Origin of the sequence: Plantibacter sp. Leaf1 (assembly GCF_001421315.1) — a bacterium.
Taxonomy (GTDB): domain Bacteria; phylum Actinomycetota; class Actinomycetes; order Actinomycetales; family Microbacteriaceae; genus Plantibacter.
Genome location: NZ_LMJX01000002.1, coordinates 576,203 through 633,043 on the forward strand (window position 1 = coordinate 576,203; position 56,841 = coordinate 633,043).

The 56,841-nt window shown below is 69.1% G+C and carries 53 protein-coding genes and 3 tRNA genes (2 of these 56 only partly in view); 22 read left to right on the top strand and 34 right to left on the bottom strand.

Annotated features, from left to right (window positions below):
• Together cydB and ASE44_RS04940 are read right to left on the bottom strand one after the other, a co-directional pair.
• On the bottom strand, positions 1–456 hold the 5' end (the start) of the coding sequence (cydB, locus tag ASE44_RS04935) for a cytochrome d ubiquinol oxidase subunit II (RefSeq protein ID WP_056006571.1). The gene continues 549 nt to the left of window position 1, outside the view; 456 of the gene's 1,005 nt are visible here — the first part of the coding sequence; the start codon lies at positions 454–456; its stop codon lies off the left edge, out of view.
• Between the two features lie 9 nt (positions 457–465).
• Positions 466–1,887 (bottom strand): cytochrome ubiquinol oxidase subunit I, encoded by a 1,422-nt coding sequence (locus ASE44_RS04940; RefSeq protein WP_056011283.1) that lies wholly within the window; start codon positions 1,885–1,887, stop codon positions 466–468.
• A gap of 200 nt (positions 1,888–2,087) precedes the next feature.
• On the opposite strand from ASE44_RS04940, the gene ASE44_RS04945 reads away from it, so the two are divergent.
• Genes ASE44_RS04945 through ASE44_RS04955 form a run of 3 tightly spaced genes read left to right on the top strand, consistent with a single transcriptional unit; the run spans position 2,088 to position 4,917 of the window.
• Positions 2,088–2,768, top strand: a complete 681-nt coding sequence (locus ASE44_RS04945) for a DedA family protein (protein WP_056006574.1) — start codon at positions 2,088–2,090, stop codon at positions 2,766–2,768.
• Between the two features lie 59 nt (positions 2,769–2,827).
• Entirely contained in the window at positions 2,828–3,865 is a 1,038-nt protein-coding gene (locus ASE44_RS04950) for an App1 family protein (RefSeq protein WP_056777905.1), read from the top strand.
• An 11-nt stretch (positions 3,866–3,876) separates the two neighbouring features.
• A complete protein-coding gene (locus ASE44_RS04955; protein WP_056777906.1) occupies positions 3,877–4,917 on the top strand; it encodes an aromatic acid exporter family protein in 1,041 nt (346 codons plus the stop codon).
• A gap of 63 nt (positions 4,918–4,980) precedes the next feature.
• Here the strand turns inward: ASE44_RS04955 and ASE44_RS04960 are convergent, their stop codons facing one another.
• Together ASE44_RS04960 and ASE44_RS04965 are read right to left on the bottom strand one after the other, a co-directional pair.
• A complete protein-coding gene (locus tag ASE44_RS04960) occupies positions 4,981–5,535 on the bottom strand; it encodes a YceI family protein (RefSeq protein WP_056006583.1) in 555 nt (184 codons plus the stop codon).
• A 105-nt stretch (positions 5,536–5,640) separates the two neighbouring features.
• Positions 5,641–6,813 carry a glycoside hydrolase family 3 N-terminal domain-containing protein gene (locus tag ASE44_RS04965; RefSeq protein WP_056777910.1) on the bottom strand — a complete coding sequence of 391 codons (1,173 nt, stop codon included), beginning with the start codon at positions 6,811–6,813 and terminating at the stop codon, positions 5,641–5,643.
• A gap of 116 nt (positions 6,814–6,929) precedes the next feature.
• On the opposite strand from ASE44_RS04965, the gene ASE44_RS04970 reads away from it, so the two are divergent.
• On the top strand, positions 6,930–8,099 hold the full coding sequence (locus tag ASE44_RS04970) for a lytic transglycosylase domain-containing protein (RefSeq protein ID WP_056777912.1): 1,170 nt from the start codon (positions 6,930–6,932) through the stop codon (positions 8,097–8,099).
• Here ASE44_RS04970 and ASE44_RS04975 read toward each other — a convergent pair.
• Positions 8,086–8,952 (bottom strand): UbiA family prenyltransferase, encoded by an 867-nt coding sequence (locus ASE44_RS04975; RefSeq protein ID WP_056777915.1) that lies wholly within the window; start codon positions 8,950–8,952, stop codon positions 8,086–8,088. The genes ASE44_RS04970 and ASE44_RS04975 overlap by 14 nt on opposite strands.
• Positions 8,953–8,999: 47 nt before the next feature.
• On the opposite strand from ASE44_RS04975, the gene ASE44_RS04980 reads away from it, so the two are divergent.
• From ASE44_RS04980 to ASE44_RS04990, 3 genes are read left to right on the top strand one after another with little or no spacing between them, the layout of a single operon-like run.
• Positions 9,000–10,127 (top strand): type III polyketide synthase, encoded by a 1,128-nt coding sequence (locus ASE44_RS04980; protein ID WP_056777918.1) that lies wholly within the window; start codon positions 9,000–9,002, stop codon positions 10,125–10,127.
• Entirely contained in the window at positions 10,127–10,843 is a 717-nt protein-coding gene (locus ASE44_RS04985) for a methyltransferase domain-containing protein (RefSeq protein WP_056777923.1), read from the top strand. The genes ASE44_RS04980 and ASE44_RS04985 overlap by 1 nt, the downstream gene beginning before the upstream one ends.
• The gene (locus ASE44_RS04990; RefSeq protein WP_056777925.1) at positions 10,840–11,997 is read left to right on the top strand and encodes an NAD(P)/FAD-dependent oxidoreductase; all 1,158 of its coding nucleotides are present in this window, start codon (positions 10,840–10,842) and stop codon (positions 11,995–11,997) included. The genes ASE44_RS04985 and ASE44_RS04990 overlap by 4 nt, the downstream gene beginning before the upstream one ends.
• Before the next feature lie 45 nt (positions 11,998–12,042).
• On the opposite strand, the gene ASE44_RS04995 is transcribed toward ASE44_RS04990, so the two are convergent.
• Entirely contained in the window at positions 12,043–13,533 is a 1,491-nt protein-coding gene (locus ASE44_RS04995; RefSeq protein WP_056777929.1) for a DHA2 family efflux MFS transporter permease subunit, read from the bottom strand.
• Positions 13,534–13,695: 162 nt separating this feature from the next.
• On the opposite strand from ASE44_RS04995, the gene ASE44_RS05000 reads away from it, so the two are divergent.
• A complete protein-coding gene (locus ASE44_RS05000) occupies positions 13,696–14,523 on the top strand; it encodes an aldo/keto reductase (protein WP_056777932.1) in 828 nt (275 codons plus the stop codon).
• Positions 14,524–14,593: 70 nt separating this feature from the next.
• Here ASE44_RS05000 and ASE44_RS05005 read toward each other — a convergent pair.
• The 10 genes from ASE44_RS05005 to rplU all read right to left on the bottom strand — a co-directional run bounded on the left by ASE44_RS05005 (position 14,594) and on the right by rplU (position 21,722).
• Positions 14,594–14,666 (bottom strand) — tRNA-Ala (locus ASE44_RS05005).
• 106 nt (positions 14,667–14,772) lie between these two features.
• The gene (rsfS, locus tag ASE44_RS05010; protein ID WP_056006609.1) at positions 14,773–15,150 is read right to left on the bottom strand and encodes a ribosome silencing factor; all 378 of its coding nucleotides are present in this window, start codon (positions 15,148–15,150) and stop codon (positions 14,773–14,775) included.
• A 55-nt stretch (positions 15,151–15,205) separates the two neighbouring features.
• Positions 15,206–16,477 (bottom strand): hypothetical protein, encoded by a 1,272-nt coding sequence (locus ASE44_RS05015; protein WP_157579803.1) that lies wholly within the window; start codon positions 16,475–16,477, stop codon positions 15,206–15,208.
• Between the two features lie 23 nt (positions 16,478–16,500).
• The gene (gene nadD / locus ASE44_RS05020; protein ID WP_255353616.1) at positions 16,501–17,118 is read right to left on the bottom strand and encodes a nicotinate-nucleotide adenylyltransferase; all 618 of its coding nucleotides are present in this window, start codon (positions 17,116–17,118) and stop codon (positions 16,501–16,503) included.
• A gap of 10 nt (positions 17,119–17,128) precedes the next feature.
• The gene (locus ASE44_RS05025) at positions 17,129–17,338 is read right to left on the bottom strand and encodes a hypothetical protein (RefSeq protein WP_056006618.1); all 210 of its coding nucleotides are present in this window, start codon (positions 17,336–17,338) and stop codon (positions 17,129–17,131) included.
• Between the two features lie 49 nt (positions 17,339–17,387).
• Positions 17,388–18,656: a glutamate-5-semialdehyde dehydrogenase gene (locus ASE44_RS05030; RefSeq protein WP_056777935.1), complete on the bottom strand. Its 1,269-nt coding sequence runs from the start codon at positions 18,654–18,656 to the stop codon at positions 17,388–17,390.
• Between the two features lie 36 nt (positions 18,657–18,692).
• On the bottom strand, positions 18,693–19,472 hold the full coding sequence (proB, locus tag ASE44_RS05035) for a glutamate 5-kinase (protein WP_056006623.1): 780 nt from the start codon (positions 19,470–19,472) through the stop codon (positions 18,693–18,695).
• The gene (gene obgE / locus ASE44_RS05040; RefSeq protein ID WP_082455810.1) at positions 19,469–21,043 is read right to left on the bottom strand and encodes a GTPase ObgE; all 1,575 of its coding nucleotides are present in this window, start codon (positions 21,041–21,043) and stop codon (positions 19,469–19,471) included. Before obgE ends, proB begins: the two co-directional genes overlap by 4 nt.
• A gap of 92 nt (positions 21,044–21,135) precedes the next feature.
• Complete coding sequence (gene rpmA / locus ASE44_RS05045; protein WP_056006626.1) at positions 21,136–21,393, bottom strand: 50S ribosomal protein L27; 258 nt, start codon at positions 21,391–21,393, stop codon at positions 21,136–21,138.
• Positions 21,394–21,413: 20 nt separating this feature from the next.
• Complete coding sequence (gene rplU, locus ASE44_RS05050) at positions 21,414–21,722, bottom strand: 50S ribosomal protein L21 (protein ID WP_082455812.1); 309 nt, start codon at positions 21,720–21,722, stop codon at positions 21,414–21,416.
• Between the two features lie 331 nt (positions 21,723–22,053).
• On the opposite strand from rplU, the gene ASE44_RS05055 reads away from it, so the two are divergent.
• Positions 22,054–22,344 (top strand): DUF4031 domain-containing protein, encoded by a 291-nt coding sequence (locus ASE44_RS05055; protein ID WP_056006632.1) that lies wholly within the window; start codon positions 22,054–22,056, stop codon positions 22,342–22,344.
• A 10-nt stretch (positions 22,345–22,354) separates the two neighbouring features.
• Here ASE44_RS05055 and ASE44_RS05060 read toward each other — a convergent pair whose 3' ends face one another.
• Positions 22,355–24,736, bottom strand: a complete 2,382-nt coding sequence (locus tag ASE44_RS05060) for an Rne/Rng family ribonuclease (protein WP_235522548.1) — start codon at positions 24,734–24,736, stop codon at positions 22,355–22,357.
• Between the two features lie 323 nt (positions 24,737–25,059).
• Between ASE44_RS05060 and ASE44_RS05065 the strand changes: the two genes are divergently transcribed.
• A complete protein-coding gene (locus tag ASE44_RS05065; protein WP_056006635.1) occupies positions 25,060–25,659 on the top strand; it encodes a vitamin K epoxide reductase family protein in 600 nt (199 codons plus the stop codon).
• A gap of 76 nt (positions 25,660–25,735) precedes the next feature.
• On the opposite strand, the gene ndk is transcribed toward ASE44_RS05065, so the two are convergent.
• From ndk to ASE44_RS05090, 5 genes are all read right to left on the bottom strand, one after another.
• Positions 25,736–26,152: a nucleoside-diphosphate kinase gene (gene ndk, locus ASE44_RS05070; RefSeq protein WP_056006638.1), complete on the bottom strand. Its 417-nt coding sequence runs from the start codon at positions 26,150–26,152 to the stop codon at positions 25,736–25,738.
• Positions 26,153–26,154: 2 nt separating this feature from the next.
• Complete coding sequence (locus ASE44_RS05075) at positions 26,155–26,529, bottom strand: DUF4233 domain-containing protein (RefSeq protein ID WP_056006641.1); 375 nt, start codon at positions 26,527–26,529, stop codon at positions 26,155–26,157.
• Positions 26,526–27,905: a folylpolyglutamate synthase/dihydrofolate synthase family protein gene (locus ASE44_RS05080; protein WP_056777938.1), complete on the bottom strand. Its 1,380-nt coding sequence runs from the start codon at positions 27,903–27,905 to the stop codon at positions 26,526–26,528. Before ASE44_RS05080 ends, ASE44_RS05075 begins: the two co-directional genes overlap by 4 nt.
• Positions 27,895–31,263: an isoleucine--tRNA ligase gene (ileS, locus tag ASE44_RS05085; protein ID WP_056777939.1), complete on the bottom strand. Its 3,369-nt coding sequence runs from the start codon at positions 31,261–31,263 to the stop codon at positions 27,895–27,897. The genes ASE44_RS05080 and ileS overlap by 11 nt, the downstream gene beginning before the upstream one ends.
• A 240-nt stretch (positions 31,264–31,503) precedes the next feature.
• Complete coding sequence (locus ASE44_RS05090) at positions 31,504–32,148, bottom strand: TetR/AcrR family transcriptional regulator (RefSeq protein ID WP_056006648.1); 645 nt, start codon at positions 32,146–32,148, stop codon at positions 31,504–31,506.
• Positions 32,149–32,303: 155 nt separating this feature from the next.
• Between ASE44_RS05090 and ASE44_RS05095 the strand changes: the two genes are divergently transcribed.
• Genes ASE44_RS05095 through ASE44_RS05110 form a run of 4 tightly spaced genes read left to right on the top strand, consistent with a single transcriptional unit; the run spans position 32,304 to position 37,499 of the window.
• Positions 32,304–33,980: an ABC transporter substrate-binding protein gene (locus tag ASE44_RS05095; RefSeq protein ID WP_056777942.1), complete on the top strand. Its 1,677-nt coding sequence runs from the start codon at positions 32,304–32,306 to the stop codon at positions 33,978–33,980.
• The gene (locus tag ASE44_RS05100) at positions 33,977–34,954 is read left to right on the top strand and encodes an ABC transporter permease (RefSeq protein WP_082455820.1); all 978 of its coding nucleotides are present in this window, start codon (positions 33,977–33,979) and stop codon (positions 34,952–34,954) included. The genes ASE44_RS05095 and ASE44_RS05100 overlap by 4 nt, the downstream gene beginning before the upstream one ends.
• Positions 34,951–35,829, top strand: a complete 879-nt coding sequence (locus tag ASE44_RS05105; RefSeq protein WP_056006654.1) for an ABC transporter permease — start codon at positions 34,951–34,953, stop codon at positions 35,827–35,829. The genes ASE44_RS05100 and ASE44_RS05105 overlap by 4 nt, the downstream gene beginning before the upstream one ends.
• A complete protein-coding gene (locus ASE44_RS05110; protein WP_056777945.1) occupies positions 35,826–37,499 on the top strand; it encodes an ABC transporter ATP-binding protein in 1,674 nt (557 codons plus the stop codon). Before ASE44_RS05105 ends, ASE44_RS05110 begins: the two co-directional genes overlap by 4 nt.
• Here ASE44_RS05110 and ASE44_RS05115 read toward each other — a convergent pair.
• Positions 37,479–39,683, bottom strand: a complete 2,205-nt coding sequence (locus ASE44_RS05115; protein ID WP_082455822.1) for an acyltransferase family protein — start codon at positions 39,681–39,683, stop codon at positions 37,479–37,481. The two genes, ASE44_RS05110 and ASE44_RS05115, sit on opposite strands and share 21 nt — an antisense overlap.
• 132 nt (positions 39,684–39,815) lie before the next feature.
• On the opposite strand from ASE44_RS05115, the gene valS reads away from it, so the two are divergent.
• Genes valS through ASE44_RS05135 form a run of 4 tightly spaced genes read left to right on the top strand, consistent with a single transcriptional unit; the run spans position 39,816 to position 45,168 of the window.
• A complete protein-coding gene (gene valS / locus ASE44_RS05120; protein WP_056777949.1) occupies positions 39,816–42,413 on the top strand; it encodes a valine--tRNA ligase in 2,598 nt (865 codons plus the stop codon).
• A complete protein-coding gene (locus ASE44_RS05125; protein ID WP_056777952.1) occupies positions 42,410–42,856 on the top strand; it encodes a GNAT family N-acetyltransferase in 447 nt (148 codons plus the stop codon). Before valS ends, ASE44_RS05125 begins: the two co-directional genes overlap by 4 nt.
• Entirely contained in the window at positions 42,856–43,101 is a 246-nt protein-coding gene (locus ASE44_RS05130; protein ID WP_056777955.1) for a hypothetical protein, read from the top strand. The genes ASE44_RS05125 and ASE44_RS05130 overlap by 1 nt, the downstream gene beginning before the upstream one ends.
• Positions 43,102–43,134: 33 nt before the next feature.
• Positions 43,135–45,168 (top strand): M3 family metallopeptidase, encoded by a 2,034-nt coding sequence (locus ASE44_RS05135; RefSeq protein ID WP_056777958.1) that lies wholly within the window; start codon positions 43,135–43,137, stop codon positions 45,166–45,168.
• A gap of 68 nt (positions 45,169–45,236) precedes the next feature.
• Here ASE44_RS05135 and clpX read toward each other — a convergent pair whose 3' ends face one another.
• From clpX to ASE44_RS05165, 6 genes are all read right to left on the bottom strand, one after another.
• Positions 45,237–46,514 (bottom strand): ATP-dependent Clp protease ATP-binding subunit ClpX, encoded by a 1,278-nt coding sequence (gene clpX / locus ASE44_RS05140; RefSeq protein ID WP_056006673.1) that lies wholly within the window; start codon positions 46,512–46,514, stop codon positions 45,237–45,239.
• A gap of 111 nt (positions 46,515–46,625) precedes the next feature.
• A complete protein-coding gene (locus ASE44_RS05145) occupies positions 46,626–47,294 on the bottom strand; it encodes an ATP-dependent Clp protease proteolytic subunit (RefSeq protein ID WP_056006676.1) in 669 nt (222 codons plus the stop codon).
• Between the two features lie 29 nt (positions 47,295–47,323).
• Complete coding sequence (locus tag ASE44_RS05150; protein WP_056006680.1) at positions 47,324–47,917, bottom strand: ATP-dependent Clp protease proteolytic subunit; 594 nt, start codon at positions 47,915–47,917, stop codon at positions 47,324–47,326.
• A 133-nt stretch (positions 47,918–48,050) separates the two neighbouring features.
• Positions 48,051–48,551, bottom strand: a complete 501-nt coding sequence (locus ASE44_RS05155) for a tetratricopeptide repeat protein (RefSeq protein ID WP_056777961.1) — start codon at positions 48,549–48,551, stop codon at positions 48,051–48,053.
• A gap of 81 nt (positions 48,552–48,632) precedes the next feature.
• Positions 48,633–50,099: a trigger factor gene (gene tig, locus ASE44_RS05160; protein WP_056006686.1), complete on the bottom strand. Its 1,467-nt coding sequence runs from the start codon at positions 50,097–50,099 to the stop codon at positions 48,633–48,635.
• 55 nt (positions 50,100–50,154) lie between these two features.
• Positions 50,155–50,228, bottom strand: a tRNA-Pro gene (locus ASE44_RS05165).
• Between the two features lie 192 nt (positions 50,229–50,420).
• Between ASE44_RS05165 and ASE44_RS05170 the strand changes: the two genes are divergently transcribed.
• Both ASE44_RS05170 and ASE44_RS05175 read left to right on the top strand, forming a co-directional pair.
• Positions 50,421–50,491 (top strand) — tRNA-Gly (locus ASE44_RS05170).
• Between the two features lie 128 nt (positions 50,492–50,619).
• Positions 50,620–50,811: a hypothetical protein gene (locus ASE44_RS05175; RefSeq protein WP_056006689.1), complete on the top strand. Its 192-nt coding sequence runs from the start codon at positions 50,620–50,622 to the stop codon at positions 50,809–50,811.
• Here the strand turns inward: ASE44_RS05175 and ASE44_RS05180 are convergent.
• A complete protein-coding gene (locus ASE44_RS05180) occupies positions 50,808–51,344 on the bottom strand; it encodes a gamma carbonic anhydrase family protein (protein ID WP_056006692.1) in 537 nt (178 codons plus the stop codon). The two genes, ASE44_RS05175 and ASE44_RS05180, sit on opposite strands and share 4 nt — an antisense overlap.
• A 214-nt stretch (positions 51,345–51,558) precedes the next feature.
• Between ASE44_RS05180 and ASE44_RS05185 the strand changes: the two genes are divergently transcribed.
• Positions 51,559–52,047: a Dps family protein gene (locus tag ASE44_RS05185; protein ID WP_056006695.1), complete on the top strand. Its 489-nt coding sequence runs from the start codon at positions 51,559–51,561 to the stop codon at positions 52,045–52,047.
• Positions 52,048–52,160: 113 nt separating this feature from the next.
• Here the strand turns inward: ASE44_RS05185 and ASE44_RS05190 are convergent, their stop codons facing one another.
• From ASE44_RS05190 to ASE44_RS05205, 4 genes are all read right to left on the bottom strand, one after another.
• Entirely contained in the window at positions 52,161–53,714 is a 1,554-nt protein-coding gene (locus tag ASE44_RS05190; RefSeq protein ID WP_082455826.1) for an amidohydrolase, read from the bottom strand.
• A 37-nt stretch (positions 53,715–53,751) separates the two neighbouring features.
• Complete coding sequence (locus ASE44_RS05195; protein WP_056006697.1) at positions 53,752–54,753, bottom strand: Fpg/Nei family DNA glycosylase; 1,002 nt, start codon at positions 54,751–54,753, stop codon at positions 53,752–53,754.
• Between the two features lie 62 nt (positions 54,754–54,815).
• Positions 54,816–55,304 (bottom strand): ribose-5-phosphate isomerase, encoded by a 489-nt coding sequence (locus ASE44_RS05200; protein ID WP_056777963.1) that lies wholly within the window; start codon positions 55,302–55,304, stop codon positions 54,816–54,818.
• A 35-nt stretch (positions 55,305–55,339) separates the two neighbouring features.
• Positions 55,340–55,963, bottom strand: coding sequence for a DsbA family protein (locus ASE44_RS05205; RefSeq protein ID WP_056777965.1), 624 nt, complete (start codon positions 55,961–55,963; stop codon positions 55,340–55,342).
• 144 nt (positions 55,964–56,107) lie between these two features.
• Here ASE44_RS05205 and pepN point away from each other — a divergent pair, with 144 nt between their 5' ends.
• A protein-coding gene (pepN, locus tag ASE44_RS05210) for an aminopeptidase N (protein WP_056777968.1) crosses the window boundary here: on the top strand, positions 56,108–56,841 show its 5' end (the start). 1,810 nt of this gene lie beyond the right edge of the window; the window shows 734 of its 2,544 coding nt (coding positions 1–734); its start codon is at positions 56,108–56,110; its stop codon lies off the right edge, out of view.

The following is a 56,841-nucleotide window of genomic DNA, read 5'->3' on the forward strand; positions in this document are numbered from 1 at the left end:
CGTGCCCGTGAAGTTGTGGTCGGCGTCGAGCGGCACGCCCTGGATGATGTTCGCGAACGCGACGCCCCAGAGGAAGGCCGGGAGCGCCGACCCCACGATGATCATGAGGTCGAACCGCCGCTTCCAGGACGCTTCGGGACGCTGGTGCCGGTATTCGAACGACACCCCGCGGACGATGAGGGCGAGCAGGATGAACAGCAGCGGGAGGTAGAACCCGCTGAACAGGGTCGCGTACCACTCCGGGAAGGCGGCGAACAGGCTCGCGCCGGCGACGATCAGCCAGGTCTCGTTCAGATCCCAGACCGGCCCGATCGTGTTGATGAGCATCCGGCGGTCGGTCTCGTCCTTGCCGAGGAAGGGGATCGTCATTCCGACGCCGAAGTCGAACCCGTCGAGCACGAAGTATCCGACGAACAGGGCGGCGATGATCCAGAACCAGAGAATCGTGAGGTCCATGATGCGCTCCTAGTAGACCGTGGTTGCCGGGGCGGCGGGCTTCTGCACGCCGTCGTCGTCGGGCGGGGACATCTCGATGGCATCCGGTCCGGCGGTGATGGTCTTCTTCAACAGCCCGAACTCGACGACCAGCAGGGAGCCGTAGACGACGGTGAAGGCGATGAGCGAGATCAGCACGTCGAGACCGGTGGTGTTCGGCGAGACGGCATCCTCGGTCTTCAGCAGGCTGAAGACGATCCAGGGCTGACGGCCCATCTCGGTGAAGACCCACCCCATCGTCATCGCCAGGAACGGCATCGGCACGGCCCACACGGCGACCCGCCACATCCAGCGCTTCGGCTCGCGGCCCTTCCGGGTGAACCAGAGGCCTGCGGCCGCCACGAGCATGGAGGCGAGCCCGAGGCCGATCATCCAGCGGAAGGCCCAGTAGGTGACCCAGATGACCGGCGAGTAGTCGCCGGGGCCGTAGAGCTGCGTGTATTGCGCCTGCAGGTCGTTGATGCCTTCCACGGTGCCGTCGAAGGTGTGGGTCGAGAGGAACGAGAGCAGGTACGGGATCCTGATCGAGAAGAGCTCGTGGACGCCGTCCGGGGTACCGAGCGTGAAGATCGAGAACGAGGCGTCCGCGCCGGTCGAGGTGTTGTACATGGCCTCGGCTGCGGCCATCTTCATCGGCTGCGTCTCGACCATCGCCAGGCTGAGCTGGTCGCCGGCGAGCATCGTGGCTCCACCGGCGATGAGCATGCTCCAGGCACCGACCTTCAGCGCGGGCCGCATCATCTCGACGTGCTGACCGCGGGCCAGGTGCCAGGCGGCGGCGGTGATGATGACGGCGGCCGAGACCATGAAGCAGGCGAAGATCGTGTGCGGGAAGGCGGCGAGCGCGACCTTGTTGGTCAGGAGCTCCCAGATGTTGGTGAGCTCGGCCCGGCCGCGTTCCTCGTTGATCCGGTAGGCGACCGGATTCTGCATGAAGGCGTTCGCGGCGATGATGAAGTAGGCCGAGAGCACGGTGCCGAGGGCGACGATCCAGATGGTCGCGAGGTGGAGCTTCGGTGAGAGCTTGTCCCAGCCGAAGATCCAGAGTCCGATGAACGTGGCCTCGAGGAAGAACGCGAGCAGGCCTTCCAGTGCCAGTGGCGCACCGAAGACGTCGCCGACGAACCGCGAGTAGGTGGACCAGTTCATGCCGAACTGGAACTCCTGCACGATCCCGGTCACGACGCCCATGGCGAAGTTGATGAGGAAGATCTTGCCGAAGAAGCGGGTCAACTGCAGGTAGTGCAGTTTGCCCGTCCGGACCCAGGCGGTCTGGAACCCGGCGACCGTCACCGCCATGCCGATGGTGAGCGGCACGAAGATGAAGTGGTAGACGGTGGTGAGGCCGAACTGCCAGCGGGACAGCAGTAGCGGGTCGAGAAGATCGTTCACGATGAACACTCCATGTTCGCGGCATCCAGGGAAGGCGGCGCAGGTGCAGCCCGATCGGGTTGATCATCCCCGAGGCTTCGATCCGTGTCGTCGAATCCCATGGTACACCAAAAAGCGCCTGTGGTCAGACCACACGTGTCGCCTGTCGTGCACAGGGCTTTCAGAGCCTCAGAACCCGGCCGAGAGCTAGGCTCTGACCCGTGAACGACGTGCTCGGCTGGCTCCTCGACCTGGTGCAGAGCGTCGACCCCGTCACCCGCACGCTCCTCGCCGGACTCGGCATCATGCTCGAGACCTCCGTACTCGTCGGTCTCGTCGTCCCCGGCGACACGGTCGTCATCGTCGCCAGCACCGCCGTGGTCGGTCCGGTGCAGTGGATCTCGATGATCCTCGTCGTGATCGCCGGTGCACTCATCGGGGAATCCGTCGGCTTCGCCCTCGGCCGATGGTTCGGTCCGCGCATCCGTGCGAGTCGGCTCGGCCGCAGGATCGGTGAACGACACTGGGTCAGAGCGGAGCGATACCTCGACCGGCGAGGCGGCATCGCGGTGTTCGTCTCACGGTTCCTCCCCGTGCTCCACTCGCTCATCCCCCTGACGGTCGGCATGAGCACGATGACGTACCGTCGGTTCATCTCGTGGACCCTGCCGGCCTGTGTCATCTGGTCCTCCGCCTACGTCTCGGTCGGTGCGGTGGCGGCCGGGAGCTACCGTGAACTCTCCGAGCGCCTCCACTGGGCCGGATACGTGTTCGTCGGGATCATCGTGCTGTTCGCCGTCGTCGTCCTCATCGTCAAGCGGGTCCTGCAGCGGAGCGAGGAACGGCACATGCTCGACCAGGAGGATCCGGCATCCCCGGGCGGAGCATCCACGCCGGAGTGACCCGGCGGTCCGCGGGCTCCAGCGGCTGAACAGACGCACCGGCATGACAGACTGAACGGGTGAAGGCACCCGACGATCGTCCAACGGCCTCATCCGACGCCGCTCAGCAGATCCGGCACTTCGCCGCTCGGATGGAGGACGCCATCCAGTTGCGCCGGCAGCGGCGCGCACGGCGTCATGGGCGCGAGGCGGCGATCATCCCCTTCACCGGCTACGGTTCGACGTCGTGGATCCGCGTCCTCGCACGAGTGGTGTTGGCGGAACCCGGCAAGACCACCGTGAAACCGCAGCAGAAGGTGCGAGGCTGGAAGAGCTTCTTCGCCTTGAGCATCGCGGACCCCACCGTCGAGGTCGAGATCGACGGCCGACGCCACACGGTCACGGGAGATCGCGGCGGCGTGGTGGATGCGGTGGTGCAGGTCTCCCTGACGCCGGGATGGCACACCCTCCGCCTGAGTTCCGAGGGCAGCGACCCCGTCGAGGCCCCCGTCTTCATCGTGGGCGACGACATCGAGTTCGGCATCGTGTCCGACATCGATGACACCGTGATGGTCACGGCACTCCCCCGCCCGTTGGTCGCCGCGTGGAACACCTTCGTCCTCGACGAGCATGCGCGGACCCCGGTCCCGGGGATGGCCGTCTTCTTGGAGCGGACCGCCCGTGAGCACCCGGGCTCCCCGATCATCTACCTCTCGACGGGTGCCTGGAACGTCGCTCCGACGCTCACCCGATTCCTGTCGCGCAACCTCTACCCCGCAGGGGCCCTGCTCCTCACCGACTGGGGCCCGACCCACGACCGGTTCTTCCGGAGCGGACGGGAGCACAAGCGGAACAACCTCGACCGCTTCGCCGAGGACTTCCCGCGGCTGCGGTGGCTCCTCGTCGGCGACGACGGCCAGCACGACGAATCGCTGTACCGCAGTTTCGAGGAGCGCCACCCCGACCGCGTCGCCGCCGTGGCGATCCGGCAGCTCTCCCCCGGTGAGGCGGTGCTGGCCGGTGGTCGCTCGAAGGTCGGTGGACAGCACGAGGGGGCGCCCTGGGTGTACGCGGGGAACGGCGCGGAACTGCTCGACCAGCTCCACGGCAAGCTCTGACGGCGCTCCGCATGTCCGTCGTCCCCGTCCTTCGCACCCGGTCGCGACTCCCGCTGCTCCAGGTGCTGAAGACGGCGCTGGCCGCCATCGCCGCCTGGATCGTCGCGATCACGATCATCCCGGGCCAGCTGCCGGTCTTCGCCGCGATCGCCGCCATCCTCGTGGTGCAGCCGAGTGTCAACCAGTCGTTCGGGAAGGCGCTCGAACGGAGCCTCGGGGTGATCACCGGCGTGGTCCTCGCGACCGCGATCGGGAGCGTCTTCGGACACTCCGCCTGGATCGTGCTCCTGGCCATCGTCGTCGCCATCCTGCTCGGCTGGGTACTCCGCCTCGGGCCGGGTTCCGCGAACCAGATCCCGATCAGCGCGATGCTGGTCCTCTCGATCGGCGCCGCCACCCCGGACTACGCGTTCGCTCGCATCATCGAGACCGTCCTCGGCGCCGGGATCGGGCTGCTCGTCAACGTCGTCCTCGTCGCCCCCGTCCTGCTCGCGCCGGCCAGAGCAGCGGTCGGCGCACTCGCGCTCGCCTGCGCCGACACCCTGGACCGCCTCGCGACCGCGCTCACCCGGGCGAACACCGACGCCGAGTTGGCCTCGCTCCTCACGGACGCCCGCGCGCTCAAACCGCTCAGGGACCGCGCGATCGCCGCGGTGAAGGAGGGCGACGACAGTCTGCTGCTCAATCCGCGCCGATCGCGGCACCGTGAGGAGTTGGACCGTCAACGACTGCTGCTGCGTCGGCTCGAGCCGGTGGTCACGCGGACGCTGGGCATGGCGCGCTCCGTGCACGACCACGACGACCCGACCCTGCACGAGGAGCCGACGGTGGCGGACATCGCCGTCGAACTCGCGCGGGCGGCTCACGACCTCAGGCTGCTCGTGAACGACCGTGCCGCGTCCGCCGAACCACCGACCGAGACCGCGGAGATCCCGGCTCTGACCGCTCCCCTCGTGATCGCCCGCCCGCACCCGCAGCACTGGATCCTCATCGGATCGCTCATGGAGGACCTCCGTCGCGTGCGCGACGAGATCGTCGGCGAGCCGACCTGAGTCGGCCGGATACCACGAAGGGCCGGTGGAGCAATGCTCCACCGGCCCTTCGACGCCCTGGGACTACGCCTGGTGCGCAGCCTGCAGTTCGATGGTGATCGTGACGTCGTTGCCGAGCAGCACGCCGCCGGTCTCGAGCGCCGCGTTGTAGGTGAGGCCGAAGTCCTCGCGGTTGATCTTGGTGGTCGCGGTCGCGCCGAACTTGTAGTTGCCGTAGGGGTCGGTCGCGAAGCCGCCGAACTCGACGGTGAAGGTGACGGGCTTGGTCACGCCCTTGATCGTGAGGTCGCCGTCGACGAGGAAGTCGTCGCCCTTGGCGCGGGCGCCGGTCGAGACGAAGTCGATCGTCGGGTAGGACTCGGCGTCGAAGAAGTCGCCGGTGCGGAGGTGACCGTCGCGGTCGGGCTGGTTCGTGTTGATCGAAGCGACCTCGGCGGACGCGGTGACCTTCGTCTCGAGGGGGTTCTCCGGCGTGACGAACGTCGCGTTGAAGCGCTCGAACTTGCCCTTGACCTTCGAGACCATGATGTGGCGGATGCTGAAGCCGACCTCGCTGTGCGTGGTGTCGACCTCCCAGGTGCCAACCTTGTAGCCGGGAATCGTCAGGGTGTCGGTCATGCGGTACTCCTTGCGTCGATGTGCGGCGCGCTCGCGCCACGTTCTATTCAAACGCAAGGACATCGTGGCTATTCCCACGCATCCGAGAAATTCTCCTCGACGTCATCAGGACGACATCGGGCGCATCGCGGGAAGGCCCAGTCGGACACGCAACAGGTGGTGGGCCGCTTCGGCGACCACGTCCTCCGAGATCCTTCCCGAGCGCACCGCAGCCGCGATATCGGCGACCAGCACATCAGGGTCGACACCCGTCGAGGAGGGGTCCGCGCCCAGGACGTAGAGCAGCATCGTGTTGCCGGCCGCCACCGCACGGATCGCGTTCTCCGACGGGTTCTGGTACTCCGGGAGACCGGTGTGCTGCAGCATGAGCATGTCGTCGGTGATCGTCATCCCGGAGAAGCCGAGATCGTCGCGGAGCCGCGTGTGCCAGGCGGACGAGAGCGTCGCCGGTGCCGGATCGACCGCCGAGTAGACGAGGTGGCCGAACATCACGACTTCGGCTCCGGCGTCGATGCCCGCTGCGAACGGGACGGCGTCGGTCGCCCTCCAGTCCTCGAGGCCGAGCGACGTGGTGGGGACCGTCGAGTGGGAGTCGCCGGGGGCCTCGCCGTGGCCGGGGAAGTGCTTGAGCGTGCTGAGGACCGCTCCGCGCTCTCCTCGGACCGCCGCAGCGACCCGCGCGGCAGCGGCGTCGGGGCTGGTCCCGAGCGCACGGTCGTAGATGAACGACGTCGGATCGGCCGTCTCATCGGCGACGATGCCGAAGTTGACGGAACACCCCGCCGCGGCGAGCATGGTCGCGCGCGCCGTGAACGCCGTCTCCGTCGCCTCCGGCGGTTCGGACTTCAGGGTGTCCGCCGCGGCCGCGACGTCCTCGTCGATGCGACGGACGTCGCCACCCTCCTGGTCGATGCCGATGAGCAGGGGCATGGTGGGGTCTGGGCTGAGGGCATCCGTGACCGCGGGCAGTCCGGCGAGTCCCGGCACGTTGTCGCCCATGAGGATGAAGCCGCCCGGTCGGTAGCGTTCGACGAAGGCTCGGAGCGCCGCGGGATCGGTGCCCGGGGTGTGCAGCATCAACATGGAGGCGATGCGCTGTTCGAGCGTCATCGAGGCCAGTTCCGCCGCGGCGCGCAGTTCGCCGGCGTCCGGCCCGGTGGCTGCCGGTCGTCCCGATCGCTCAGGCGGAGGCGGGCCCGTGCATGCGGACAGGCCGAGCATCGCACCGACCGCCACGGAGGCGCCGGTGACGAGGAAGCGTCGCCGTCCCACCTGCACCGGGCGAGTCTAGGCTCGGATCATCCATGACGGCTGGACGTCTTCGCCGGTGTGGCACAAGTGACGGATGTGACTTCGACGGCTACACTTACGTGGGTGACAGCCAGGATGGACGCATGCGCAAGCCGCTGACGAACCGATCGCCTCGTTCGAGGGGCGTCTCGCGAGCCGCCGCCCTCGGCGCCGCGGTCATCATCGCGGTGTCGTGTGCAGGTCCGGCAGCCGCTGTCAGCCCGACGGCGGTCCGCACCGCCGACTACCCGAGCTGGGACGACGTCCAAGCGGCGAAGTCGAACGAATCGACCGCCCAGGCCGAGGCCGACCGCATCGTGTCCCTCATCGACGGGCTGCGCGACGAGTCCGCCAGGCTCGGTGACGAAGCCGTCCGCCAGGGTGCAGCGGCAGGCGAGGCCAAAGCCGCCCTCGACGCGCAGGCCGCCGTCGCCGACACGATCAGCGCGCAGGCGACGGCCGCCGCGACGGCCGCCGCGTCGAGCAAACGCCAGGCCGGGGCGGTCATCGCGCAGATGACCCGCACCGGAGGCGTCGACCCGACGCTGTCCCTCGTCCTCTCCGGCGTCGCCGACGACGACCTGCTCTCGAAGCTCAGCGCCATCAGCAAGCTGAGCGAGACCTCGGCTCAGGACCTCGCGTCTGCGACCGCCGCGAGCAACACCGCGTCCGCGCTCGCCGAGCAGGCCACCACCGCCGAGGCGGAACGGCAGCGCCTGTCCGAAGCCGCTGACGCCAGCTACGAGACCGCGCAGTCGGCGAGCGACGCGGCCGACGCCGCAGTCGCGGAGCAGCAGGCGAACCGGGATCGGCTCTACCAGCAACTCGCCGTCCTCAAGAACACGACCGCGGCGATCGAACAGGCCTACGCCCAGAGCCAGGAGGCGATCGCCGCCGAGGAGCAGCGACGCAACGAGGCGACGGGCGGAGAGGGTGCTACGAGTGCACCGCCGCCGGACCTCTCGGCCGATCCGGCAGGGGCGAAGGCGTACGCCCAGTCGGCGATCGGGGCCTACGGCTGGGGTAGCGGCGAGTTCCAGTGCCTGCTCCAGTTGTGGACACGCGAATCCAGCTGGCGGGTCAACGCTTACAACGAATCCAGTGGGGCCTACGGAATTCCGCAATCGCTCCCGGGTAGCAAGATGGCCAGTGTCGGCGACGACTGGCGGACCAACGCTGCGACGCAGATCACCTGGGGTCTGAACTACATCGACAGCCGGTACGGCTCACCCTGTGGCGCCTGGGCGCACTCCGAAGCCGTCAACTGGTACTGACGACCCCGAGGTTCGTGCCCGAGACGGCCAGGACCACCGTGACGAGCAATGCCGCGCTGATGATGAGCCGGAAGAGGAGCCGGTCCGGCTGACGGCTACCGACCAGCACGAGCCCCCAGATCACGAGCCCGAGGACCCCGGCGACGCCGATGAGCCCGACGAGCGGTGGCGCGGCGAGGCGCCCGGTGAAGACGCCGCTCTGCCCCAGCACGGCGACGACGCCCGCCACCCCGAGCGCCCCGAACGCGGCCCGCCCTGCCGTCCGTGCTCCGAGGCGGTGCGGCAGACCACGGACACCGGTCCGGAGATCGTCGTCGAGGTCCGGGAGCGCGTTCGTGAAGTGGATCGCGATGCCGAACAGGCCGCCGACGGCGAGGGTCCAACCGGCCGGCGGGATGGGCGGGATCGCCGCGAACGTGACCACGGCGGGCAGTGCGCCGAACCCGATGATGAACGGGACCACCGACCACGCGGTCGCCTTGAGGTGGAGGTTGTAGGCCCAACCGCACGCGAGGAAGAGCAGGTGTGCCGCTGCCGCCGCCCAGCCGAGGGTGAACGAGAGCGGGATGCTCGCGGCTCCGGCCAGGAGCGCCGCCAGACGGACCGTCCCGACGCTGAGGTCGCCACGCGCGACGGGCTTGTCCAGCCGCCCTGACCGGCGGTCGCGACGCGCGTCGAGCCAGTCGTTCGACCACCCGATCGAGAGCTGACCGACGAAGACCACCAGCGCCAGGAGCAGCGTCCGCAACGGCTCGACCCCGACGGCGGAGGCCAGGACGACGGCCAGTACCGTGACCGCGACGGTGGGTCCGGGATGGGAGGACGCGAACAGACGGCGGGCTGTGGAGAACACCGCCTCAGCTTAGGGTGGCTGCCCGGACCACGGCGATACACTGAAGCATGACCGTCTCCGTGAGGGCGATCGGCGTGGCCGTTCCTCAGACCATCCTCCATCAAGACGAGATCAGAGACGTCTTCCGTGATCAGCCGGGCAGGACGCGCCTCGCACAACGACTGATCGGCGCCGCCTTCGACGCCTCCGCGATCGATACGAGGCACACGGTGATCGACGCGTTCGACGACGAGGTCCCGACGACCACGGCCGCGTTCTACGACGCGGAACAGCGGCTGGTCCGCTCACCCCCGACCGGCCTCCGGAACGACGCCTACATCGAGCACGCTCCCCCGCTCCTCCTGGAAGCGGCGAGGCGAGCGCTCTACGAGGCTCCCGGCCTGACGGCGGCCGACGTGACCCACGTCGTGACCGCGTCCTGTACCGGGTTCTTCGCCCCGGGACCGGAGTACCTCCTCGTCCGCGACCTCGGCCTCGATCCGGGCACCGAGCGCTACCACCTGGGCTTCCAAGGGTGTTTCGCCGCGTTCCCCGCCCTCCGCGCCGCCGCGGCGTTCTGCGCCGCCGAGCCGGACGCCGTCGTGCTCGTGGTGTGCATCGAGCTCTGCTCCATCCATCTCCGTTCCTCAGACGATCCCGACGTGATCCTCGGATCCTCGGTCTTCGCCGATGGAGCCGCCGCAGCCGTCGTCACCGGACGGGACACCGGCTCGTCGGCGCCCGTCTTCGAGTTCGACGGATGGTCCACGGCACTCGTCCCCGACGGCGAGACGGAGATGGCCTGGACGATCGGCGACCACGGATTCGAGATGGTCCTGAGCGGAGCCGTCCCGAAACTCATCGGCGAGCACCTCGAGATCGCGCTGCGCCCACTCCTCGCGGCAGCGGACGACGCCGAGGTGTCATCGATCGACCGGTGGGCGATCCACCCCGGTGGTCGGAGCATCCTCGACCGTGTCCAGCGGGGCTTCGCCCTCGACGACGAGCTGCTGGAACCGTCGCGGGCGGTGCTGCGCGACTTCGGCAACATGTCGAGCGCCACCGTCCTGTTCATCCTCAAGCGCCTCCTCGACGGCGCGGGCCCCGAGGTCGACGAACGGGTCTGTGCGCTGGCGTTCGGTCCCGGCTTGACGATCGAGAGCGCGCTGCTCCGGCTCCGCGCCGGCGGAGCCTGATGCGGGTCGATCTCACGCGGCGTGCGACGGAGCTCGTCGAGCTCATGGACGACCCCGAGTGCGACCCGGTGCTGCTCGACGCGACCTATGCCCGGTTCGCGACGGTGAACCGGCTCGTCTCGGGGTGGCGCAGTCTCTACCGTTCGCACATCCGGCCTCGTCTGGACCCGTCGCGCACGACGTCGATCGTCGACATCGGGTTCGGCGGCGGTGACGTCCCGACGGCCGTCGCCTCCTGGGCACGAGCCGACGGGCTGCCGGTCCAGGTGACGGCGATCGACCCTGATGAGCGTTCGGTCGACTTCGCCCGCCGCCGGTACGCGGAGGGACCGGTCGACTTCCGCTCGGCGCACAGCAGCGACCTGGTCGCCCGGGGCGATGAGGTCGACATCGTGCTGTCCAACCATGTCCTGCACCACCTCGACCCGGCCCAGCTGGCCGGTCTCCTGTCCGACAGCGCCTCCATCGCCCGCAGGCTCGTGCTGCACAGCGACCTGGAGCGGGACCGGCTGGCGTACGCTGCGTACGGATTCGTCACCCTGCCGGGGCGGCGGCGCTCCTTCCTCCACGTCGACGGGCTCCGCTCCATCCGCCGCAGCTACCGGCAGCGGGAACTCCAGGAGGTCGTCCCCGACGGATGGCTCGTCGAGCGTCGATTCCCCATGCGGCTGCTGCTGTCGAGGCGCTTCGACGCGACGACCGACGGACGCCGATGACCGGGGTGCTCGTCATCGGCGGCGGACCGGTCGGACTGGTGTCGGCGATCCTGCTCGCCCAGGACGGTGTCGATGTGACGGTCTGGGAGCAGCGGGCGGACCCTCCGTCGGGAACGCGCGCGATCGGGATCCACCCGCCCTCCCTCGAGCTGTTCGACGTGCTCGGCGTCCTCGACGAGATCCGAGTCGACGCCGTCCGAATCGACCAGGGTGAGGCGTGGAGCGGCGGTCGACGACTCGGCACCGTCGTGTTCCGCGATCGTCCGTTCGCCCACCCGTATGTCGCCGCGCTCGAGCAGTGGCGGACCGAGCGGATCCTCCGGGCTCGCCTGGAGTCCATCGCCCCGGGGTCCTTGTCGACGGGGACCGCGTGCACGAGCGTCCGCTCCGTCGGGGACGAGGTCATCGTCGAGGGAACCGACACCTCAGGCCCCGTGAGCGCGCGTGCGGCCATGGTCATCGTCGCAGCCGGCGGCCGAGCCGGGTTCCCCGGAGCGGAGGATCCCGGACCGATCCACCGGTACCGCGACCGCTACCTCATGGGCGACGTCGCAGACCGGAGCGGTGCCGGGCCAATCGCGCGGGTCCACCTGCATCGTGACGGCGTCGTCGAGTCGTTCCCACTCCCCCGTGGGATGCGCCGGTACGTCGTCCACACCGGGTACACCTCCCCTCGCGACGAGGCCGGCCTGCAGCCGAGAGCCGACGACCTCGCGACCCTCGTCGCGGATCGCACCGGCGAGGAGGCCGATGCGGCGACGAACACCATGCTCAGCGCGTTCGGGGTGCGGAGTCGGCGTCGGAGCCGTGTGGTCGACGGACGGATCGTCCACGTGGGCGACGCCGCGCATGAGATCAGCCCGATCGGCGGTCAGGGCATGAACCTGGGCTGGGCGGACGCCCGGGTCTTCGCCCCGCTGGTCGCGCGCGCGGTCACCGGGCGAGGGACGCTCGAGCGGGAGCTCGCGTCCGCAGCCGAGCAGCAGCGGCGCGCGGTCCGCCGCGCGTCCTGGCAGGCAGCGCTCAACATGCGCTTGGGTCGCCCGATCCCCACCGCACTGGTGGGCGTGCGCGATCTCGGCCTGCGGGCCGCCCTCAGCGGCCCGATCATGCCGGTGCTCGCCGACGCCTACACGATGCGCTGGTTGCGCTGAACCGACGGCGTCCTCAGGCGACGGTGATCCCCCGCCGTTCGCGCATCAGTGACCGACGTGCACGCCCGAGGGCGTCTGGTCGGTCCGGCGGATGAGGAACGACGCGCCCACCGCGAGCAGCGAGAGGACGGCGCCGCACAGGAACGCCGCCTGCACACCCGCTGCAGTCGCGTCGACCGCGGAACTCCCGGCCGCCGCGCGAGCGGCAGCCGTCGTGGACATCATCGTGATGAACACCGCCGTGCCGGCTGCGCCGGCGAGCTGCTGGACCGTGCCGACGATCGCGCTGCCGTGCGGGTAGAGCTCGGCTCGAAGGGAGCCGAGGGCCGAGGTGAGGAGCGGCGTGAACATGAACGCGAGACCCGCGCTCAGGAGCATGTGGACGGCGATGATCATCACGATGGCGCTGTCGACGCCGAGCATCGTCAGGAGCCAGAGGGCTGCGCTCACGGCGAAGGCGCCGGGGATCACCAGCGGACGCGGCCCGAAGCGGTCGAACAACGACCCCACGAGCGGCGCGAGCGCGGCCATGGTCAGCCCACCGGGGAGCAGCATGAGTCCCGTGGTCAACGTGTCGACCTGCAGCACGCTCTGCAGGTAGATGGGCAGGATGATCAACGATCCGAACAGCGCCATCATGACGATCACGACGAGGATGATCGACACGGTGAACGAGCGGTTCGCGAAGGTGCGCAGATCCATGAACGGCCGGTTCTCACGGACGAGTCCGCGCTGACGCAACACGAACGCCAGGAGCGCGAGGACGCCGACGGCCAGCGGGATCCACACCGGCATGAGCGCATGGCCCTCCGCCGACTCCCCGATACTGCTCAGCCCGAAGATGAGGCCACCGAAGGCGAGCGCGGAGAGCACGAGCGAGAGCGCGTCGAACCGGACCTTCCTCGGCTCGGTCACGTTGCGCACCAGCAGGGCGCCGAGGATCAGCGAGGCCACGGCGATCGGGAGCACGATCCAGAACATCCATCGCCAGTCGAGCACGCTGAGGATCAGGCCCGACACCGTGGGTCCGACCGCCGGGGCGACCGAGATGACGATCGAGATCGCGCCCATCGTCCGACCGCGAGCCGAGACCGGCACGATGTTCAGCACCGTCGTCATCAGCAGGGGCATCATGATGGCGGTTCCGCTGGCCTGCACCACGCGGCCGAGCAGCAGGGTGCCGAAGCCGGGTGACAGCGCGGCGATGAGCGTGCCGAGGCTGAAGAGGACCATCGCCGTGATGAACATGGCGCGGAGGGAGAACCGCTCCAACAGGAACCCGGTGGCGGGGATGACCACGGCCATGGTGAGCATGAATCCGGTCGTCAGCCACTGCGCCGAGCTCGCCGTGATGTCGAGGTCCTCCATGAGCCGCGGCAGGGCGACGCTCATGATCGTCTCGTTGAGGATGACGACGAACGCCGACACGAGCAGCAGTCCGATGAGGAGTTTGGACCCGGGCGGGAGGCGGTCTGCCGAGGACTTCCCGGTGGTCGGGACCGAACCTGTCGGATTGGGCACGGTGTCAGTCGTCATAGCGGTGTCATCCTTCTCAGGCCTCGGCCGTCGTCCGGGCAGACGCCTGCCCTCTGGAAGGACAAGCGCCGGGTCGCCGCGGGTATTCCCAGGCGTGTCGACCGGTTACGCGCAGGGCGAAGACCCGTTCCGGATGAACGGTTCCGGTGCCACCATGAAGCCATGACTGTTCCCACCATCACGCTCAATGACGGCCACACCATCCCCCAGCTCGGTTTCGGCGTCTTCCTCGTCGACCCGCAGGAGGCGGAGCGCATCGTCTCCGATGCACTCGAGGTCGGCTACCGCCACATCGACACCGCCGCGATCTACAAGAACGAGGAGGGCGTCGGCGCCGCCATCGCCAAGTCCGGCATCCCCCGCGACGAACTCTTCATCACCACGAAGCTCTGGAACGACCGTCACCAGAAGGCGTCCGCGCACGCGGCGATCGACGAGAGCCTCGACAAGCTCGGTCTCGACCACGTCGACCTCTACCTCACCCACTGGCCCACGCCCGGCAAGGACGACTGCCTCGAGGCGTGGTTGGCATTGGAGGAGATCAAGGCCGCCGGCAAGACCCGCTCGATCGGCGTCTCGAACCACCAGGTCGAGCACCTCGAGAAGCTCCTCGCCAACTCCGACACCGTCCCGGCGGTCAACCAGATCGAGTTGCACCCGGCTTTCGCGCAGCGCGAGCTGCGGACGTTCGGCGCTGAGCACGGGATCCACATCGAGTCGTGGGGCCCCCTCGGTCAGGGCAAGTACGACCTCTTCGGTGAGCAGTCGGTCGCGGCTGCTGCCGAGGCCCACGGTGTGACGCCCGCACAGGTCGTCATCCGCTGGCACCTCCAGAACGGCCTGATCGTCTTCCCGAAGTCGAACTCGCGCGAGCGCATCGCGCAGAACTTCGACGTGTTCGGCTTCGAGCTGTCGGCCGACGAGATCGCCGCGATCGACGCCCTCGACTCGGGGAAGCGCGTCGGCAGCCACCCGGACGAGGTGAACTGACCTCGGGTTCCGGCCCAACGAAGAAGTCCCCGTCAGCTGTTCGGCTGACGGGGACTTCTTGATGTTCGAGTGGATCTGAGGGGACTCGAACCCCTGACCCCCTGCATGCCATGCAGGTGCGCTACCAGCTGCGCCACAGACCCATATTCACGTTGCTTGCCCCTGCTGTTTCAGCGGAAGCAACTTGAATAGGTTACTACATCTTGAGAGCGGTTGTGACCACTTTCGATGCCGACATCGACGAGGAGATCAGCTCGCGGGCTGTGGAGCCGACGACACCAGCGGAATCACCGGGCAGTCCTTCCACAGGCGCTCCAGCGAGTAATACATCCGCTCCTCCTCGTGGAAGACGTGGACGACGACCTCGCCGAAGTCGAGGAGGATCCAGCGCCCCTCGGACTTGCCCTCGCGACGCAAGGTCTTCACGCCGCTCGCGTTCAGGCGATCCTCGACCTCGCCGGCGATGGCGACGACGTTACGCTCGCTCCGCCCGGTGACGAGCAGGAAGGCGTCCACGAACGGCAGCGGGCCAGAGACGTCGAGTGCGACGAGATCCTCGCCGCCCTTCGACTCGGCTGCGGTCGATGCGAGCTGGACGGCGTCCAGCGTGGTGTCGGACAGGGTCATGTGGTGTACTCCTCTGACGACCGCAGCGGATGCGGTCGGGTGAATGGCGGAAGGGCTAGAACGCCCCGCCGAAGAATCCGATGATGAGCACCGCGATGACGCCCGCCGCGAGCACCGCGGCGGCGATTGCGAGGGTCATCAGCAGCTTGTTGCTCTGGTTGGTGGTGGCCGGGACGACGTCACGCGTGGATCCGTGGCTACTGACCGCGCGGCTCGCCGCGACGGGCGAAGCGGCGGTGACGGAGGCCGGGAGTTCGTCCCCCTCGACGAGGCGGTCGATGCCCGCGCCGTCGAAGTGGTTCGGGTCCTGGCCGGCGGAACCGAGCCCCCGAGGGAGGTCGATCGTTCCGGTGATGAGGATCTCGCCCGTGGAGTTCGACGTCGCACCGGCCTCCGCCTGCGCGGGGGCCACGGGGATGATGAGCGAGCTCGTGGTGATCTGGCCCGTCGTCGTCATGCTGCTGCCGAGCAGGTCTTCGAACGCGACCTCGTTGTCGACCTGTGAAGCGCGCTCGGCCTCGAGCGCCGCCACGAGCATGGAGTCGCGCCCGAACCCCTTCGAGAGCGTGGACGCGGGGTCCTCGGAGATGTCGTCGCGGTCGGAGACGTCGAACAGGGAGCCGGACGCGACGGGCTTGTCGCTCGCCGGCGTCACCTGGGGTGCCGGAGCCTCGGACGCCCGAGCCTTGGCGGCTCGCTCCTCCGCGGCGGCACGCTCGGCTGCCTGACGCTCGGCCGCCTTGCGCTCCTCGGCCTTGCGCTCGGCAGCGAGGCGATCCGCGTCCTGCTGCTCGTGCAGCTTGCGGGCTGCGGCCTCACGGCGTTCGGTCTCCGCAGCGGCTTCAGCCTCGGCGGCGGCCGTCTGCTGCGCGAGCTTCGCGGCCTGCTGTCGGGCGGCCTTGTTCTGCTTCTGGGGAGGAGCGACGACCTGATCCGGCGTGCGCGGCGGCAGAGCGACCGAGGGCACGGGCTGCTCCACAGGGGGTGCGACCGGCGCGGTCGCCGCCGGGATCTGCTCGATCGAGCCGGTCCGCTCCAACTCGCGGAGTTGACGACGAGTGAGCCCACCGGTGGGAGCCGGGCTCGGCGCGCCGGTCGACGGCGTCGTGCCCGGGCTCGAGGCGGGCGCAGCTGATGCTGGAGCGGGTGACGCCGACTCGACGCGTGGAGCGCCACTGGGCTCCGATACTGCCGGCTCGGGGATCGCTCCCCCGGCGACCGGCTCCGACGTCGATGCGCGACGGCTCCGCGGTGCAGCCGCTTCGAGCGCTGCATCGTCGGCGGGCGTCGACGACTGCTGGCTCGCTCGAGCCTGTCGCCTGGTCAAGGGCGCGTCTTCTGGCAACGCGGTCATGTGGCTTCACTCCGATACAGGTGGTGCTTGGTGATGTACTGCACGACACCGTCGGGAACCAGATACCAGACTGGAAAGCCTTTGCTCACCCGGCTCCGGCAATCCGTCGACGATATCGCAAGGGCCGGAACTTCCAACAAGCTTACGTCGTGCTGCGGTAATCCGGAAACGTTCAAATCGTGTCCCGGACGACTCACAGCAACGAAGTGAGCGAGATCCCAGACCTCTCTGACGTCTTTCCAGCTGAGGATCTGGGCGATCGCGTCCGCCCCGGTGATGAAGAACAGCTCGGCGTCCGGCCGCTTGCGTCGCAGGTCGCGGAGGGTGTCGATCGTGTAGGTGGGGCCCGCTCGGTCGATGTCGACGCGGCTGACGGTGAAGCGGGGGTTCGCCGCGGTGGCGATGACCGTCATGAGGTAGCGGTGCTCGCTGTCGCTCACGCCCGACTTGCGGTACGGCATGCCGGTCGGGACGAACACGACCTCATCGAGGTCGAAGTGTTGCGCGACTTCGGAAGCGGCGACGAGGTGCCCGTGGTGGATGGGGTCGAACGTTCCACCCATGACGCCGATCCGAGGACGACGTGTCGTCGTCTCGGCGACGGGCGCGCTCACGCCGGACAGCTCAGTGACCGTGCTCGCCGTGCGCCAGCGTCGGCTCGTCCTTGCCACCGTGGCGGTTGGCGACGTCGCGATAGCTGAAGGTCACGGCGCCGAGGATGGCGAACAGCACGAGCGCGACGGCGCCGAAGACCCAGGTCGGAGCGGCGAGTTCGACGGCGTGCTCCGACTCGGCCAGAACGGTGGCAGCCAATACGGACGCGGCAATCGACATGATCTCTCCTTCTGTGCGACGCCTGGTGACGCCCACCTCATTCTAGCGACTACCGACGGGTGTGACCCGTACCACGCACGAGCCACTTCGTACTCGTCAGTTCCGGGAGGCCCATCGGCCCTCTGGCGTGCAGTTTCTGGGTGGAGATGCCCACCTCGGCACCGAACCCGAACTCCGCGCCATCGGTGAACCGGGTCGACGCATTGACCATGACGACCGCCGAGTCCACCTCCGCGAGGAAGCGGTCGGCGTTGACGACGTCGTTCGTCACGATCGCGTCCGTGTGGCCGGTGGAGTAGCGGTCGATGTGCTCGAGCGCGGCATCGAGGTCGTCGACGACGCGCACCGACACCTCGAGCGACATGTGTTCGGTCGACCAGTCCTCCTCGACGGCGGCGACCGAATCGGGGAAGATCTCGCGCGCCTGCTCGTCCGCATGGATGAGCACGTCGTGCTCCCGGAGGTCGCCGAGCACGGCGGGCAGCAGGCGTTGAGCCGCGTCGCGGTGGACGAGCACGGTCTCGAGCGCGTTGCAGACCGAGGGGCGCTGGACCTTCGCGTTGCGGACGATGTCCACCGCCCAGTCGCGGTCCGCGCTCGCGTCGAGGAACACGTGCACCACACCGGCTCCGGTCTCGATGACCGGCACCGTCGAGTCCCGGACCACCGTCTCGATGAGCGAAGCGCTCCCCCGCGGGATGAGGACGTCGATGAGTCCCCTGGCGTTCATGAGCTGCTTCGCGCCGTCCCGGCCGAACTCGTCGATCGTCTGCACCGCATCACCGGGCAAGCCGACGGACTCCAGCGCCGATCGGAGCAGACCGACGAGGACCGCGTTGGTGTGCTCTGCCGCGGAACCACCGCGGAGGACGACCGCGTTACCGCTCTTGATCGCGAGGGCGGCGATGTCCACGGTGACGTTCGGTCTGGCCTCGTAGATCGCGCCGACCACGCCGAACGGGACACGGACCTGCTCGAGCTTCACGCCGTCCGGTGTGTTGCTGCCCCGGACGACCTGACCCACGGGGTCGACGATCGCGATGACGTCGCGCACCGCGACCGCCAGCCCCTCGATCCGTCCACGGTCGAGGCGGAGACGGTCCTGCAGGCCGACCGCCATCCCCTGCTCCCGCCCGCTGGCGAGGTCGAGCTCGTTGGCGGCGATCACCGCGTCGGCGCCCTCCACGATCGCGACGGCGATCGCTCCCAGCGCCCGGTTCTTCTGTGCGGTGGTCGTCTGAGCGAGCATCCGGGACGCACGCTTCGCAGCGGCGAGACGATCCATGAGCGGGAGCGCGGTGGTGAGAGACGACGACATGCGTCGATTGTACTCAGCGACCCCAGCGGAGCCGGCTCAGGCCGGCTGGAACCAGGTCCCGAGCTGCTCGCCCCGGAGCGCGGCGGCGACGTTCGCCGTCGAGGTCACCAGGACGGAGGTCCCTGCCTCAGCAGCCAACCGGGCCGCGGATACCTTCGTGCCGGCACCGCCCGTTCCAACGCCCGCTGACCCGATGTCGCCAAACGTCACGCCGGTGAGCGGGTCGCCGAACGGCACCTCTTCGATGCGCTCGGCACCGGGCTCCTGCGGAGGACGCGTGTACAGCGCGTCGACGTCGCTCAGCAGGATCAGGACGTCCGCCGCGACCAGCACCGAGACGAGCGCAGCGAGCCGGTCGTTGTCGCCGAACCGGATCTCATGCGTCGCCACGGTGTCGTTCTCGTTCACGATCGGGAGGATGCGCAGCCCCAGCAGCCGTTCCATCGCCCGTTGGGCGTTGCTCCGGTGGCTCGGGTTCTCGAGATCACCCGCCGTCAGGAGCACCTGACCGGCGACGATTCCGAAGCGGTCGAGGCTGTCCTGGTACCGGTAGATGAGGACGTTCTGCCCGACGGCCGCAGCCGCCTGCTGCGTCGCCAGGTCGCTCGGGCGCGCATCGAGGCGCAGGTACGGCATCCCGGTCGCGATGGCACCGGAGGACACGAGGACGACCTCGGTCCCCCTGTCGTGCGCTCCGGCGAGAGCCTCGACCAGCGCAGTGATCTGCCCGGCGTTCTCACCGCTGATCGAAGAGGAACCGACCTTCACGACGATGCGGCGGGCACCAGGGATCGCACTGCGCTGGCTGACGGTCACCGTTCGTCATCCTCCGACGCTCCACCCTCGTCCTGCTGGGCGTCAGCCGGCACGGAGCCCACTTCGAAGCCCTCGTCGTCGTTCCAGAGACCGGCCGCGCGTTCGCGGAGCAGCTCCGCGCGTGCCTCCGCCTTGGCGTCCATGCGCTCGAAGTACTCGTCGCGACGCTGGTTGCGCGTCGGGCGGTGGCTCGCGTCGAGTCGGGGGTCCGTACCACGAGGCTGGGTCAGGAGCTCCGCGGTGCTCGTCAGCGTCGGCTCCCAGTCGAAGACGACGCCTCCGCCCGCACCGATCATGACGGTGGCACCGGCGACGGCACCGGCCTTGAACAGCGCCTCTTCGACACCGAGCTTCGCCAGGCGGTCCGCGAGGAACCCGACGGCCTCCTCGTTGTTGAAGTCCGTCTGCTGCACCCAGCGCTCCGGCTTCGCGCCGAGGATGCGGTAGAGGTTGCCGTAGGTGCCACCCTCGACCGTGACGGTGAACTTGGAGTCGTCGACCGGCTTCGGGCGGAGCACGATGCGAGGCTTGGCGGCCTCGAGGGCTGCGCGGGCGCGGCTCTCCTCGACGAGCTCGCTCAACGCGAACGAGAGCTGTCGGAGGCCTTCGCGCGAGACCGTCGAGATCTCGAAGACCTTGTAGCCGCGTGCCTCGAGGTCGGGACGCAGGAACTCGGCGAGCTCCCTCGCCTCCGGGACGTCGATCTTGTTGAGGGCGATGAGCTGCGGGCGCTCGACCAGCGGCGTCTGGCCCTCCGGGACGGGATAGGCGGCGAGCTCGGCGAGGATGATGTCGAGGTCGCTGATCGGGTCGCGGCCCGGCTCGAGCGTCGCGCAGTCGAGGACGTGCAACAGCGCGGAGCACCGCTCGACATGACGGAGGAACTCGAGGCCGAGCCCCTTGCCCTCGCTCGCGCCCTCGATCAGGCCGGGGACGTCCGCCATCGTGTAGCGCACCTCGCCGGCCTCGACGACGCCGAGGTTCGGGTGCAGCGTGGTGAAGGGGTAGTCGGCGATCTTCGGCTTGGCAGCGGACATCGCGGCGATGAGGCTCGACTTCCCGGCCGACGGGTAGCCGACGAGCGCGACGTCGGCCACGGTCTTCAGCTCAAGGAGGACATCGCCCTCCCAGCCGTGCGTGCCGAGGAGCGCGAAGCCCGGGGCCTTGCGCTTGGTCGAGGCGAGCGCCGCGTTCCCGAGGCCACCCTGCCCGCCGGGCGCGACGACGAACTCCATACCGGGCTCGACGAAGTCGACCAGTTCGACGCCGTCGACGTCCTTCACGACGGTGCCGACCGGCACCGGCAGGATGAGCGTCTCGCCCTGGAAGCCGTTCCGGTGGTCGCCCATGCCGAAGCCACCGGTGTCGGAGCTGCGGTGCGGAGACCGGTGGTACCCGAGCAGGGTCGTGATCTGAGGGTCCGACACGAGCACGATGTCGCCACCGTGTCCGCCGTTGCCGCCATCGGGGCCGGCCAGCGGCTTGAACTTCTCGCGCTTCACGGAGACGCAGCCGTTGCCGCCGCCGCCCGCTCGCAGGTGCAGTGTGACCCGGTCGACGAATGTGACCATGGACCCTCAGCCCCTCTCTGGATCATGTAACTCGGTTGTACGACAGCAGGGGGCGGGCCGAAGCCCGCCCCCTGCTGGAAAGATCGGTGTTGCTACTCTGCAGCAGCGACGATGTTGACGACCTTGCGGCCGCCCTTGTTGCCGAACTGGACGGAGCCAGCCTCGAGAGCGAACAGCGTGTCGTCGCCGCCACGGCCGACGTTGGCGCCGGGGTGGAAGTGCGTGCCGCGCTGACGGACGAGGATCTCGCCCGCGAGGACGACCTGGCCGCCGAAGCGCTTCACACCGAGACGCTGTGCGTTGGAGTCACGACCGTTGCGAGTGGAACTCGCACCCTTCTTGTGTGCCATCTCTTCTTCTCCTCGATGCCTTACTTGATGCCGGTGATCTTGACGCGCGTGAGCTCCTGACGGTGCCCCTGACGCTTCTTGTACCCGGTCTTGTTCTTGAACTTCTGGATGATGATCTTCGGACCGCGGAGGTTCTCGAGCACCTCGGCCGTCACCGTGATCTTCGCGAGCGACTTCGCGTCGGAGATGATGTTCTCACCGTCGACGTGGAGCACCGCGGGAAGCTCGATGTTGCCATCCTTGTCGGCCTTAACCCGGTCCATCGTGACGATGGTTCCGATCTCGACCTTCTCCTGCCGTCCTCCGGCGCGCACAACTGCGTAAACCACTACGTACCCGTTCTTTGGGGAGCGAAACGCTCCGACTGACTGTTGCTGGAAGTTACTGCTCGGAAAGGCTCGAACACGTGGGACACCTTGATGGCAGAAAACCGTGGGTGGCAATGAAAACTCAATGCACACCAACGGTCGAGTTTACTTCATCGTGCAGTCCAGGTCAAACCAGTGGGACAGACGCTCGAGTTCGAGGCTGTTCCTCACGGCTCCCACACCGGATGCACTCGACCAGTGTACCCCGGGGCCTCCTGAACGAAGGCCTGGTGCCCGGCGCGTCCGGACCCGACCGGGAATCCACCGTCGGCGACGGTGGTTGGATGGGGGCATGACCGTGCTCATCGACCCCCCGCTCTGGCCGGCACACGGCACCCTGTGGTCGCACGTCGTGAGCGACAGCTCGCTCGAGGAGCTGCACGCGTTCGCCGAGCGCACCGGTCTGCCGCCACGCTCGTTCGACCTGGACCACTATGACGTCCCCGCCGAACGGCACGAGACCCTCGTCGCGGCCGGGGCGGTGGCCGTCCCCGGCGGGGAGCTCGTCCGCCGGTTGATCGCCAGCGGCCTGCGCATCACCGCACGCGAACGGCGCGCCTCCCGCGGAGACGCGCCGTCCTGATCGATCGGTCCTACTCGGCCTGGCGCTGCGACGCGTCCGACCCGACAGCCTGCCCACCGGCGAGCGAAGCCGTCGACACGCGTCGGCTCCGGCCACGACCCTGACCGGGCTGCTTCGGCTCAGGAAGCGCGTCGAGGACGGACTCCAGCAGGTGCTCCGGATCGACCACGGCAGCACGCCGCGGCTTGTCGGCCACCGGGGCGATCGGCAGGTCCAGCAATGCCAGCGCGGGTGACGCGGATTCCGCCGTGGTGTCGGCGGAACGATCCTCGGTGGCGCCACGACGGGAGTCGTCGCCGCCTCGACGTCGCGGCTCGCGCTTCTCGCGGCGGCTGCGGCGGCCCTCCTGCTGCTGTCCGGCGGACGCGGCCGACCGGTCATCCTGCTGGGGCGTCGATTCCTCGGTGGCCCGGTCCTCGGCGCTTGCCGCCTCTGCGACGACCGCATCGGCGACCGCCTCGGCCGCGGCGAGTTCCTCGTGGTGCAGCGTGCGAGCGGCGATCAGCGCGAGCGCGTTCTTCGCGTCGTCGGTGATCCCGTGCGTCTGACCGGCCGGCTTCTGCTGCGCGTTCTGGCCGCCCGACGGCTGACCGCCCTGCGCTCCACCCTTGCCTCGACGACGCTGCTGCTCCGGCTGCGGGGTCTGGCGGTGACGGACGACGGGGTCGTGGTGCACGACGACGCCACGCCCGGCGCAGACCTCACACGGTTCGCTGAACGTCTCCAGAAGCCCGAGACCGAGCTTCTTGCGCGTCATCTGGACGAGTCCGAGCGAGGTCACCTCGGCGACCTGGTGCTTCGTCCGGTCGCGGCTGAGGCATTCGACGAGCCGTCGGAGGACCAGGTCGCGGTTCGTCTCGAGCACCATGTCGATGAAGTCGACGACGATGATGCCACCGATGTCGCGGAGTCGTAGCTGACGCACGACCTCCTCGGCGGCCTCGAGGTTGTTCTTGGTGACCGTCTCCTCCAGGTTGCCGCCTGAACCGACGAACTTGCCCGTGTTGACGTCGACCACCGTCATCGCCTCGGTGCGGTCGATGACGAGTGAACCGCCGGAGGGGAGCCAGACCTTGCGGTCGAGCGCCTTCTCGATCTGCTCCGCGATGCGGTAGTCGACGAAGGCGTCGCCGGTGCCGTCGTAGGCCTCGACCCGCTCGAGCAGGTCGGGCGCGACGCCGCGGAGGTAGCTCTGGATGTCCTGGAGGGCGTCGGAGCCCTGGATGACGAGCTTCTGGAAGTCCTCGTTGAAGACGTCGCGGATGATCTTGATGAGGAGGTCGGGCTCGCTGTGGAGCAGGGCCGGCGACTGGACCGTCTCGATCTGACGCGAGATCTCCGCCCACTGCGACTTCAGCCGCGTGACGTCGAGCGTGAGCTGCTCCTCGGTGGCACCCTCGGCGGCCGTGCGCACGATGACGCCGACGTTCTCCGGAAGTACCTCCTTGAGGATCTTCTTCAGGCGTGCTCGCTCCGTGTCCGGCAACTTGCGCGAGATCCCGTTCATCGAGCCGTTCGGCACGTAGACGAGGTAGCGTCCGGGCAGGGAGACCTGGCTCGTGAGGCGCGCACCCTTGTGGCCCACGGGGTCCTTCGTGACCTGCACGAGGACGGTGTCGCCGCCCTTCAGCGCGAGCTCGATCCGGCGGGGCTGGTTGCCCGTCTCCACGGAGTCCCAGTCGACCTCACCGGAGTACAGCACGGCGTTACGCCCGCGGCCGATGTCGACGAAGGCCGCCTCCATGCTCGGCAGGACGTTCTGCACGCGCCCGAGGTAGACGTTGCCGATGAGCGAGGCCTCCTGGCTCCTGGCGACGTAGTGCTCGACGAGGACGCCGTCCTCGAGGACGCCGATCTGCGTCTTGCCGTTCTTGGAGCGGACGACCATGACGCGGTCCACCGACTCGCGTCGCGCGAGGAACTCGGCCTCGGTGACGACCGGACGACGACGACCCGCGTCACGTCCGTCGCGGCGGCGCTGCTTCTTGGCCTCGAGCCGGGTGGAGCCGCGCACCTTCTGCGGCTCGGTGATGAGCTCCGGCTCGCGAGGCGTGCGGACCTTGACGACGTTGCGGCTCTCGGAACGCGAATCGCCGCGCTCGGCCTGCTCCGGTCCGTCCTCGCCGGCACGACGACGGGTGCGTCGCCGGGACGAACTGAGTTCCGCTTCGAGCGGCTCGTCGTCGCGGTGCACGATCGGCGGGAGGTCCGGCGCCTGGAACAGCAGCATGGTCGTCGGCGGACGCACCGGTGCGACGGGCGTCGATTCCTCCTGCGTCGTCGGCTGCTCGGTCTCGGTGGACCTGTCGGCGGCGTCAGGTGTCGTGAGCTGCTGGTCGGTCGGTTCGTGCTCGGTCTCCGGCGTGGCCGGGTCCTCGGTGTGCTCTTTCACCATTCCTGGTGTACTCCCCTATGCCGGGTCGGTGGCCGCGCCACCCTCCGGTTCTTCATCTCGTGCGAGCGTCTGCGGGTGCAGCCGTTCGCAAATCCTGTGTGATCGCTGGCTCTCGGAGCTCTCACGATCGTGCCGGCACGTGCCGGCGGGTCCTGGGCTCTCATTGCCCAACAAGCCTGTTGTGTCGTGCGGTCGAGCGCGGCTCGGGCACAACCCCTCGATTATCGCACGAACGGGGCCGGCACTCCTGAGCGCCACCTGCCCGGGCATGTCCTGGAGCGTCTGAGCCGGCGTGCAGCTCCGCGTGCGACAATCGGAGCGTGTCAGCTCCGGTCATCGACGCGCGCCCCAAGGGCCTCGCGATCTTCCTCATCCTCGCAGGCGTCATCGGGTGGATCGCCGCGTTCGCGCTCACGCTCGACAAGTTCCAGCTCCTGCAGGACCCCGACGCACAACTGGGCTGCAACCTGAGCATCCTGGTGCAATGCGGCGTCAACCTGAACTCCTGGCAGGGCGCGATCCTCGGGTTCCCGAACCCGCTCATCGGCCTCTCCGCCTGGATCGCGCCGATCGCCGTCGGGATCGCGATCCTGGCCGGCGCGCGGTTCGCGCGGTGGTTCTGGATCGCCTTCAACGTCGGACTCCTCGGCGCCCTCGGGTTCGTCATCTGGCTGATCTCCCAGAGCATCTTCGTCCTGGGCACGCTCTGCCCGTGGTGCATGGTCACCTGGTCGGTGACGATCCCGTCGTTCATCGCCGTGACGGCGTTCACGCTCAAGAACGGGATCATCCCGGCCTCGCCGGCCGTCCGCCGGGTCGCCGGCGTCGTCTCCTCCTGGATCGTCGTGGTGGCCCTCGCTTGCTACCTCGTCGTCGCGGTCATCGCGCAGCTGCGGCTCGACGTCCTGTCCTACCTCTGACCCCTGCCCTGCAGAACGACGAAGCCCGCCCCCGGAGACCGGGGGCGGGCTTCGTCGTCCGATGGACGGACCGACGTCAGGCGAACCAGAGCGCGAGCTCGCGCGAGGCGGACTCGACGCTGTCCGAGCCGTGCACGAGGTTCTGCTGCACCTTGAGGCCCCAGTCACGACCGAAGTCGCCGCGGATGGTGCCGGGGGCCGCCGTCGTCGGATCGGTCGTGCCCGCGAGCGAACGGAACCCCTCGATCACACGGTTACCGGCCACTCGGATGGCGACGACCGGGCCGCTCAGCATGAACTCGACGAGCGGTTCGTAGAACGGCTTGCCCTCGTGCTCGGCGTAGTGCGCGGCGAGGAGTTCGCGGTCGGGTTCGACCATGCGCAGGTCCACGAGGGAGTAGCCCTTCGCCTCGATCCGGCGGAGGATCTCGCCGGTCAGGTTGCGTGCGACGCCGTCGGGCTTCACGAGTACCAGGGTTTCTTCAACAGCCACGGTCAATCCTTCGCTTCTCGGTAGAACGCCTGCTGACGCTCGATCTTGTCGCCTTGGACCATCGCATAGGTCCAGACGGCTGCGGCCATGCCACCGACGAGGAACATCATCGGGACGAGCAGACCGGTAGCCACGATAGCGGCTTGCACCGCCCAGCCCAGCCAATACCCCCAGCGGAATCGCAGGAGCGGGATCGTCGCGACGATGATCAGACACAGCACCGCGCCACCGATCAACGCGACCGGGGCCGGCAGCGCCTTCAGCCCGAAGATGACGAGCGAACCGAGGAACATGACGACCATCTCGAATCCGAGGATGATCGATCCGAGCGTTTGCTTGATGCTCCGCGGACCACGCCGAGCCGACATGCCGCTCATGCCTTCGCCTTCCATTCGCGGTCGTCGGCGACCTCGATCGCCTCACCGACGAGCGTGATGGAGCCGGTGATCACGACGAGCCGGCGAGGCGCCTCATCCGCCCAACGACGGGCGTCCTCCGCGGCCTCGTCGAGGGTGTCGGCGAACGTCGAGGCCGGCAGCTCGAGCGACGCCGCGAGCCGCGAGAGCTCCTCGGCGGGGATCGCGCGCTCCGACTCGGACTGGGTGAAGAAGAACCCGGACGCCGCCGGCGCCAGGGTCGTCAGGATCCCCGCGGCGTCCTTGTCCTGCAGGATGCCGACGACGAAGGCGATCTCGTCGACGTCGAAGTACGTCCCGAGCGCCGCGACGAGTGACGCCGCGCCGTGGGGGTTGTGCGCCGCGTCGACGAGCACGGTGGGATCGGTGCCGACGAGCTGCAGCCGCCCCGGTGAGGCGACCTCCGTGAGCCCTTCGGCGAGGACGTCTTCGGCGATGGCCTGCGTCGCACCGCCGAGGAACGCCTCGACGGCGGCGATCGCGAGCGTGGCGTTCCGTCCCTGATGGTCGCCGTACAAGGGCAGGTAGAGCTCCGGGTAGGTCCCCGCGCGGCCTCGGACGGTGATGAGCTGTCCGCCGACGGCGACGGCGTCCTGCTCCAGGGCGAACTCGTCGCCCTCGAACACGATGGGGTCGGACGCGGCGGCCGCCGCCTCCGTGAGTGCACGTCTCGCGTCCGGGTGCTGCGCGGCCGACACGACCTGAGCGCCGGGCTTGATGATCCCCGCCTTCGTCCGCGCGATCTCGGCGATCGTGGATCCGAGCCGCTGCACGTGGTCGAGGTCGATCGGGGTGAAGACCGCGACCTCGGCGTCTGCCGCGTTCGTCGAGTCCCACGCCCCGCCCATGCCGACTTCGACCACCGCGACGTCGACGGGCGCGTCGCCGAAGCAGGCGAACCCGAGCACCGTCAGCGCCTCGAAGAAGGTCAGCGCCGGCTCCCCGGCCGCCGTGAGTTCGGCGTCGACCATCGCCAGGTAGGGCCGGATGTCGTCCCAGTTCCTCGCGACGGCTTCGTCGGAGATCCGCTCGCCGTCGACCCCGATGCGCTCGGTGAACCGGACGAGGTGCGGACTCGTGAAGAGACCCGTCCGGAGACCGTGGGCGCGGAGGATGCTCTCGATCATGCGTGCCGTGCTCGTCTTGCCGTTCGTGCCCGCGATCTGGATGATCGCGAACGACGACTCGGGGTTGCCGAGCAGCTCGAGCGCTCGCTTGGTGGCGCCGAGTCGGGGCTGCGGCTGGGCCTCTCCGAGACGGTCGAGCAGCTCGCGGTACACGGCGTCCGCCGCGTCCGCGGCCGAGCGGTCGTCAGGCTCGTTCAGTTCATCGGACATGTGCGGTCTCCTCTGCGCGCTCGACGGTGACGGTGAAGGCGCCGGTGTTGCCGAACTTCCCCGCCGCGAAGGTCTGCGAGAAGCCGGACGATGCCGACGACACCACGGTGCCGGCCCACTTCAGCGAGGATGCGAGCGTGTCGCCGGCGAGGTCGACCACGTCGAGCACGCTCCGTACCGCGCGCTCGTCGGCTTCCTCGTCGAACCGGAGTCCGAGGGCGATGCGGTCGCTCACCTGGAGATCGGCGGCCTTCCGGGTGTCCTGGACGGCGCGGATGACGTCGCGGGCGAGACCCTCGGCCTCGAGTTCCGGCGTCAGGGTCGTCTCGAGCAGGGCGAACCCACCCGACGGGAGCAACGCGAGCGCCACCCCACCGGCGGCACCCGAAGACGCCTCCATGACGAGCTCGTACTCGCCCGCGACGAGTTCGATACCACCGGCCGTGACCGTCCCGTCGACCTCGGACCAGTCGCCGCTCCGAGCGCCCTTGATCGCCTGCTGCACCGTCTTCCCGAGCCGAGGCCCGGCTGCCCGGGCGTTGACCGAGAGCCGTGAGGTCACCCCGTACTCGGCGCCGCTGGCGTCGGTCAGTTCGGCGAACACGACCGCCTTGAGGTTGAGCTCCTCGCGGAGGATCGCCTCGAACGGCGCCAGCGACGCCGGGTCGGGCGTCACGACGGTGAGCGACGCGAGCGGCAGCCTGACCCGGAGGCCGGCCTGCTTCCGCAGCGCGAGGGTCACCCCGGAGATCTCGCGGACCCGGTCCATCGCCGCGACCAGGGCGGCGTCCTCGGGGAAGGCCTGTGGTTCCGGCCAGTCCGTGAGGTGGACGCTGCGCTCCCCGGTCAGCCCGGTCCAGATCTGCTCGGAGATCAGGGGCAGCAGTGGCGCGGCGACCCGCGTGAAGGTCTCGAGGACCGTGTACATGGTGTCGAAGGCGTCACGGTCGAGCTCTCCGCCGTCGCTCGCCCAGAACCGGTCGCGCGAACGACGCACGTACCAGTTGGTGAGCACGTCGGCGAAGTCGCGCAGCGAGGCGGCGGCGAGCGTCGCGTCGAACGCCTCGAGGTGGTCGGTGACGGTCACGACGAGTTCACGCGTCTTGGCGAGGATGTACCGGTCCAGCACGTCGCTCGAGTCCGTCCGCCAGACGGCGTCGTACCCGCCGGGCACCGCGGTGTTGGCGTACAGCGAGAAGAAGTACCAGCTGTTCCACAGCGGCAGCATCACCTGACGGACACCCTCGCGAATGCCCTCCTCGGTGACGACCAGGTTGCCGCCGCGGAGGACCGAGCTCGACATGAGGAACCAGCGCATCGCATCGGAACCGTCGCGGTCGAACACCTCGTTGACGTCCGGGTAGTTGCGCAGCGACTTCGACATCTTCTGGCCATCGCTGCCGAGGACGATGCCGTGGCTCACGACGCTCGTGAACGCCGGCCGGTCGAAGAGCGCGGTGGACAGGACGTGGAGGAGGTAGAACCAGCCACGCGTCTGCCCGATGTACTCGACGATGAAGTCGGCGGGGCTGTGCGAATCGAACCACTCGCGGTTCTCGAACGGGTAGTGCACCTGCGCGAACGGCATCGACCCGGAGTCGAACCAGACGTCGAGGACGTCCGTGATGCGACGCATGGTCGAGCGACCGGTCGGGTCGTCGGGGTTCGGCCGGGTGAGCTCGTCGATGTACGGGCGGTGCAGGTCCGTCGGACGGACACCGAAGTCGGCCTCGAGCTCGTCGAGCGAGCCGTAGACGTCGATGCGCGGGTACGCCGGGTCGTCGCTCTTCCACACGGGGATGGGTGATCCCCAGTACCGGTTGCGGCTGATGGACCAGTCGCGCGCACCGGCGAGCCACTTGCCGAACTGCCCGTCCTTGACGTTCTCCGGCACCCAGGTGATCTCCTGGTTGAGCTCCTCCATGCGGTCGCGGAACTCCGGGACGCGGACGAACCAGCTCGACACCGCCTTGTAGATGAGGGGCTGCTTGCACCGCCAGCAGTGCGGGTAGGAGTGCTCGTAGCTCGCCTGCCGCAGGAGGCGTCCCTGCGACTTCAGCAGCTGCGTGAGCGGCTTGTTCGCGTCGAAGACCTGCAGGCCCACGACGTCTGACACCTCGGGGAGGAACTTCCCGCCGTCGTCGACGGAGACGATCACCGGGATGCCCGCAGCCTCGCAGACCTTCTGGTCCTCCTCACCGTAGGCGGGAGCCTGGTGGACGATGCCCGTACCGTCCTCGGTCGACACGTAGTCGGCCACCAGGATGCGCCACGCGTGCTCCATGCCCCACTCGGCGTCGGCGTAGTAGTCCCACAGGCGGTCGTAGGAGACGTCCTCGAGGTCGCGGCCGACGACCGTGCGGGACACGGCGGCCTGCGCGTCTGCCGCAGAGTCGTACCCGAGGTCCTTGGCGTAGTTGCCGAGCAGCGCGGAGGCGATGAGGTACTCCCCTGCGAGCACCTCCGTGTCGGCGTGGGCAGCGCCCTCTTCGCGCAGGACGGTCGCGTCCGGGGTACCGTTCGGGCCGGCCGGGACGACCGCGTACTCGATGTCGGGACCCACGGCGAGCGCCGCGTTCGTGGGCAGGGTCCAGGGGGTCGTCGTCCAGGCCAGCGCTCGGACCGCGGTGAGTCCGAGGCTCTCGGCCTTGGGGCCGACGAGTGGGAAGGTGACGGTGACGGTCTGGTCCTGGCGGGACCGGTAGACGTCGTCGTCCATGCGCAGTTCGTGGTTGGAGAGCGGGGTCTGGTCGCGCCAGCAGTAGGGCAGCACCCGGTAGCCCTCGTAGGCGAGGCCCTTGTCGTGCAGTTGCTTGAACGCCCAGATGACCGACTCCATGTAGGTCACGTCGAGCGTCTTGTAGTCGTGTTCGAAGTCGACCCAGCGCGCCTGGCGCGTCACGTAGTCCTGCCACTCCTCGGTGTACCGGAGCACCGAGTCGCGGGCGACCTGGTTGAACGCGGCGAGACCCATCTCGTCGATCTGGCGCTTGTCGGTGATGCCGAGCTGGCGCTCCGCCTCGAGCTCGGCCGGGAGACCGTGGGTGTCCCAACCGAAGCGGCGGTGCACCTGCTTGCCACGCATCGTCTGGAACCGCGGGAAGAGGTCCTTGGCATAGCCGGTGAGGAGGTGGCCGTAGTGCGGGAGGCCGTTGGCGAAGGGAGGGCCGTCGTAGAACACCCACTCGGGTGCTCCTTCACGCTGGTCGATCGACGCCTGGAAGGTCCCGTCGGCCGCCCACCGTGCGAGCACGCCTTCTTCGATGGCGGGGAAGCTGGGCGACGGTGTGACGCCGAAGGCCGCACCGTTCGAGGCGGACTCGGAAGCGTTCGGTTCCTGGGACTTCGGGTAGCTCATCGTTCTCCTGGCAGGTCTCGTGGGTCCTGCGAGGACGCCGGCTCGCCGACGCGGTACCACCCCGCTTGCCGTCCACGTGTGACGGCCGCTCTGCACCGGCTGTGACGGGCCTGCCCCGCTCGGCTCTACTGGGCGCCCGACTGGCGGTCGCTGTTCTTCCGAGGACTCCCCGGTGATGGCCGGATCGATGTCGTTGCTCCCATGGTACAGCCTGGAGAACCGGTTCGCGGCGGTGCCCGACTAGGAGGTGACGGGGCCGGTGGCCCTGGCCAGCGCACGGCCGAACCCGTCGATGACCGGCGCGATCGCGCTTCGGAGGTAGGCATCGAGCTCGCCGCGGTTCACGCCCGCACCGGCCCAGGCACCGGCCCCTGCGACGACGGCCCCGGCGGTGGCGGCCGCCGCGGCGCGGACCGTCAACTCGTCGACCCCGGGAGCCAGTCGCGCGAGATACACCCGCAGCACGGCCTGGAGTCTGAGCAGCCGCTCGAGCCCCGACGCCTGCAGCTCCCAGGCCGTGTCCATGAGGTCGATCTGGGTGAGGGCCCACGGCACGGCGCCGTTCGGGCGTTCCTCGGCGATGCCGAGCAGGGCGTCCTGCAGTGCGGGCATCGCCTCGTCGGCCGTGGACGCCGGGCCTCCTGCGGCGAGCGCCCGCTCGAGTCCGGCGAGCGCCGCATCGACGTCCACCCAGAGGACGTCGCTCTTGGAGCCGAAGTAGTTGAAGAAGGTGTTGCGGCTGACGCCGGCGCGGCTGGCGATCTGATCGACGGTCGTTCCCGGGTAGCCCTGCTCCAGGAAGAGTTCCGCCGCGGCCTCTTCGAGGATGCGCCGCGACGATCGACGAGGGCGCCCGACGGCGTTCCGTGCCGGTGGTCGTGTCATGTGCGCTCCTTCCGCCGCCTGCGAGCCTAGCCGTCGCGCGAGGGGTCGGCAGGATCACGGGAGCCCGTATGCTGGTTCCGAGACTGCGTCCAATAATTCGTCCGACGTGGTCGCCGGGACCACAGCACCCGGTCGATACGCTTCCTGGAGTCCCTGTGCCTGCATCCCTCTCCCCCGTCCGTCCTCGTCGGGCATCGTCGGGCCGCCGGACGGCGCGTGTCGTCGCGGCGTTCGTCCCCCTCGCGGTCCTGCTCGCAGCGTGTGCTCCCGGCGCACCGTCCGCGTCCAGCACCCCGAAAGCCGGCGGCACGCTGGTCTACGCCAGTGGGGACGCGGAGCCGACCTGCCTCGACCCGCACGTCGGTGGCAACTACCCGCAGGCTCTGCTCAGCGCCCAGGTCCTCGAGCCGCTCGTCTCGCGCGACGCGAAGGGTGCGATCATCCCGTGGCTCGCCGAGTCGTGGACCACCTCGGAGGACGGCCTGACGTGGGAGTTCACCCTCCGCCCGGACGTGACGTTCACCGACGGGACGGCGTTCGACGCCGCAGCGGTCAAGACGAACATCGAACACCTCCAGGACCCGGCGACGAAGTCGTCGACTGGATACCTCGCGGTCGGCAAGGTCGCCTCGGTCGAGGCGGTCGACGCCACGACGGCCCGCTTCACCCTCTCCGCTCCGGACAGCGCCCTGCTCGAATCCCTGTCGCAGCCGTGGACCGCGATGGAGTCGCCCACGGGGATCGCCCGTGGAGAAGCGGCGAACTGCGACGCACCGGTCGGCACCGGACCGTTCGTCGTCGACGAGTGGGTCAAGCAGGACCATGTGTCGCTCGTGCGCAACGAGGACTACGACTCCGCCCCCGGGGACGCCGCCCACGACGGGCCCGCGTATCTCGACGGCATCACCTGGCGGTTCATCCCCGACTCCGCGTCCCGGTTCGCCGCGCTGCAGAGCGGTGACGTCGACATCATCGACAACGCGCAGCCCGACACGATCGCGCAGGCGAAGGACTCGAAGACGATCGTCGACCTGGACGCACCCCGTCCGGGCGCTTCGAACCGCATCGAGCTGAACTCCGGTCAGGCTCCGTTCGACGACCAGCGCGTCCGTGAGGCCTTCGTGCGGTCGACGGATGTGAACGCCGGGATCGAGTCGCTGTTCTTCGGGACGGCGAAGCGTTCCTACTCCCCGCTCTCGAGTGCCGAGACGACCGCGTACGGCGACGAGAGCCTGTTCGGCTACGACGTGGACGCCGCGAACAAGCTGCTCGACGAGGCCGGCTGGACCGAGAAGGACGCGGACGGGGTCCGGACGAAGGACGGGGTCCGCCTCACCGTGCGGTTCCCGGTCAGCACCAACCAGTCGATCCCGGCCGAGCAGTCCTTGTTCGAGCAGATCCAGGCGGGCGCCGGCGACGTCGGGTTCGACGTGCAGCTCGAACTGCTCGACCTCGCGAGCTGGTACGAGGCACTCGGGAGCAACGCGTACGAAGCCGTCAGCGCGCCGTACACGAAGGTGGGCCCGGATGTGCTCCGCGTCCTCTACGACTCGTCAGGCATCGTGCCGGCACCGAGCGGCTACTTCGCGAACCACGCCCAGCTCGACGACCCGGCGCTCGACGACATCCTCAAGCAGGCGAGCGACACGCTCGACCCCGAGGAGCGCGCCTTCCTCTACGAGCAGGCGCAGCAGATCATCCTCGACGGCTACTACATCCTCCCGCTCTACGACCAGCAGAACCACTTCCTGCTGAGCACCTCCCTGCAGGGCGTGCGCGCTCTGCCGACGGTGTCGACGCCGGTCTTCGGGGACGCCTGGCTCGTGGAGTGACGGTCATCCACCGCGAGGGACGCGACCTCCGCCGCCTGGCCGCGCGGATCGGGGCGCGACTGGCCGGCGCGGTGTTCGTGCTCTGGGCGGTCGCGACGGTCACGTTCTTCGCGGTCCGACTGATCCCGGGCGACCCGGCGCAGGCCTATCTCGGCGGCCCGGGCTCACAAGCGTCCGCGGAAGCGCTCGAACGGGTTCGCGAACAGTACGGCTTGGACCAGCCGCTCCTCGTCCAGTACCTCGCGCAACTGGTCCGACTGGTCCAGGGGGATCTCGGCGAGTCGGCGTCCCTCCGCACGCCGGTGGCTCAAGTGCTCGCCGAACAGCTCGGCGGCACCCTGGTGCTCGCGACGGCGTCGCTCGCCGTCGCCTGGCTTCTGGCGCTCGGCCTCGCGGTCTGGTCGACCCGTGGCGGACGGGTCTCCGCAGCGCTCGGATCGGCCGTCGAACTCGTGGCGGCGTCGCTCCCCCAGTTCTGGCTGGCGACCGTCCTCATCACGCTCTTCAGCACCTGGCTCGGATGGCTCCCTCCGGTGAGTACGGGTGATGCGGTCGGTCTCATCCTCCCGGTGCTGACCCTGGCCATCCCGGTCGCCGGGTTCCTGGCCCAGGTGATGCGGGAACCGTTGCTCGACGCGGGGAGCGCGCCGTTCGCCGTCTCCGCGGCCGCGCGTGGTGAATCGACGACCGGCCTGCTGCTCAGACACGGCCTGCGTCATGCCGCCGTGCCCGCGGTGAACCTGTCGGGATGGGCCTTCGGGTACCTCATCAGCGGTGCGGTGGTGGTGGAGACCATCTTCGCCCGGCCCGGTCTCGGACGGACACTGCTCCAAGCGGTGACCGTGCGCGACGTCCCGGTGGTCACCGGCGTGGTGTTGAGCTCGGCGGTGGCCTACGTCGTCGTCATGTTCCTCGCGGACCTCGCGGCGGAACTGCTCGACCCACGCGACCGGATCCGGCGGTCCGGTTCATGAGCGGGCTCGCGATCACCCCGACATCCGGACGCCCCGACGCCCGGGTCCGCGGCGGACGGCGCCGGTCGTCGGGATTCGGCGCTCCCGAGATCATCGCGGCCGTCGTGGTGCTGTTCCTGCTCGGCTGTGCGCTCGCCCCCCAGCTGTTCGCGACAGCGTCACCGACGGCGGTCGACCCGCGGGCCGCGTTCTCGCCGCCGTCCCTCACCCATTGGTTCGGCACGGACGAGTCCGGCCGCGACGTCTGGAGCCGGGTCGTGCACGGTGCGGGGACCTCGCTGCTCATCGGCGTCGCCGCGACGGCCATCGGACTGATCCTCGGAGCGGTCCTCGCGACGATCGCCGCAGTCGGCGGCCGGATCGCGGACTTCGCCGTGGGACGCGTCCTCGAGGTGCTCTTCGCGTTCCCCGGCCTGTTGCTCGCGCTCCTCGTGATCGTCATCGCGGGGCCCGGTCCCGTCACGGCGACGATCGCGGTCGGCCTGTCGACGGCGCCGGGCTACGCGCGCCTCATCCGCGGTCAACTGCTCCAGGTCCGCTCCTCCGACTTCGTCGAGGCCGCGCGAGTGCTCGGGCACGGGCCGGCCCGGATCCTGTTCCGACACATCCTCCCGAACGCCGTCGCCCCGCTGTTCGTCCTCGCGACCCTTGGCATCGGACAGGCGGTCGTCTGGGCGTCCGCCCTGAGCTACCTCGGGCTCGGGGCGCAACCACCCGCGCCGGAGTGGGGTGCCATGCTCGCCGCAGCACGCACCTACCTCGCGACGGCGTGGTGGCTCACGGCGTTCCCCGGTCTGATGATCGTCTCGACCGCCCTGTCCACCACGGTCCTCGGACGGGGTCTCCAGCGCCGATCACGGGAGGACGGCCGATGAGCGACTCCACTCCCCTGCTCCAGGTGGAAGCGCTGACGGTCGGATTCGGCGGCGGCGACGCTGTCGTCTCCGACGTCTCCTTCCAGGTCGAGCGCGGCACCTGCGTCGCGATCGTCGGCGAGTCGGGCTCCGGCAAGAGCGTGACCGCCAGATCGCTCCTGGGCCTCGCCGGCGCATCGGCGCGGGTGACGGCCACTCGACTCGACTTCCACGGCACCGACCTCCGCGGACTCGGAGCATCTGCCTGGCGACGCCTGCGCGGGCGTCGCATCGGACTCGTCCTCCAGGACGCCCTCGTGTCGCTCGACCCCCTGCGACCGATCGGGCGCGAGATCGACGACGCACTCCGACTCGGTACCGACCTCGACCGGACCGCCCGCACCCGGCGGGTGCTCGAACTCCTCGACTCCGTCGGCATGCCCGACCCGGCTTCCCGCATCGGCCAACGTTCCGGTGAACTCTCCGGCGGACTCCGCCAGCGCGCGCTCATCGCTTCTGCGATCGCACTGGACCCCGACCTCCTCATCGCCGACGAACCGACGACTGCCCTCGACGTCACCGTCCAAGCACGTGTCATCGGCCTCCTCGACGACGTCAAGCGGCGCGGCGCGGGCCTCCTCCTGATCAGCCACGACCTCGCCGTCGTCTCGTCGATCGCCGACCACCTCGTCGTGATGCAGCACGGTGTCGTCGTCGAGCAGGGGCCGGCCGAGCAGGTGCTGACCAGGCCGACACACCCGTACACCCGAGCCCTCATCGCCGCGGTCCCCACCGACCGCGCTCGAGGGACGCGCCTGAGCGCAGACCCGGCGGTCGACGCGGCACCGGTGGCCGAACAGCCGCCGATGGGCACCCGTCCGACGACGCAGGCCCGATCGGACGCACCCGCGCTGGAGTTCCGATCCGTCACCCGGAGCTTCGAGCGTGGCCGCGGCGCCTCGGCGATCCTGGCGGTCGACGACGTCTCGCTCCGCCTGGAAGCGGGGACGACCCTGGGCGTGGTCGGCGAGTCCGGTTCGGGCAAGACCACGCTCGCCCGCATCGCACTCGGCCTCACCGCGCCGCAGTCGGGAACCGTGCTCCTGGAGGGCGAACCGTGGTCGGAGCTCCCCGAGCGAGCGCGTCGTCCACGACGAAATCGTCTGGGCTGGGTCTCGCAGGATCCGTTGAGCTCGTTCGATCCACGCTGGCGCGTCGACGCCATCCTCGCCGACGCCGTTCGTGGGCGGCAAGCCGCACCTCGCGACATCACCCGTCTCCTCGCGGACGTCGGCCTCGATCCCTCGCTGGCTCGCGCGCGCCCGCGGACACTCTCCGGCGGGCAGCGACAACGGGTGGCGATCGCGCGGGCACTCGCGCGCCGACCGTCGACGCTCATCCTCGACGAACCCGTCTCCGCGCTCGACGTCACCGTCCAGGCCAGGATCCTGGACCTCCTCGACGAGCTGCAGCGACGCCACGGCCTGAGCTACCTCTTGATCTCCCACGACCTCGGCGTCATCCGACACATGAGCGACCGGGTCGCCGTGATGCAGCACGGGCGGGTGGTCGAGCATGGCGACGCCAAGCAGGTGTTCACCGCCCCGGCCCACCCCTACACCGCCCGACTCGCAGCCGACGCTCCGCGCCTCATCGCGCCCGGTGCGGCGTCAGGGCGCGACGCCGTCTGACTCCGGCGTCGGGATCCGGTCCAGCACCGCCTGGACGACGGGCGCGAGGGTCTCGGCGTACACCCAGCTCAGGTGGTGATGGTCGCGGTACGCGAGGACACCGCCGATCACCGGTGAGCACCGATCGGACGAGCACAGGGCGTCCGAGAGGTCGACGGGGCGGACCCGTGGGTCGGTGCTCGCGAGGGCGGCCTCATACTGCGGATCCTCCGTGAGCGCGTCGCTCCGGTCCCGGGCGCACCCGTCCTCCGGATCAGCGTCGTCGCGGACGCACTTCAGCACGTCGTCCGACATCGTCGGGGTGTCGCGCAGGACGACGATCTGCTCGATCGTCGCTGGCACGAGCGCCCAGCGCTCCGCATAGGCTTCCGCAGCCACCTCCCGCCAGTCGCGGTCCCCCTCGGCGACGACCGGGTTCCGGGCTCGCGCCGAGACGACGAGCGTGTCGATCTCCGGTTCGTCCTGCAGCAGCTCGAGGGCGTTGCGGTTCCAGCTCAGGCACCCGGCGCGCATCTCGGCGAGCACCGCCGCGCTCGTCCCGGGCTCCGTGCGCTCGGCGTCGCTGAACGGGCAGGAGCTCTTCGCCGCGACGAGGAGCCGCCACCCGTTCGTCTCGGCAGCAGTCGCGAACGCCGGCAACCACTGCTCGGCGTGCGAGTCGCCGATGAGCGCCACCGTCCTCGTCGCCCGCTCCGCGGTGGCGCCGTAAGCGCAGACCTCGAACGCTGCAGCTCGGATGTCGGTGATGCAGCGGTCCGGCGGCAGGTCGGCGAGCGACGCCTCAGGAATGACGACCCCGCGGGTCTCGTCCCCGGGCGACGCGGAGGAACCGTCGCGCGAGGTCCCACCTCCAGAGCCCTCCGTGCGGTCCGAAGACGCTCCGGCATCCCGCGGACACACTGCAGCATCGACGAGCGCCGCGGCACCGAGGCAGTTCGACGGGGTCGCGACCAGGGTCTCGATGCGCTGCTGTTCGGCGGCGATGCGCGCCTCGGCACCGGGGAGCACCCCGATCGAAGCGATCAACAGGACGCTCATCGCGAGGGCTGTCGCGCCGATGACCCGTCGTGGCCGCCAACCGGCGATCCGCCCAAACCGGATCGGGCGCTCCACGAACCGCGTCGTCACCTCCGCGAGGGCGCCCGTGATGAGGAGCAGGACGATCTGCTCGGGGATGGAGGCCGACCGAGCGAGCACGATCCCGCCGAACACGATGAGGGGCCAGTGCCACAGGTAGACGGCGTAGGAGCGGTCGCCGAGCCACTGGATCGGCGCCCGGGCGAGCAGCGCGGTCGGCGACCACCGGACGTCAGGTGCCCAGGCCGCGATCACGGCGATCGTCCCGCCCACCGGCAGCGCCGCGGTCAACGCAGGGAAGGGCGTCTCCCCCGAATACCAGACCGCGGCCGCCCCGATCGCGGCGAACCCGAGCCAGGCGATGACCGTTCGTGCACCCGCCCGCAGCGCCAAGCCGCGCCGGGCCCCCTCGGCCGCCAGGATCGCCGTCAGTCCCCCGGCGGCGAACTCCCAGGCCCTCGTCGTCGTGGCGAAGTAGGCCGGAGACGGGTCCTGCGCGGTGAAGACGACCGACCAGGCGGCCGACGCGATGCAGACGAGTCCGATCGCGATCGCGACGCCCCGACGCCGCGCCGTCGTCTCAGCCGCGCGTCGGGCGAACCGGACGGCGAGCCAGCCGGCGACGAGGACCAGGATCGGCCAGACGAGGTAGAACTGCTCCTCGACCGACAGCGACCAGAAGTGCTGCACCGGCGACGGAGCGTCCTCCGCCGCGAGGTAGTCGATCGCGGATCCGGCGAGCGCCCAGTTCTCGATGTACAGGCCCGACCACGCGATCTCGCGCAGGAACCGGGGCAGGTCCCCGAGAGGCGCGAGGTACCAGCTTGCGACGAGGGTCGCGGTGAGGACGGTGAGCGCGGCGGGGAGCAGCCGTCGTGCGCGCCGCGCCCAGAACCGCCCGAGTCGGACCGAACCGGATCGCTCGACCTCGGCGAGGAGGTGCGCCGTGATGAGGAACCCGGAGATCACGAAGAACACGTCGACGCCGACGAACCCGCCCGGCACGAGCCCCGGCCAGAGATGGAACACCACGACGAGCGAGACCGCCACGGCACGAAGGCCTTGGAGGTCGGCTCTCACGGGGCCGGAGGCGGCTCTGGTCGACACGGTCCGATGCTATCGGCCGAGGATGACGGTCTGCGGTCCGGCGTCCTCCCGTCCCCCTGCGATAGCATGGGATGTTCCCATACACTCAGGCACGCAGACACGGTGCCGCACATATCAGCAGGAGATCCCCTCATGACCGCTGCCAGCATCCCGGACAAGCCGGCCCTCGAAGGTCTCGAGCAGAAGTGGGGCTCCTCCTGGGAGTCCGCGGGGACGTACCGGTTCCAGCGCGAAGGCGCGACGCGCGAGTGCATCTACTCGATCGACACCCCGCCGCCGACCGCCTCCGGGTCGCTGCACATCGGGCACGTGTTCAGCTACACCCACACCGACATCGTCGCCCGCTACCAGCGGATGACGGGCAAGCGCGTCTTCTACCCGATGGGCTGGGACGACAACGGTCTCCCGACCGAGCGGCGTGTCCAGAACTACTACGGCGTGCGGTGCGACCCGACGCTCCCCTACGACGCGGACTTCACGCCGCCGTTCGAGGGCGGCGACAACAAGAGCACGAAGGCCGCCGACCAGATCCCGATCTCCCGCCGCAACTTCATCGAGCTCTGCGAACGCCTCACCGTCGAGGACGAGCAGCAGTTCGAGGCCGTCTGGCGTGCGCTCGGCCTCTCGGTGGACTGGACGCAGAGCTACCGGACGATCGGCGACGAGTCGATCACCGCCAGCCAGCTCGCGTTCCTCCGGAACCTCGAGCGGGGCGAGGCCTACCAGGCCATGGCGCCCACGCTCTGGGACATCACCTTCCGCACGGCCGTGGCCCAGGCCGAGCTCGAGGACAAGGAGCAGCCGGGCACCTACCGCCGGCTGTCCTTCCACCGTCCCGACGGTGGCACGATCGAGATCGAGACCACCCGTCCCGAACTCCTCCCCGCGTGCGTCGCCCTCGTGGCCCACCCCGACGACGAGCGCTTCAAGCCGCTGTTCGGCACCACGGTGACGACCCCCGTCTTCGGGGTCGAGGTGCCCGTGCTCGCACACCACCTCGCTCAGCCCGACAAGGGCGCTGGCATCGCGATGGTCTGCACCTTCGGTGACATCACCGACATCGTCTGGTGGCGCGAACTCGACCTCCCGAACCGCGCGATCCTCGGCTTCGACGGTCGGATCATCTCCGAGGCGCCCGAGGCCATCACCACCGAGGCGGGCCGCGACGCCTACGCGCAACTCGCCGGCAAGACGGTCTTCAGCGCCAAGCAGGCCGTCGTCGACCTCCTGGCGGCGTCCGGCGACCTCATCGGCGAGCCGAAGCAGATCACCCACCCCGTCAAGTTCTTCGAGAAGGGCGACAAGCCGCTCGAGATCGTCTCGACCCGCCAGTGGTACATCCGCAACGGCGCGCGCGACGAACAGCTCCGCAGCCGACTGCTCGAACTCGGTGCCGAGCTCGAATGGCACCCCGAGTTCATGCGGGTCCGTTACGAGAACTGGGTCGGTGGCCTGTCGGGCGACTGGCTGATCTCCCGGCAGCGGTTCTTCGGCGTGCCGATCCCGCTCTGGTACCCCCTCGACGGCGACGGCAACCCGGTCTACGACCAGCCGATCGCGCCGGACCACGCGTCCCTGCCGGTCGACCCGTCGAGCGACGCGGCCCCGGGCTACGACGAGTCCCAGCGCGGCGTCCCCGGCGGTTTCATGGGCGAGGTGGACGTCATGGACACCTGGGCGACGTCGAGCCTCACGCCACAGCTCGCCGGCGGCTGGGAGCGCGACCCCGAGCTCTGGAACCTGGTGTTCCCCTACTCGCTGCGCCCGCAGGGCCAGGACATCATCCGCACCTGGCTGTTCTCCACCATGCTCCGCAGCGTCCTCGAGTACGACCGGAAGCCGTGGGAGCACGCGTCCGTGTCCGGCTTCATCGTCGACCCCGACCGCAAGAAGATGTCGAAGTCGAAGGGCAACGTCGTCACCCCGGCGGCGATGCTCGAACAGCACGGTTCGGACGCCGTCCGGTACTGGGCGGCCTCGAGCCGTCTCGGCACCGACGCGGCCTTCGACCCGCAGAACCCGACGCAGATCAAGATCGGCCGACGCCTGGCCATCAAGGTGCTCAACGCTTCGAAGTTCATCCTCGGCTTCACCGGACGCGAGGACGCCCCCGTGACGGAGGCCGTCGACCTCGCGATGCTCAGCGTCCTCCGCAAGGCCGTCGTGGACGCGAGCACCGCCCTCGCCGGGTACGACCACGCACGAGCCCTCGAGCTCACGGAGGCGTTCTTCTGGACCTTCTGCGACGACTACCTGGAGCTCGTGAAGGAACGCGCGTACGGCGAGGAAAGCCCCGAGCAGGCGTCGGCGGTGGCCGCGCTGCGGATCGCGCTGTCGACCCTGCTCCGCCTGTTCGCCCCGTTCATCCCCTTCGCCGCGGAGGAAGCCTGGTCGTGGTCACACGACGGCTCGGTCCACCTCGCCGACTGGCCGTCGGACGACGAGTTCGCCGGCCTCGCCGCGGGCGAACCGCAGGTGCTGGCGCTCGCGAGCGAGGCCCTCACGGGCATCCGTCGGGCGAAGACCGACGCGAAGGCTTCCCAGAAGACCCCGGTCGACTCCGCGGTCATCGCCGGCCCGGCAGCCTCGGTGGAGCTCCTCGCCCAGGTCGCGGACGACCTTCGCGCCGTCGGACGCATCGCCGTCCTCGAGTTCCGCACCGCGGACGCCCTCTCGGTGGCGGACATCGTCTTCGCACCGGCCGCCGAGGGCACGGAGGCCGGCGCATGAGCATCGTGATCCGGCCCGTCGTCGAGAGCGACCTGTTCGCCTGGCACGCGCTGTACTCCGGGTACGGCGAGTTCTACGACAATCCACTCACCGACGAGAAGGCCGTTCTCGTGTGGGGCTGGCTGAGCGACTCCAACCACGCGTTGACGGCGCTCGTCGCAGAGGATGACCACGGGGCCCTGGTCGGCCTCGCGCACTACCGGGTGTTCCCGCGCGCCCTCGCCGGCGGTACCGGCCTGTACCTCGACGACCTCTTCGTCGCCGAGGAGGCACGCACGGCCGGTGTCGGAACGTCGCTGATCGAGCGCGTCCGTGAGATCGCGAAGGCCGACGGACACAGCGTCGTCCGGTGGATCACCGCCGCGGACAACGAGCGCGCGCAAGCCGTCTACGACAAGCTCGCCACCCGCACGAGCTGGGTCACCTACGACCTGGAGCCGTGATGCAACTCGGAACCCGGTGGTCGGTCGGAGCGGCCGCGCCCGAGGCGGTGCCGCCGGCCGTCCGTGTCGCCATCGCCAGCGAGGAGCAGATCCTTCGCGACCAGCAGGTGGACACCACCGCCTGGCGATGGACCCTGACCTGGCTCGAACGCCGACCGGTGGTCGAACTCGACGACGGCACCACCATCCGTCAGCACGCCGACGGCTCCATCAGCCTGACCCGCCCGGATCCGGACGACGACTGAGTCGTCTCCCGGGCATGCTGGATAGGGTGAGGTATGGAATCACACACGAATCCGTTCCTCCAGCCGAGCACCCTCCCCTACCAGCTTCCGCCGTTCGCGGAGATCCGCGAGGAGCACTACCGACCCGCTTTCACCGCCGGGTTCGAGCAGCAACTCGCCGAGATCGCAGCGATCACCGCGCAGTCGGATCCGCCCACGTTCGAGAACACCTTCCTGCCGCTCGAGCGCAGCGGATCGATCCTGGGGCGCGTCGCCGCCGTGTTCTTCAACCGGAGTTCCGCCGACAGCTCGGCGTTCACGAACGACCTCGAAGAGGAACTCGCCCCGCAGCTCGCCGCCCATGAGGACGCGATCCGGCTCGACCCGGCCCTCTACGCCCGCATCTCCACCGTGCATGCCCAGCTGGAGCATCTCGACCTCCCCGCTGAAGCCGCCTACCTCGTGCAGCGGGTCCACACCGAGCACACCCTGGCCGGGGCTGGTCTGGACGACGAGCAGAAGCGGGAACTGTCCGAGCTGAACCTCCGCCTGTCGAGCCTCACCACGCGGTTCGAGAAGCAGCTGCTCGCCGACACCAACGACCTCGCCGTCCACCTCACGGACGCCTCCGACCTCGACGGACTCAGCGCGGGTGAGCGCTCCGCAGCAGCACAGGCCGCAGCCGAGCGCGGACTCGAGGGCTGGCTCATCACGCTCGTCCTCCCGACGGGGCACCCCGCACTCTCGACGCTCACTGATCGCCGGGTGCGCGAACGGATCATGACCGCTTCCCGGGCCCGTGGTACGCGCGGCGGGCACAACGACAACCGTGACCTGGTGCTCGAGATCACCCATCTCCGTGCCGAGCGCGCGGCCCTGCTCGGCTTCCCGTCCCACGCGGCTGCGGTCACGGCGGACCAGACTGCTGGGACGCCCGAAGCGGTCGCCGAGCTGTTGTCGCGGCTGGCGATCCCCGCCGCCCGCAACGCCGACCGGGAACAGCGCGAACTCGAGCGGGTCTCCGGTCTGGAGACCATCGAGGCCTGGGACTGGCCCTTCGCGACGGAGCAGGTGAGAGCCGAGCGGTTCGACGTCGACACCGCACAGATGCGCCCGTACTTCGAAGCCGAGCGGGTCCTCTTCGACGGGGTGTTCGCCGCGGCCTCCAAGCTCTACGGCATCACCTTCGCGGAACGACCGGAGCTCACGGGCTACCACCCGGACGTCCGGGTCTTCGAGGTGTGGAACGAGGACGGTTCGGGTCTCGGTCTGTACCTCCTCGACCTCTACACCCGCGACAGCAAGCGCGGCGGCGCCTGGATGAACGCGCTCATCTCCCAGAACCGCCTGCTCGACCAGCCCACGGTGGTGGTGAACAACCTCAACGTTCCGAAGCCGGCGGCCGGCGAGCCGACGCTCCTGAGTGTCGACGAGGTCACGACCTTCTTCCACGAGTTCGGTCATGCACTGCACGGATTGTTCGCGGAGGTCGAGTACCCCCGATTCTCCGGAACGAACGTCTTCCGGGACTTCGTCGAGTTCCCGAGCCAGGTCAACGAGATGTGGATGCTCTGGCCTGAGGTCCTCGCCGGGTATGCGCGGCATTACGAGACCGGGGAGCCGATGCCGGAGGAACTCGTCGCGAAGCTGCAGGCTTCCGAGGGCTTCAACGAGGGCTTCTCGACCAGCGAGTACCTGGCGGCCGCGATGCTCGACCAGGCCTGGCACAGCATCGGTGCAGACGACCGCGTGGACGACGTCGAAGCGTTCGAGGCGGCCGCCCTGCGCTCGGCAGGGCTCGACAACCCGGCCGTCCCGCCGCGCTATGCGAGCACGTACTTCGCCCACACCTTCTCGGGCGGGTACGACGCCGGCTACTACTCGTACATCTGGAGCGAGGTGCTCGACGCCGACACGGTTGACTGGTTCACCGAGAACGGGGGCCTGACGCGGGAGAACGGCGACCGGTTCCGGGCGAGGCTCCTCGGCGTCGGAGGTTCGAAGGACCCGCTGGAGGCGTATCGCGACTTCCGTGGGCGCGACGCGGCCATCGAACCGCTCCTGCGGCGCCGCGGCCTCGAAGGCTGAACGACGAAGCCGCCGCGACGGAGCCGGAATCCGGTTCGTCGCGGCGGCTTCGCTCCGCAGCGTGTCGACTAAGCCGACTTCTCCTGACGGCGCGCCGCGCGGGGAACGATGGTGGGCGCCGCGTTCTCGACGACGGACTCCCGCGTGATGACCACCCGGGCGACCTCGTCGGTGGAGGGCACTTCGAACATGATCGGCCCGAGGACCTCTTCCATGATCGCCCGCAGACCTCGTGCGCCGGTCTTCCGGAGGACGGCGAGATCGGCGATCGCTTCGAGGGCCGCCTGATCGAACTCGAGCTCGACCCCGTCGATCTCGAACATGCGCTGGTACTGCCGGACGAGTGCGTTCTTCGGGACCGTGAGGATCTCCATGAGCGCATGCTGGTCGAGCGGCGTGACCGTGGTGACCACGGGCAGACGACCGATGAACTCGGGGATCAGACCGAACTTGTGGAGGTCCTCAGGAAGCACCTCGCCGAAGAGGTTCACATCGTCGCCCTTGCTGTGCAGTGGGGCTCCGAAGCCGATGCCCTTCTTCCCGGCACGGGAGGAGATGATCTCCTCGAGTCCGGCGAACGCACCGGCGACGATGAACAGCACGTTCGTCGTGTCGATCTGGATGAACTCCTGATGCGGGTGCTTCCGTCCGCCCTGCGGCGGCACCGAGGCGACGGTGCCCTCGAGGATCTTGAGGAGCGCCTGCTGGACGCCCTCGCCCGACACGTCTCGCGTGATGGACGGGTTCTCCGCCTTCCGCGCGATCTTGTCGACCTCGTCGATGTAGATGATGCCGGTCTCTGCGCGTTTGACGTCGTAGTCGGCGGCCTGGATGAGCTTCAAGAGGATGTTCTCGACGTCCTCACCCACATAACCGGCTTCGGTCAGTGCGGTCGCATCGGCTACCGCGAAGGGGACGTTCAGCCGCTTCGCGAGCGTCTGCGCCAGGTAGGTCTTGCCGCAACCGGTCGGGCCGATGAGCAGGATGTTGCTCTTCGCGATCTCGATGTCGTCGTGCACCGTCTCGGCCGGGGCTAGGGTCGCACGCGACCGGACACGCTTGTAGTGGTTGTACACCGCGACGGACAGCGCCTTCTTCGCGCTCTCCTGGCCGATGACGTACTCCTCGAGGAAGGCGAAGATCTCCTTCGGCTTCGGGAGGTCGAACTCGCTCACGGTCTCTTCGCTCGCCTCGGCGAGTCGCTCGGCGATGATCTCGTTGCACAACTCGACACACTCGTCGCAGATGTACACGCCGGGACCAGCGATCAGCTGCTGGACCTGCTTCTGGCTCTTGCCGCAGAACGAGCACTTGAGCAGATCGGCGCTTTCGCCTATCCGTGCCATGTCTTTCCCTCTCCCTGGAGATTCGGTGCTCCGAGCCTAACCTGTCCCTGCGACAACTCGGCGCGCCACCCCGCTGGGATGACGCGCCGAGTCGAGAGCACGGGAACCGGGTCAGGCCGTGATGGCCGCGACCGGGTTCTTCCGCGAGGTGAGCACCTGGTCGATGAGACCGTACTCGAGCGCCTCGGCGGCCGAGAGGATCTTGTCGCGATCGATGTCCTTGTTGACCTGCTCCACCGAACGGTTGGAGTGGTGCGCCAGGGTCGACTCGAGCCAGCCGCGCATGCGGAGGATCTCAGCGGCCTGGATCTCGATGTCCGATGCCTGACCGTGGCCGGCCTCGCCGACGGCGGGCTGGTGGATCAGGATCCTGGCGTTGGGGAGCGCGAGGCGCTTCCCGGGCGTGCCGGCAGCGGTGAGCACCGCGGCGGCAGAGGCCGCCTGCCCGAGGACGACCGTCATGACGTGCGGACGGATGTACTGCATCGTGTCGTAGATCGCCGTCATCGCGGTGAACGAACCACCGGGCGAGTTGATGTACATGACGATGTCGCGGTCAGGGTCCATGCTCTCGAGGACGAGCAACTGAGCCATGATGTCATCGGCCGACGCGTCGTCGACCTGCACCCCGAGGAAGATGATGCGGTCCTCGAAGAGCTTCGCGTACGGGTCCTGGCGCTTGTAGCCGTAGGCCGTGCGCTCTTCGAAGCTCGGGAGGATGTAGCGAGCACCCGGCATCTGCAGCGAGCGGCCCGCCGCACTGAACGTTGGAGTCTCCATGTGTTGCATTCCTGTCTGTCGAAGCCGGGTTACTTGTCGCTGTCGACGGTTCCGCCGCCGCCGGCCACGTCGAGCGCGGACTCACGGAGGTGGTCGACGAAGCCGTACTCGAGCGCTTCCTCGGCGTTGAACCAACGGTCGCGGTCGCCGTCGGCGTTGATCTGCTCGACGCTCTTGCCTGTCTGTGCCGCCGTGATCTCGGCGAGACGGCGCTTCATGTCGAGGATGAGCTGCGCCTGGGTCTGGATGTCGCTCGAGGTGCCGCCGAACCCACCGTGAGGCTGGTGGAGGAGCACCCGGGCGTTCGGGGTGATGTACCGCTTGCCCTTGGTGCCCGCCGTGAGGAGGAGCTGCCCCATGGAGGCTGCCATGCCGATACCGACCGTGACGATGTCGTTCGGCACGAACTGCATGGTGTCGTAGATGGCCATGCCGGCCGTGATGGAACCACCGGGCGAGTTGATGTAGAGGTAAATGTCGCGCTTCGGGTCGTCCGCGGCGAGCAGCAGCAGCTTGGCCGCGATCTCGTTCGCGTTCTCGTCGCGGACCTCGGCGCCCAGCCAGATGATCCGGTCCTTCAGCAGGCGGTCAAAGACACTGGGCGAGAACTGTGGTTCGGCCATTATCGCTCCGTTTCGGTTGTGCAGTGGTTCGAATCTATCGGAGGCGACGCACGACCAACGCCCTGTTCGCCCTCGGCAGACTCCCGGGCGCCGGGGTTCGCCGGAGGCGGACGGAACGCCAGGAGCCCAGGACTCAGCGGGGCGGTCGCGACTCGAGTTCGTCGGCGTAGGCGCGCACGGACCGGTGGTAGCGCGGCAGGTGACGCACGAGGGCACGCAGGGCGACCGCGGTCGCACGGTGGGGATCACCGGAGCTGGCGAGCGCCAGCGCCAGGAAGGCGGCCGTGGCATCCGCGTAGGGGCCCGTCGCCTCGGCGGCGAGCTGCTCTTCCAGCAGTTCCACGCTCTCGGCGACCCGCCCGAGGTTCCGCAAGGTGCTCGCCAACTGGATGACCGCCTGAGGACGATGCTCGTCGTCGAGTCCGGCGTCGAGTGCGGCACGGTAGAGCGCCTCGGCCTCGACCTCGTGCCCGGCTGAGTCGCGTGCGCCCGCCGATTCGAAGAGCGCTCGGGCATCGCCGTGAGGCCGCTCCGTGGCGAGGGCGTCGATCGCCACGATGCGCTCCTCGTCACTGAGCACCGCATCGTCCCAGACCGCCGCGACACGCGCGTCCCAGTCCTGCGCCTCGTCCATCCCGCGTTCCCTTCCGTTCGTGTCCGAAGACGACAGTAGGGGCGGAATCGCTTCCGCCCCTACTGTCACTGCTGGTGAGTGCTACTCGGCTGCAGCCTCGTCGGTCGCCGCCTTCTTGGCCGGAGCCTTCTTGGCGGGCGCCTTCTTGGCCGGAGCCTTCTTGGCAGCTGCCTTCTTCGGCTCGGCCTCGACCGGAGCCTCTTCGGCGGTGTCCTCGGACGCGGCCTCGGTGGTCTCGTCGGCAGCGGGCTCAGCCGCGGCGTCCTCGTCCTCGACGACGGCGACGAAGTCGCTCAGGTCGACGGGCTTGCCGTTCGAGTCGACGACCTCCGCCTTGCCGAGGGCGATCGCGATGGCCTTGTTGCGGGCGACCTCGCCGACCATGGCGGGGATCTGACCCTGCTGACCGAGGGCCTCGATGAACTCGCCGGGCTCCATGCCGTACTGCGACGCGCTCTGGATGAGGTACTCGGTGAGCTCGTTCTGGTTGACCTGCACGTTGAGCGACTCGGCGAGGGCGTCCAGCAGCAGCTGCGTGCGGAGCGCCTTCTCGCTGGACTCGGTGACCTCGGCACGGTGCTCGTCGTCCTCGAGGCGGTTCTCGCCCTCGAGGTGACGGTGGACCTCGTCCTCGATGACGCTCTCGGGGACCGGGATCTGCGCGGCCTCGAGCATGGCGTCGACGAGCGCGGTGCGCGCGTCGCGGCCCTGCGTGATGACCTGCTGACGCTCGACGACCTCGCGCAGCTGCGCCTTGAACTCGTCGATGGTGTCGAACTCGCTCGCGATCTGCGCGAAGTCGTCGTCGGCCTCGGGGAGCTCGCGCTCCTTGACAGCGGTCAGCGTGACGGTGACCTCGGCGTCCTCACCCTCGTGCTCGCCACCGAGCAGCGGCGACGTGAAGGTGGTGGTCTCGCCCGCGGTGAGCGAGTCGAGCGCCTCGTCGATACCGGTGAGCAGCTCACCCGAACCGATCTCGTAGGAGACACCGCTCGCGCGGTCGACCTCGGCGTCGTTGATCGTGGCGACCAGGTCGAGCTGCGCGAAGTCGCCCGTCTTGGCCGGGCGGTCGACGGTCACGAGCGTGCCGAACCGGGCACGGATGCGGTCGAGCTCGTCCTGGACGTCGGCCTCGCCGGCCTCCTGGGCGTCGACGGTGAGCTTGAGGCCCTCGTAGGCCGGGAGCGTGATCTCGGGGCGGACGTCGACCTCGATGTTGACCAACAGGTCGCCGGAGAAGTCCTTCTCGTTCGGCCACTCGACGATGTCCGCCTGCGGGCGGCCGAGCGGACGGAGCTCGTTCTCCTCGAGTGCCTTGCGGAAGAAGCCGTCGAGACCCTCGTTGACGGCGTGCTCGATCACGGCGCCCTTGCCGACGCGCTGGTCGATGATCGCCGGTGGCACCTTGCCCTTGCGGAACCCGGGGACGTTGATGTCCTCCGCGATGTGTCCGTACGCGTGGGTGATGCTCGGCTTGAGCTCCTCAGGCGTCACCGCGATGGCGAGCTTGACGCGAGTGGGGCTCAGCTTCTCGACCGTGGTCTTCACGTGATTACTTCTCCTGTGTCGGGGATTCTGCCTCAGTTGAGGACGCAAAACGGAGTCGGGGCGACAGGATTCGAACCTGCGACCTCCCGGTCCCAAACCGGGCGCTCTACCAAGCTGAGCTACGCCCCGGATCGGCGACAATCCGGCCAGCCGGCCCGACCGACGAGCGGCGGGCGAAATGGCCTCGGTCAGTCTAGCCCAGAATCTGGGCGCGACCTGTGCGGTTTCCCGGGCTGCAGGCCGCGCACGACCCGCATTGCACAGACGCACCTCCGGCATGCAGTAGCATTGCCAGGTGAGTTCGCCGCATCGCGGCGCCTCGGGGATGTAGCTCAATGGTAGAGCCTCAGTCTTCCAAACTGATTACGCGGGTTCGATTCCCGTCATCCCCTCTGTATTCATGAGAACCAGGCAGCGCCGCGAAGGCGGGTGGTGAGGCTCGGTTCCCATCGTTCCCGGAGTGGGTCGAATGGCAGCCGCTGGCGGAGGACCCGAGCGGACGACGCCCTAGGCTGAGCGCATGCGACTCGACGCCCTCTGGCCCCACGTCTGGACCGTGGCCGGCGCGCTGGTCTTCTTCGTCGGCGTGTACGCCCTCGCCACCGGCCGCCTCGGCGTCGGCCTCATCTGCATGATCGGCTGCGTCGTCTGCCTGTCCGGCTCGCTCGCGGCCCAACGTCGCCTCAAGAAGCGCGACGCTCGCCGCCGCTAGTCGTCATCCACCGCCGCTGCGTGGACCGCCCTGAGAGCGACGTAGTGGGCCGCGTTCTGCCGGATCGCCTCCTGCTCATCGGCGGACAGCTCACGCCGCACCTTGGCAGGGACCCCGGCGACGAGCGAGCCGGGCGGCACGATCATGCCCTCGAGGACCACCGCTCCCCCGGCCACCAGCGACCCGGCCCCGATCACCGCTCCGCTCAGCACGACCGACCCCATGCCGATCAGACAGTCGTCCTCGACCGTGCAGCCGTGGACCACCGCGTTGTGTCCGACCGAGACGTTCCGGCCGATGACCGTCGGGTGGCCGCTGTCCGTGTGGACGGCGACACCGTCCTGGATGTTGGACCCCGCGCCGAGGGTGATCGAGTCCGAGTCCGCACGGAGCACCGCGTTGTACCAGACGCTCGAATCGGCAGCGAGGGTGACGGCCCCGACCAGCATCGAGCCTGGCGCCGTATAGGCGGTCGGATCCAGCTCGGGCGCGCGCCCACCTGGGAGCTTCCTGACAGAACCGTGAAGAGTCATGGGCCCCACGGTACCGCAGGCGTCGTCGAACACCGGAGAACCGCGTGATCCCGGCTCGGATCGCCGATATGGTCAGGCTTTCCTTCGTGAGTGCAGCCTTCGTAAGCCGAGCCTCGACTTCCTTGCGGAATGTCTCGGCCTGAGTACCGTTATACCCAAGCAGACCGGCGAACACGCCCGACCAGGGCCTCACTCGTCAACGAAGGGGAACACCATGACCGACATCACCACCTCCATTCCGCAGGCCGTCGCCAACCCGGACGTCGCGGCAGGCACCGCACAGTTCCTGAGCCCCGTCGTCCTCGACCTCACCGCCATCGTCGTCAACGGCAAGCAGGCCCACTGGCACGTCCGCGGAGCGAACTTCATCGGCGTCCACGAGCTGCTCGACGACATCGTCGACCACGCGCAGGAGTGGGCCGACCTCGCCGCGGAGCGCATCGTCGCCCTCGGCCTCCCCGTCGATGCACGGCTCAGCACGGTCGCCGCGAAGACCAGCACCCCGGAACTCAGCGAGGGCTTCCAGCAGTCCGACCGCACGATCGCCGAGGTCATCGCGTTGATCGACGCCGCGTCGGCCTCGGTCAACACCGCCGTCAACGAGCTCGACGAGCTCGACCAGACGAGCCAGGACATCGCCATCGAGATCGCCCGCGGCCTCGACAAGGACCGTTGGTTCCTCTTCGCACACCTCAGCCGCTAGGCGAGCGCCGGGCGCACCGGCATGCACCATCCCGAAGGGGCAGTCATCCGTGACTGCCCCTTCGTGCTGTCAGAACCCTCGAAGGTCCCGCAGCCCGTTCCTCCGGATCGGGGCTATCCCCCCGTCGGCGGCGACGACGCGGCGGCCGTCACCCGCCCCGCGAGCAGCGTGGCACGGACCGGCATGGTGCGGAGGGCCTCCGGAGGGCAGGTGAACGGGTCCGCGGACACGACGACGAGGTCGGCGAGGCTCCCCACCGCCACCACGTCGTCGTCGCCCCTGGTCGACGCGGCCAGCGCCTCCTCCACCGTGATGGCCTGCTCGCCGTGCCAGGCATCGCGTCCGTCCCGACTCCGGGTCACGGCGGCGGCGATGGACACCCAGGGGTCGAGGGGCGCGACCGGGGCGTCGGAACCGAGTCGCAGGGTCGCTCCGGCGTCGAGCAGACTGCGGAGCACGAACGCGCGGTCCGTGCGGCCGGCCCAGTGCACCTCCGCGATGTCCCGATCGTCCATCGCGTGTTCCGGCTGGACACTCGCGGCCGTCCCGGTCCGGGCGAACCGTTCCAGGTCCGATGCCCGCAGCAGTTGCGCGTGCTCGATCGTCCCCCTCGCACCCGTGGTCTCGATGGCGTCGAGCGCTAGGGTGTTGGCCCGGTCGCCGATGGCGTGCACCGCGCAGTGAAGCCCGTTGGCGGTCGCCAGGGCGAGCAGGGCGGTCAGCCGCTCCGGCGGCACGTTGAGCATGCCGTGCGCATCCGACCCCGGAGCGGAACCGGGGTAGGGCGTGTCGCAACAGGCCGTGCGGGTGTTGAGCGAGCCGTCGGTGATGACCTTGAAGGGGCCGACCTGCACCAGCCCGTCCGTTCCGGCCAGTACTCCACCGGTGACGAGACCGGCGTCGATCGCCCGCTCGAGGTGCTCGGCGTAGATGCCGAAGGAGATTCGGAGCGCACGCGTGCCGTTGCCGACCCGCCGGACCCAGTCCGCGGCGTTCCACCGCATCTCGAGGTCGACGACCCCGACGACGCCCCGTGACGCCGCCTGATCGGCTGCAGCGTCGACACGTCGGTCGGAGAGCTCGGCCGCCACCTGGTCGAGCTGTTTGAGGACGGCGAACGACTCCTCCTCCCGGAGCAACCCCGTGGGGTGGTCCCCGAAGCCCGTGGCCCGCAGCGCGGCGCTGTTCAACCAGCAGCAGTGCAGGTCGGCGCTCACGAGCACGACCGCGCGGTCGGGGGCGATCTCATCCAACACCGCGAACGTCGGCAGGTCCGGCCAGAGGGCGTCCCGGAACCGCGCGCCCTCGATCCAGCCGTCGCCGTCGGGCTCCTGCGCGATGCGTTCGGCGACCAGCGCCGCCGCCTCCGCGGCCGACGCCGCCGACGACAGATCGACGCGCCTCGCCGTGCGCGCCCACTGGGTGAAGTGCACGTGATGGTCCCAGAGGCCTGGCAGCAGGAAGCCGCCGCCGCCGTCCAGGACGCCGGGGTCGCCGTCGCGGAGGACCTCGGGGTCCGCAGGACGGATCGCGACGATGGCACCGTCCTCCAGGAGGACGTCGACCCGTTCGGTGTCGGACGCGCCTCCGCGGCGCGGGCCCGACAGGTGGACGTCGGCGATCGTCGTGACGACGTCGCCGACGGATCCAGGGCGGTGCTCGGTCATCACATCGGTCCTCGTCGGTTCGTCGGGCGGGTTCGGATCAGCGTTGGCAGTTCGGGCACCAGTACAGCTTGCGGGCACCCATCTCCTCGAGCAGGATGTTCGTCCCGCAGACCCGACAGGGCAGCCCCTCGCGCTTGTAGACCCAGTGGCGATCGGCGCGGTTGGCCATCGCGAGTCGGTAGTCGGCGGGCGAGAGGTCGTCCATCGTCATCATCTGCCCGGTCTCCACTCCGATCGCGAGCAGTCTCGTCCAGTCGGCCCAGATCTCGCGCAGCGTCTCCTCCGGGACGGTCTTGCCCGTGCGGTGCGGGTCCAGTCGCGCGCGGAAAAGCAGTTCGGCGCGATAGACGTTGCCGATGCCGCTGACGATCTGCTGGTCCATCAGCAGCAGACCGATCGGCGAACCCTTCCGGTGCGCTCGGGAGACGAACCGTTCGCCGGCCTCGGCACTCGGGTCGAGCAGCGGGTCCGGTCCGAGCCGGTCGATGACCGCTTGGACCCCGGCCGAGTCAATGACCTCGCAGGCGGTCGGGCCGCGGAGGTCGGCGACGGTGGTGTCGGTCAGCAGACGCACGCGCACCTGTCCGACGGGCTCGGGAGGGAACCGCTCGTCCAGCTCGGCGAGAGGACTCGACTGCTCGGACATCCGTACGCGGGCCCGACGCGGCGCACCGATGCTGTGCAGCGAATTCTCCCCGTCGAGGTCCAGGATCGGCTCGTCGTCATCGTCGACGACGGTCCCCCGCTGGTTCGTCTGGCCCATGCGCCCGTTCGCGGCGGCGATGGTCGGGTCGGAATGGATGTCTCCGGCGAAGTCCCATGCACCGTAGAGCCCCAGGTGGACCCGCAGCCACAGGCCGTCGTCGAATTCGAGGAACATCTGCTTACCCACGGCTTTGGCGTCCGTGACGGTCCGTCCGTCGAGGACCGAGGCGCCCTCCGCGAACCGTCCCTGTGGCGACGACACCGCGACGCGGTGACCCACGAAGTTCTGGCGGAACTGGCGGGCGATGCGATGAACGGAGTGCCCCTCGGGCATGGTGACTCCTCACTCGGGTGGCGGCGCGGTCGAGCGGCGCCGCAGTGGCGATGGCGGACGCGTCAGTCGTCGACGTGCTTGCCGGCGATGGTGCCGGTCGCCTCGTACTCCGCGAGTTGGGCGATACGACGGGCGTGGCGTTCCTCGAGGCTGAACGGTTCGGCGATGAACGCGTCGATGAACGACACCGCCTCGTCGATCGAGTGCTGCCTGGCGCCGATGGAGATGACGTTGGCGTCGTTGTGCTGCCGGGCGAGCTGGGCCGTGCTCAGGTTCCAGACGAGCGCGGCGCGGACACCGATGACCTTGTTCGCGGCGATCTGTTCACCGTTGCCCGACCCTCCGAACACCACGCCGAGCGCTTCCACGCCGGCCTGCTGGTCCCCCACGACCGCCTTCGCGGCGTTGATGCAGAAGGAGGGGTAGTCGTCCAGAGCGTCGTACACCGTGGGGCCGTGGTCGACGACGTCGTGACCCGCTGCGCGCAGGTGGTCCTGAAGGGTGCGGCTGAGCTCGAGACCGGCGTGATCGGTGGCGATGTGGATGCGCATGTGGAAAGTCTAGGGTTCCGGACGCGCAGCTCGGGTCAGTCGAAGATCGGGTCAGCCGTGCGGCTGCGCTTGAGCTCGAAGAAGCCCGGGTAGGCGGCCGCGGCGACGACACCGTCCCACAGGGCGAGGGCCTGGTCACCCTTCGGTGCGGGCGAGATGACCGGCCCGAAGAAGGCGACGTCGTCGATCGCGATGACGGGCGTGCCGACGTCCTGCCCGACCCGCCCGATGCCGTCGAAGTGGCTCTCGCGCATGGGGCCGTCGTACGCATCCGTCTTCGACGCTTCGGCGAGCGCCGCGGGGAGTCCGGTCTCCACGAGGGCTTCGGCGATGACGGCGTCGACGTCTTCAGCGCGTCCTCCCGGGTGGATCCGGGTGCCGAGCGCGTCGTAGAGCGGCTTGACGACCTCTTGGCCGTGTTCCTGGGCCGCGGCGGCGACGAGGCGGGTGTACCGGAGCGCGCGGGGGAAGAACGCCCGGTAGTCGTCGCTCACGTCCTGGTCCTCGTTGAGGACGGCCAGGCTCATGATGTGCCAGGTGACGTCGAGGTTGCGGGCCTCGGTGACCTCGTCGACCCAACGTGAGGTCATCCAGGCCCACGGGCAGGAGGGGTCGAACCAGAAGTCGACGCGGGTGGTGTCTGCGGCGGAAGTCGTCATGCCGCAACCCTACGCTCCACCCGCCCCGATCGCTCCGGGAGTGGACGCACACCGGGTCTAGGCTGGTTGCTCGTGCCGGGGTCGTCACAAGCGACCACGTGCAGTTCACACGTCACGTGTCCATCAACACACCAGGGAGCAGCTGTGCCAGGAGAGAACCTCACCCGAGTCGAGGCCCAGGAGCGCAGGGCGCTCGTCGACACGTCGAGCTACGAGGTCGTGCTCGACCTCACGACCGGTCCCGAGGTGTTCCGCAGCACCACGACGGTCCGGTTCACGGGTGAGCCCGGTTCCTCGACCTTCATCGACGCCATCACCCGCACGGTCCACTCCGTCACGCTGAACGGCGTCGAGCTCGATCCGGCGACGGTGTCCGACGGGATCCGCATCCAGCTCGACGGCCTCGCCGCCGAGAACGTGCTCGTCGTCGACGCGGACGCCGAGTACACCAACACGGGCGAGGGCCTCCACCGCTTCGTCGACCCGGTCGACGGCGAGGTCTACCTGTACAGCCAGTTCGAGGTCCCCGACTCCCGCCGGGTGTTCGCCGTCTTCGAGCAGCCGGATCTGAAGGCGTCGTTCACCTTCACCGTCACCGCCCCCGCGGCCTGGCAGGTCGTCAGCAACTCCCCGACGCCCGAGCCGGTCCCCGCGCAAGACGGCGCTGCGACGTGGAGCTTCGCGCCGACGCAGCGCATCTCGTCCTACATCACCGCGATCGTCGCCGGACCGTACGACGTGGTCCGCAGCGAGCTCACCTCGAGCGACGGCCGCACCATCCCGCTCGGCGTGTTCGCGCGGAAGAGCCTCGCCGAGTACCTCGACGCAGACTACATCTTCGATAAGACGCGGCAGGGGTTCGCTTACTACGAGGAGAA

Coding starts and splice junctions, on each gene's coding strand:
- ASE44_RS05150 (WP_056006680.1), bottom strand. CDS start 47,917: ATGGCCGAACCACAGTTCTCGCCCAGTGTCTTTGACCGCCTGCTGAAG.
- ASE44_RS05180 (WP_056006692.1), bottom strand. CDS start 51,344: ATGACTCTTCACGGTTCTGTCAGGAAGCTCCCAGGTGGGCGCGCGCCC.
- ASE44_RS04980 (WP_056777918.1), top strand. CDS start 9,000: ATGACCGTCTCCGTGAGGGCGATCGGCGTGGCCGTTCCTCAGACCATC.
- valS (WP_056777949.1), top strand. CDS start 39,816: ATGACCGCTGCCAGCATCCCGGACAAGCCGGCCCTCGAAGGTCTCGAG.
- ASE44_RS05175 (WP_056006689.1), top strand. CDS start 50,620: ATGCGACTCGACGCCCTCTGGCCCCACGTCTGGACCGTGGCCGGCGCG.
- ileS (WP_056777939.1), bottom strand. CDS start 31,263: ATGAGCTACCCGAAGTCCCAGGAACCGAACGCTTCCGAGTCCGCCTCG.
- ASE44_RS05055 (WP_056006632.1), top strand. CDS start 22,054: ATGACCGTGCTCATCGACCCCCCGCTCTGGCCGGCACACGGCACCCTG.
- rsfS (WP_056006609.1), bottom strand. CDS start 15,150: ATGACCCTGTCCGACACCACGCTGGACGCCGTCCAGCTCGCATCGACC.
- ASE44_RS04955 (WP_056777906.1), top strand. CDS start 3,877: ATGTCCGTCGTCCCCGTCCTTCGCACCCGGTCGCGACTCCCGCTGCTC.
- ASE44_RS05130 (WP_056777955.1), top strand. CDS start 42,856: ATGCAACTCGGAACCCGGTGGTCGGTCGGAGCGGCCGCGCCCGAGGCG.
- ASE44_RS04990 (WP_056777925.1), top strand. CDS start 10,840: ATGACCGGGGTGCTCGTCATCGGCGGCGGACCGGTCGGACTGGTGTCG.
- ASE44_RS05030 (WP_056777935.1), bottom strand. CDS start 18,656: ATGTCGTCGTCTCTCACCACCGCGCTCCCGCTCATGGATCGTCTCGCC.
- ASE44_RS04960 (WP_056006583.1), bottom strand. CDS start 5,535: ATGACCGACACCCTGACGATTCCCGGCTACAAGGTTGGCACCTGGGAG.
- ASE44_RS04995 (WP_056777929.1), bottom strand. CDS start 13,533: ATGACGACTGACACCGTGCCCAATCCGACAGGTTCGGTCCCGACCACC.
- ASE44_RS05195 (WP_056006697.1), bottom strand. CDS start 54,753: ATGCCCGAGGGGCACTCCGTTCATCGCATCGCCCGCCAGTTCCGCCAG.
- ASE44_RS05125 (WP_056777952.1), top strand. CDS start 42,410: ATGAGCATCGTGATCCGGCCCGTCGTCGAGAGCGACCTGTTCGCCTGG.
- ASE44_RS05200 (WP_056777963.1), bottom strand. CDS start 55,304: ATGCGCATCCACATCGCCACCGATCACGCCGGTCTCGAGCTCAGCCGC.
- ASE44_RS05190 (WP_082455826.1), bottom strand. CDS start 53,714: ATGACCGAGCACCGCCCTGGATCCGTCGGCGACGTCGTCACGACGATC.
- ASE44_RS05135 (WP_056777958.1), top strand. CDS start 43,135: ATGGAATCACACACGAATCCGTTCCTCCAGCCGAGCACCCTCCCCTAC.
- rpmA (WP_056006626.1), bottom strand. CDS start 21,393: ATGGCACACAAGAAGGGTGCGAGTTCCACTCGCAACGGTCGTGACTCC.
- ASE44_RS04970 (WP_056777912.1), top strand. CDS start 6,930: ATGCGCAAGCCGCTGACGAACCGATCGCCTCGTTCGAGGGGCGTCTCG.
- clpX (WP_056006673.1), bottom strand. CDS start 46,514: ATGGCACGGATAGGCGAAAGCGCCGATCTGCTCAAGTGCTCGTTCTGC.
- ASE44_RS05000 (WP_056777932.1), top strand. CDS start 13,696: ATGACTGTTCCCACCATCACGCTCAATGACGGCCACACCATCCCCCAG.
- ASE44_RS05025 (WP_056006618.1), bottom strand. CDS start 17,338: ATGTCGATTGCCGCGTCCGTATTGGCTGCCACCGTTCTGGCCGAGTCG.
- ASE44_RS05185 (WP_056006695.1), top strand. CDS start 51,559: ATGACCGACATCACCACCTCCATTCCGCAGGCCGTCGCCAACCCGGAC.
- ASE44_RS05080 (WP_056777938.1), bottom strand. CDS start 27,905: ATGTCCGATGAACTGAACGAGCCTGACGACCGCTCGGCCGCGGACGCG.
- ASE44_RS05155 (WP_056777961.1), bottom strand. CDS start 48,551: ATGGACGAGGCGCAGGACTGGGACGCGCGTGTCGCGGCGGTCTGGGAC.
- ASE44_RS05145 (WP_056006676.1), bottom strand. CDS start 47,294: ATGGAGACTCCAACGTTCAGTGCGGCGGGCCGCTCGCTGCAGATGCCG.
- ASE44_RS05075 (WP_056006641.1), bottom strand. CDS start 26,529: ATGAGCGGCATGTCGGCTCGGCGTGGTCCGCGGAGCATCAAGCAAACG.
- ASE44_RS04985 (WP_056777923.1), top strand. CDS start 10,127: ATGCGGGTCGATCTCACGCGGCGTGCGACGGAGCTCGTCGAGCTCATG.
- obgE (WP_082455810.1), bottom strand. CDS start 21,043: ATGGTCACATTCGTCGACCGGGTCACACTGCACCTGCGAGCGGGCGGC.
- ASE44_RS05090 (WP_056006648.1), bottom strand. CDS start 32,148: ATGACACGACCACCGGCACGGAACGCCGTCGGGCGCCCTCGTCGATCG.
- ASE44_RS05105 (WP_056006654.1), top strand. CDS start 34,951: ATGAGCGGGCTCGCGATCACCCCGACATCCGGACGCCCCGACGCCCGG.
- ASE44_RS05110 (WP_056777945.1), top strand. CDS start 35,826: ATGAGCGACTCCACTCCCCTGCTCCAGGTGGAAGCGCTGACGGTCGGA.
- ASE44_RS05205 (WP_056777965.1), bottom strand. CDS start 55,963: ATGACGACTTCCGCCGCAGACACCACCCGCGTCGACTTCTGGTTCGAC.